This window comes from Vibrio qingdaonensis (genome assembly GCF_026191675.1).
GTDB classification, from domain to species: Bacteria; Pseudomonadota; Gammaproteobacteria; order Enterobacterales; family Vibrionaceae; genus Vibrio; species Vibrio qingdaonensis.
The window spans coordinates 57,672-115,342 of record NZ_JAKRRY010000012.1; the positions used below are offsets into that span (position 1 = coordinate 57,672).

The window sequence follows — 57,671 nt, forward strand, 5'->3', positions numbered from 1 at the left end:
AATGACTCGGCTAAAGAGGCTTTAACGGCTTGCAGCGCAAATCTTGATACCTTGCGTGAAGAGCTTGACGCATTCATTGACCAAACAACGCCACTCATCCCTGACAACGACGATACTCGTGAAACTCAACCAACATTGAGTTTCCAGAGGGTATTACAGCGCGCAGTCTTTCACGTTCAGTCTTCTGGTCGCAGCGAAGTAACAGGGGCAAACGTATTAGTCGCTATTTTTAGTGAGCAAGAATCTCACGCCGCCTATTTATTGAAGAAAAATGATATCAGTCGCCTAGATATCGTTAACTTCATTTCTCACGGCATTACTAAAAATTCTGGCGCTTCAGACAATGAACCATCAAGCGGTTCATTAGGTGGTGGAAGTGAGCCTGTTGAAGATGCAAATGGCGAAGATCGCCTAGAAAATTTTGCAACTAATTTGAATCAAGTTGCCAAAGACGGCAACATCGATCCTCTTATTGGTCGTGATAAAGAGCTAGAACGTACCGTTCAAGTACTTTGTCGTCGTCGTAAGAACAACCCATTACTTGTAGGTGAGGCCGGAGTAGGTAAAACCGCTATTGCAGAAGGCCTTGCATGGCGCATTGTTGAAGGTCTGGTGCCGGATGTTATTGAAAACTGTGTTATTTACTCGCTCGATATCGGTTCATTATTGGCGGGCACGAAATATCGTGGTGATTTTGAAAAGCGTTTTAAAGCCATTTTGAAACAGCTTGAAAAAGAAGACGACGCCATTCTCTTTATCGATGAAATTCATACTATCATTGGTGCTGGCGCTGCGTCGGGCGGTCAAGTTGACGCGGCTAACCTGATTAAGCCGTTGCTGAGCAGCGGAAAATTGCGTTGTATTGGGTCAACGACGTACCAAGAGTACAGCAATATTTTTGATAAAGAGCGTGCCTTGTCCCGTCGCTTCCAAAAAATTGATGTGGTTGAGCCTTCTCTAGACGACACCACTAAAATTCTTATTGGTTTGAAACCTAAGTATGAAGCCCACCACGAAGTTCGTTATACCAATAAGGCGCTTCGCGCGGCGGTAGAACTTTCGGCGAAATACATTAATGAACGTCATTTACCAGATAAAGCCATTGATGTTATCGATGAGGCTGGTGCCCGTAGCCGACTTGTCCCTGCGAGCCGCCGTAAGAAAACGGTTGGCGTTGCTGATATTGAGTCTATGGTCGCTAAAATGGCGCGTATTCCGGAAAAATCCGTGTCATCGTCAGACAAAGATATTCTGCAAAACCTTGATGAAAAAATGAAGATGCTGGTATTTGGTCAAGATAAAGCCATCGATGTATTGTCAGAAGCCATTAAGATGACGCGTGCTGGATTGGGGAACGATGAACGGCCTGTCGGTTCTTTCTTGTTTGCTGGTCCGACAGGGGTCGGTAAAACAGAAGTCACGGTGCAGTTGTCTAAACTTCTAGGCATTGAATTACTTAGATTTGATATGTCAGAATACGGCGAGCGCCATTCTGTGAGTCGCTTAATCGGAGCCCCTCCAGGTTACGTGGGCTATGATCAAGGCGGGCTATTGACGGATGCGGTGATTAAGCACCCACATTCGGTTGTCTTGCTTGATGAGATTGAAAAAGCCCATCCAGATATTTTTAACTTGCTATTACAGGTAATGGATAATGGTACGCTGACCGATAACAATGGTCGTAAAGCCGACTTCCGTAATGTCATTTTGGTTATGACCAGTAATGCCGGTGTCTCTGAGACTGAAAAGAAATCCATTGGTTTGATTCAGCAAGATCACAAACCAGATGCGATGGGCGCGATCAAACGCGTCTTTACGCCGGAGTTCCGAAACCGTCTTGATGGCATTATCTGGTTCAATAGCTTGGATGATACCGTGATTCACCAAGTCGTCGACAAGTTCATTGTTGAGCTTCAAGCGCAGCTTGATTCTCGTGGCGTATCGTTAGAAGTCTCCGCTGAGGCTCGTGATTGGCTTGCGCTGAAAGGTTACGACAAGACAATGGGCGCACGTCCAATGGGCCGTGTTGTCCAAGACAAGCTGAAGAAACCGTTAGCAAATGAATTGCTCTTTGGTTCACTGGTTGATGGTGGTACGGTTAAGGTTGGCTTGAAAGATGACGACCTAACGTTCGAGTATATTGGCTCTAAGGAAGAAGTGCTTCATTAGCCATAAGGTACTGATTCTTCCTGATATAGGATGAAACTGTAGTGATAAAGCGTGCGATTTCTCGCACGCTTTTTTATTGCCTACGGATAGCGATTAGTGATTATTTAAAGTGGTGGCCTATGGTGAGCAATAATACCGAAGACAGTGGTAGTTGTGACAGCGGTAAGGAGGCATAAGCTGACTTCTCTGCGGGTGTTAAGGCTTATGCAGTAGCTCGCGAGTGAGTGATAAATGTGCGTGAGGTATAACGTGGCCGAAATGTTGGTTTTGGCGTCATTATTGGCAAGCAAATAGCCACAAAAAACGGAGCCTAAGCTCCGTTTTTTTTGTGTTCTGTTAAACGTAGAGATTAACGAGCACGGAAGACGATGCGACCTTTAGATAGGTCGTATGGAGTCATCTCTACAGTTACTTTGTCACCAGTAAGGATACGGATGTAGTTTTTACGCATCTTACCAGAGATGTGGGCTGTAACTACGTGACCGTTTTCTAGTTCAACACGGAACATTGTGTTTGGTAGAGTATCAAGAACAGTGCCTTGTAGCTCAATTACGTCTTCTTTAGCCATTGAATCCTCTTTCGAAATGTGGCGCTTTTAACGGTCTGCATTGTGCCGTTAAAATCTTTATAAGTAAAGTTGTCGCGTATTCTACCCTTGCCACCGCTGATTTACTAGCCTTTGATGACGTTGGAAGCGTGTTTTATAGTTCATGGCGGAGCATTGGTCGATTTGATAGCCTAAATATAGCCACTGTTTGTTGTAAAGTTGGCAGTATTGCACTTGAAAAAGCACGGCGAGCGTTCCCAGAGATAGTGGTACGTCTGGGTCAAAAAAAGTGTAAAACGCACTGGCGCTATTTTCCAAAATGTCTGTAATTGCGATACCAACGAGCGTCTCTCCTTCATAAATATGGAGAAAGTGCATAGTCATCCAGCCACATTTAGCAAAATCAAAGAACTGCTCTTTTTTAGGAGGATACATACTGCCACTGGTATGACGTGCGCTGATATACTTAGCGTAGAGTTCAAACCACCCTTCATCGAGTTCGGTTTTTATGGTCCAGGAAAGGTGCGTAGATTTGGATAGAAGGCGCTTTTGGCTGCGACTGGCTTCAAATTCGGGAATCGCGACTCTTAATGCTTGGCATGACTGGCAATGGTCGCATTGTGGTTTATAAATAACGTCGCCGCTGCGGCGAAACCCGTTAGCAAGTAGCATCTCAAAGTGCTCTTCATCATGGCAGTACTTTTCTAAGACGATGGCCACACGCTCTTCTTGTTCTTTGATGTAGCTGCATGGTTGGTTTGTGGTTAAACCAATCCGAATTTGTTGTGAGGCCATGTTCATTCGTTGTTCACCTTGGGTAGAGTTACCGTAATATCCTGTTGTGTGTAACAATCCTTAAGCATGGACGCTTCTCTACGTTGATGCAAACTATCGATAAATACCTCGCGGGTTAATTCTATCGCGCCTAGTGATTCCAAGTGTGGGTTCATGACCTGACAATCGATAAGTGTCCCACCGTGTTTGACAAAGTGCTGGCAAAAATACCATAACGCGACTTTTGAAGCGTTGGGTTGCAGCGAAAACATGGACTCACCACAAAATACCGTTCCAACAGACAGCCCATACAGTCCCCCAACTAAGGTATCGTCTTGCCATACTTCGACAGATTGGCAGTGTCCTTGTTCGGCCAAAGCAATGTAGGCATCGCACATATCTTGATTTAGCCAGGTTTCTTGAGCGGGTCGGGTACTAGAGCAATATTTGATGACTTGCTCTGTCGCCATGTTGATCGTCACACGATATTGCATTTTGTTTTGGTATTTTCTCAAACTACGCGAAGGCTTGAATCGATCAGGAATAAAGACCGCTCTAGGGGCGGGGCTCCACCACAGTAGCGGCTCATTAGGACCAAACCAAGGAAAGACCCCGTGATGGTAGCCGTTCAAGATCCTTTCAGGGTTAAGATCGCCACCAAAAGCGAGCAAACCGTTAGGATCATCGAGGGCCTCAAAAGGAGAGGGGAAATCAAAGTTAGTGCTACTGAGTTCTGGTAAATAAATAGTCATGATAATTAGCTTAGCCGTTCTTGCGTTAATTATACGCTATTTAAGGATGAATATGCCGATTGAATCAGTACTAGCTTGCTAGTACTGATTGCATAAAAGGTAAGCAAAACTCACGGATAAAAGCTGGTGTTTGAGGCATAATTTGGTTAGGCTGCTTTTACGAAGAATAGCAATGGCATTCGTTGTAGGACAGTGGATGCCAGTAAAGGATTAGATTCAATTAATGGAAAGCTTAACACTCCAACCCATCAAAAAAGTCTCCGGAACGGTTAACCTTCCAGGTTCTAAAAGTGTTTCAAACCGCGCGCTACTTTTAGCGGCTTTAGCACAAGGGACAACGACACTCACCAACCTTCTTGATAGTGATGACATTAAGCATATGCTCAATGCCTTAACAGCGTTAGGGGTGAGCTATGACTTGTCAGAAGATAAAAAACAATGCGTAGTGCAAGGCTTAGGTCGTCCTTTTTCGGTTGATCAAATGACGGAGCTATTCTTGGGAAATGCAGGGACAGCAATGCGTCCTTTGGCAGCAGCGCTGTGCCTTGGTCAAGGTGAATACCTACTGACTGGCGAACCAAGAATGAAAGAGCGTCCAATCGGTCATCTTGTTGATGCGCTCGCACAAGCCGGTGCAAAGGTCGAATACCTTGAAAACGTCAATTACCCTCCTCTGAAAATCTATGGCACAGGCTTAGAAGGCGGAAAAGTCACCATTGATGGGTCTATTTCTAGCCAGTTCTTGACGGCATTTTTAATGTCAGCGCCATTTGCAAAATCTGATGTGACGATTGAAATTGTGGGGGAGTTGGTCTCGAAACCTTACATAGACATTACGCTTCACATCATGAAACAGTTTGGCGTCGTGGTTGAAAACGACAACTACCAAACCTTTATCATTCGTTGTGGACAGCAGTACCAATCGCCAGGCCAATTTTTAGTTGAAGGTGACGCTTCATCGGCTTCCTATTTCCTTGCCGCTGCAGCGATAAAGGGCGGAGAAATCAAGGTTACGGGGATTGGAAAAAACAGTATACAAGGTGATATCCACTTTGCTGACGCGTTAGAAAAAATGGGCGCAGAGATAGAGTGGGGCGAGGACTATATTACGTGTCGCAAAGGTGAACTAGTTGGCATCGATATGGATTACAATCATATTCCTGATGCTGCGATGACCATTGCAACAACCGCATTATTTGCAACGGGCAAAACGGTGATCCGCAATGTGTATAACTGGCGTGTCAAAGAAACGGACCGTCTGGCAGCTATGGCGACAGAGCTTAAAAAAGTGGGCGCAAAAGTCGAAGAAGGGGAAGACTATATCATTGTCGAGCCGGTTTCGAAATTAACTCATGCTGAGATTGATACTTATGACGATCATCGAATGGCTATGTGTTTCTCACTTGTCGCGTTAAGCGACACCCCAGTGACAATTAATGATCCTAAATGTACCTCAAAAACGTTCCCGGATTATTTTGATAAGCTGGCAGAATTAAGCCAATAGTAGATTGAAACGTCATTAAGCGCCCTGAAGGGCGCTTATTCGTTTAGTGTTAACGATGATTTGAGCTAATGATTATTTTAGCGTGAATTCTTTAGAAAGGTGATGGGCAAGATACTTGAACATGTTAAATACTGCTGTCGTATTGGCAGTCGGTAAGCCTTGTTCGTCGAGAAAATAATTTCCTTTAAAAACGAGCACTTCATCTTTTTCATCTACACTGTCTGCACGCATACCGTCTAAATAGTCGTCATGCTCTTGAATTATTTGGTTTGCAATTAGCAATAAATCAAATTCGGAAATACGTTGTTTTTCTGACATATCAATGCTCTCAATCATTAGGCAATTTCCGATAGTGTATGGACGCGCAGCGGGTTTGCAAGTACTAAGTTGTTGCCTACAATGGCGGATGTTTTGTGATAAGAAACAAATTTTGATTATCAAAGCTAGGCACAATAAGGGTTTGACGTTTACTATGGCGCCTTCGTTTCAATGGGTAGACGAAGTGAGATCGGACATTTGTCGAGCGATTAGAATGTAATTGCAAAAAACAGGTTGATCTTCTTTTGTTCTCGCTCAATAGTAAAAAGAAGCATAAATTTCGAACATCGTGCGATTAACACTCGCAATGTGATATAGGACGTTAGTGTCATTATGGGAAAGTCACTGGTTATAGTGGAGTCACCCGCTAAGGCTAAAACCATCAACAAATACCTGGGTAAAGACTTCGTCGTGAAGTCGAGTGTGGGTCACGTACGTGATTTACCAACTGCAGGTCAAAGTACTGGTAAAAAAGCAGCGGCAGTCTCGACCAAAGGTTTAAGTGTTGAAGAAAAAGCACGAATTAAAAAAGCAAAAGACCAAAAAGCACTGATTAAAAAGATGGGCATCGACCCATACAGCGACTGGGATGCTAATTATCAGATCCTACCTGGAAAAGAAAAGGTCGTTGCAGAACTACAGAAATTAGCGAAAGACGCCGATTACGTCTACCTCGCAACCGATTTGGACCGCGAGGGAGAGGCTATCGCATGGCACCTTCGTGAGATCATCGGTGGCGATGAAGAGCGATATAAACGAGTCGTCTTTAACGAGATTACTAAAAATGCTATCCAGCAGGCCTTTGAGGCACCTGGAGAGCTGAACATGGATGGTGTTAATGCACAACAGGCGCGTCGTTTCCTCGACCGTGTTGTTGGCTTTATGGTATCGCCATTACTGTGGAAGAAAGTCGCACGTGGCTTGTCTGCAGGCCGTGTACAGTCGGTTGCGGTTAAGTTATTGGTAGAAAGGGAGCGTGAAATTAACGCGTTTATTCCAGAAGAGTTTTGGGATATTCATGCCGATACTAAAACCGCCAATAAGACAGACTTCAGATTGCTTGTCGCTCAAAAGGGCGGTAAGGCATTCAAACCAACCAACGAAACAGAAGCAAGCTCAGCGACAGCAGTTCTAGCCAACGCCACGTATGAAGTGTGCAAGCGTGAAGACAGACCGACGCAGAGCAAGCCATCAGCGCCGTATATCACGTCAACACTGCAACAAGCTGCGAGTACTCGTCTTGGTTACGGTGTTAAAAAGACAATGATGTTGGCCCAGCGTCTTTATGAAGGCGGCTACATTACCTATATGCGTACCGATTCGACGAACTTAAGCTCGGAAGCGGTAGAGACAGTGCGAAGCTATATTGATAGTGAGTTTGGCGGTGAGTATCTGCCTGAAAATCCACTGCGTTACGGCAGCAAAGAGGGTGCACAAGAAGCGCACGAAGCGATTCGACCTTCTGACGTCACCGTTAAAGTTGATGACTTACAGGGTATGGAAGCGGACGCCCATAAACTGTACTCATTGATTTGGAATCAGTTCGTTGCGTGTCAAATGACACCAGCTAAATATGATTCAACGACGGTGAGTGTTAAAGCGGATGACTTTACGCTAAAAGCAAAAGGTCGCATTCTTAAGTTTGATGGTTGGACTCGCGTTCAACGCCCTATGGGCAAAAACGAAGATGCAATTTTGCCTGCGGTACAAGTTGGTGACACATTGGATTTAGTCGCTTTAGATCCAAAGCAACACTTTACGAAACCGCCAGCACGTTTTACAGAAGCGGCACTGGTTAAGGAACTTGAGAAGAAGGGTATTGGCCGACCGTCGACGTATGCCTCTATCATTTCGACAATCCAAGACCGTGGCTACGTGAAAGTAGAACAGCGTCGTTTCTACGCTGAAAAAATGGGTGAGATCGTTACTGACCGTCTCAACTATAGCTTTGACGACCTGATGAACTATGACTTCACCGCTCGTATGGAGCAAAAGCTCGATCAAATAGCGGAAGGTGAAACGAATTGGAAAGGCGTTCTTAACGACTTTTTCAACGAATTTACCACGGACCTAGAAAAAGCCGAACTCGACGAAGAGACAGGAGGCATGAAGCCGAACCATATCGTTGAGACCAATATTGAGTGCCCGACATGTTCTCGTACAATGGGTATCCGTACGGCATCAACAGGCGTATTCTTAGGTTGTTCAGGTTACGCTTTACCACCGAAAGAACGTTGTAAAACGACCATCAACCTTGGTGATGAAGAAGGCATAATCAATGTCTTAGAAGAGGATGTTGAAACGGCAGCGTTACGTGCCAAAAAACGTTGTCCTATCTGTGAAACAGCAATGGACGCGTATCTTATCGACGATAAGCGCAAGCTTCACGTTTGTGGTAATAACCCGAACTGTGAAGGCTACGTTGTTGAGCATGGCGAGTTTAAAGTTAAAGGTTATGACGGCCCAACGGTTGAATGTGATAAATGTAACGCTGAAATGGTGCTAAAAAATGGCCGTTTTGGAAAGTACATGGGTTGTACTAACGAGGAATGTAAGAATACTCGTAAGATCCTTAAGAACGGCGAAATAGCGCCGCCTAAAGAAGATCCAGTTCACTTCCCTGAATTACCGTGCGAAAACTCAGATGCCTACTTTGTGCTTCGGGACGGTGCGTCTGGTCTGTTTATGGCAGCGAGTAACTTCCCTAAATCACGTGAAACACGTGCTCCATTGGTGAGTGAACTCGCGAAATATAAAGAGCGAATTTCACCTAAGTTTCATTACTTGGCTGATGCACCAGTAGAAGACCCAGATGGTCGTCCAACAGTGGTTCGTTTTAGCCGTAAGACCAAAGAGAATTATGTTCGTTCAGAAGTAGAAGGTAAGCCTTCAGGTTGGACGGGTATGTTTGTTGATGGTAAATGGGAAATTACCGATAAGCGTAAAAAGCCAAAGAAATAGCTTCTCATCTTACGGATTGAAAACAGCACCTATTAGGTGCTGTTTTTTTTGCCTGAAAAGAGCGGTATCACAAAACGTTTTATAACTTTTATGTATTTGTAAAGCATCTATGTAGAAAGTGTTAATACGATTTAGATCACAATCGGTTGGTGTCTGGGTGACTGAAGTGTTAGTTAAGTGTGATTTTAATGTTGCGCTGCTATGGATAGTTGTGATGTACGCCACGAGTTGCAATGCAATACCGTACAATGACCGATATTGAGATCTTACTAGTTGTAATCTTTTTTCAACACGATAATTTAGATGAAAACCATACGAAGATTATGGTCGAAGCGTGCCCCGTTCTAAGGAATATTGGTGGTGCGAATTACTTATTTATAAATGGTATTTCACTTTATATACGATATTCAACGTTTGATTGTCTGATGCCAACATCGACATCGTCATCCGTTAATAATGACGTCAGGCTGAATAACAAAGAAAAGCCTGACAATAATGACAAAGCTGTAAAAACGGAGAATATAATGGCTGGTGTATTAGGAATGATTCTTGCTGGTGGCGAAGGGTCTCGCCTTCGTCCTTTAACTGAGTCTCGCAGTAAGCCTGCAGTGCCTTTTGGAGGGAGTTATCGTCTTATCGATTTCGCCCTTAACAACTTTATCAATGCAGACTTAATGCGTGTTTATGTACTGACACAGTTTAAATCTCAATCCCTGTACCAACATATGAGAAAGGGATGGAACCTAACCGGCATCACCGACCGATTTATTGACCCTATCCCAGCGCAAATGCGTGATGGTAAGCGGTGGTATGAAGGGACGGCGGATGCCATTTATCAGAATGTTCGTTTTATCGAGTTGGCAAATCCTGAGCATGTTTGTATTTTTGGTTCTGACCATATTTACAAAATGGACATTCGTCAGATGTTAGACTTCCACAAGCGCACTGAAGCTAAGTTAACGGTCTCGGCTTTGCGCATGCCTTTAGCTGAAGCTTCTGAGTTTGGTGTGATTGAAGTGGATGAAAACGGCAAAATGATTGGCTTTGAAGAAAAGCCAGAAAATCCAAAATCGATTCCTGGTCATCCAGACATGGCCTTGGTATCAATGGGTAACTACATCTTTGAAGCTCAGAGTCTATACCATGAGTTACGTATTGATGCGGAGAATGAAGCATCAAGCCACGACTTTGGTAAAGATATTATCCCTAAAATGTTCCCTGAAGGGGACGTGTATGTCTACGATTTCTCCACGAACAAGATTACCGGCGAAAAAGACACCACGTATTGGCGTGATGTGGGTACGATTGACTCTTATTGGGCGGCACATATGGACTTGCTACAAGAGGACGCTCAGTTTTCATTGTACAACCGTACATGGCCGTTACACACCTATTACCCGCCACTGCCGCCAGCAACGTTTGTTGATGCGGAGCATCAAAAAATTAAAATTACCGATAGCCTAGTGGCAGGTGGTAGTTATGTCCGAGGTTCATCTATTTACCGGTCAGTACTCGGTTTCAGGAGTAACATTGCCGCTGGTTCTATTGTCAGCGAATCTGTTATCCTAGGCGATGTTAAAATTGGTGCGGGTTGTACTATCAAGCGTACGATTATTGACAAAAATGTAGAAATTGCCCCTGGAACAGTGATCGGTGAAGATTTAGAGTTGGACGCGAAGCGTTTTCATGTTTCTCCAGGTGGCGTAGTAGTCATCAAAAAAGGGACAAAAGTTGGATTCTAAAATGAGAAACATAGATGTATGGTTTCCAGTTTCAGAAGCTCAAGGACTTGTAAAAAGTGGAGGCTTGGCAGATGTTGCCAAGGCTCTGCCTAAAGCATTGCAAGAGCTCGGAAAATCGGTAGCAATTACATTACCTGGCTACCAAACCTTACCGAATAAACACGATTACGAGTGTATCCTCTCTACAGAGCTAGAACACTGGCCACATACGGCTTACCAAGTTAAAAAAACCGAACTTGATGGTGTGGATGTTTACGTTATCGAGTGTGATAAATACTTTGACCGACCTGAACTTTATGCTGAGCACAACCGAGCGTATGCCGATAACGGCGAGCGGTTTGGTTTTTTTGCGGCTGCTAGCTTAGATGTTTTACCAAAGCTTGGCATTAAACCCGCCGTAGTACATGCGAATGATTGGCACACGAGCTTAGTCCCGTTTTTGCTGAAAACTCGCTACGGGGATGATGAGCGCTTTCGTGATGTAAAATCTGTCCTAACGGTACACAACGCGATCTTTAAGGGTATTTTCTCTTATAGTCAGCTTGAAATTATCCCTGAGCTAAACCTGTCTGGAATGGAATTCTTGCAGTATGGTGAAGGCTGGGTGAGCATGTTGCGAGCGGGTATCGCTTTTGCTGACAAGATCAATGCGGTAAGTCCGAATTATGCCGCGGAGCTGGTGACGCCGTTGGGATCGCATGGGTTAGTTGATGACTTTGTGCATCGTGCGAAAGATCTACACGGTATCGTTAACGGTTGTGATTACTCTGAGTGGGATCCACGAAACGACGAATTTTTGCCTGAGCGTTATGAAGCGAAGCTTTCTAGTATGTTAAAAGGAAAGTTAGCGTCTAAAACGTTGTTGCAACAAGAGTTGAACCTACCACAAGTTGATACGCCAATGGTGGGGATGGTATGTCGTCTGACACACCAAAAAGGCTTTCATTACATTTTGCCAATTTTAGAGAAGTTTCTTAAGAATGATGTGCAAATAGTCATTATTGGAACAGGCGAATCTCAAATAGCCGCCCACCTACGTGATGTAGCATTAGCGCATCCGGATAAATTGGCATTTGTAGAGGCTTATAGCAACCGTTTTGCCCACTTAGTCGAAGCGGGCTCGGAGTTCTTCTTAATGCCATCAGAGTTTGAAGCTTGTGGCCTTAACCAGCTTTATAGTATGGCTTACGGAACGTTGCCGATTATTCGTAAAGTGGGTGGACTAAAAGACACGGTGATTGATTTTGACGATAATCCGTCAGAAGCCACAGGCTTTGGTTTCGATGAACCGTGCCATGATGCATTGTTGATTACGTTGCAAAGAGCATTATTGTTCTATTTGCAGCAACCAGAAGAGATGCATAAGATGCAACTACGTGCAATGGGGCGTGATTTTAGTTGGCTTGAGTCTGCAAAGGATTACAGCAAAATGTATGATATTGCGTTGAATCAAGGTTAATTATTACAATTACTTAAATGTAAAAAGGCGACGTTATGTCGCCTTTTTTAATGATAGAAATCGATGATGAGTTAACACTTGGAAATGATTTTAAATGAAAAAGTGCGGACTTTTTACCTGCATTTACAAGAATTGTGGTAACGTAACGCACACTAATATCACCCTCTAAGAGCCTATGTCTGAGAATCTACTTTTTCATAAAACGTATCCGCATCCCACCAGTAAAGAGTGGGTAGTGTTTGTGCATGGTGCAGGGGGAAGCTCGTCAATTTGGTTTAAACAAATTCGAGCCTACAAAGAACATTTCAACCTACTTTTTGTCGACCTACGTGGTCACGGTAAATCAAATCAGCTAATCAAAGGAATCATGGCGAGCGGTTACACTTTTAAAAGCGTCACCGTCGATATACTCAAAGTGCTGGATCATCTTAAAATCCAATCCGCGCACTTTGTTGGCATGTCTCTAGGAACTATCATTGTTCGAAATATCGCGGAGTTATCTGCACATCGAGTTCGCTCTATGGTACTAGGAGGCGCTGTAACGCGTTTTAACACGCGTTCGCAGCTGTTGGTCAACATAGGTAACTGGAGCAAGCACATTATCCCGTACATGTGGTTATATCGCTTGTTTGCCTATATTGTGATGCCACAGCGTGGACAAAAAGAGTCTCGTCATCTGTTTGTTCGTGAAGCCAAAAAATTATGCCAAAAAGAATTTAAGCGCTGGTATACCCTAACGACGGAAGTGAATCCTTTACATCGTTATTTTAAAGACAAAGAACTGCCAATTCCCACGCTCTACTTAATGGGGGACAAAGATTATATGTTTATCCACCCGGTCAAAGAGATGGTGGCAGAGCATAAATCGAGTCGTTTATTAGAGATTGCAGACTGTGGACATGTTTGTAACGTAGAAAAACCCGACGAGTTTAATAAGCATTCCATTGCCTTTATTCAATCAGTCAGTTAATAATTTCTCCTGCTAGGTGCTAGGTGCTAGGTGCTAGGTGCTAGGTGCTAGGTGCTAGGTGCTAGGTGCTAGGTGCTGGCAATTCCAACAAGAGCCGAATTGAGCCTCATTAAGTTCATGGCAGGTTGGACAGAGCCAGCTTGCCCCCACGTGTTTGCTGGCTTGTTGCAAGGCGTCTATGAGGAGCTTAGCTTGAGACTCTTGCGTTAGATCCATCAACCAAATAAAGGGCAATGAGCTTTCATCAAATGGGATCTCACCTCTTAATCCAAAGACGCCTTCACCTCTCACTTCGCATTGAACACCTTCCGCAGAAAGTTGCTGTTGAATAATGTGTGTTTCGGTTGGGGTGTTGCCGACATAAATCTTCATTTAGTCTCTACCTGGGGCGTTTTGTTTAATTTTGCCATGAACCACTTTGCGATAAGTGGAAACAGCCCTAACAAAGCAAATGAAGCAAGGACGGTAGGGGACACAATTCCAGACAAGCTATCAATATTCGCAAGTTGCGTACCGGCATTTAAATATACGGCGGTGCCTGGTAGCATCCCTAGCTGACTGACCAAGTAGTACTTGGAGACACGAATAGGGGTTAAACCCATGAGTAGGTTGATTAAAAAGAATGGAAATACAGGGATAAGCCGCAAAGAGAAAAGGTAGAATGCCCCATCTTTCTCGACGCCATCATTAATCGTCGTAAGCTTTGCACCGAACTGGCGTTGAACCCAATCTCGTAATAGAAACCGACTGCTAAGGAAGGCTAGCGTTGCCCCGATAGTACTTGCAAAGGACACGAGCAAAAGGCTGCTCCAAAATCCAAATAACGCAGCGCCTAAAAGTGTGACAACCGCAGCGCCGGGCACTGAAAATGCTGTAATCGCAATGTATAGGAAGAAATAGGTGAGCGCAGCTGCGACGAAATTCGCGTCAATGTAACTCGCGAGCTCAGCTTGCTGTGCCTTCGCGTTTTCTAATGTTAAGTACTGACCGAATTGCGACCCTAAGAATAGAATGATGGCAACGAAGGCGAATCCCAATAATAATTTTTTACTCATGACTTACTCCATGTAAACAATGCATCTTTAGTATAAGACAGGAGTAGGGCGAATTTACTTTCAAAGACTTATAAAAAAATCAGCGTTAAGCTGATTTTATTTATAAGTCTAATAACGCTAGTTGATGTGGTTAGCGAGTTCGTCTCGTTTTGCTTGTGGAATAACAGACCAATGCGTACCGTTGATCGCCCCTTCTAACGCCCAAAGTAACTCTAGGCCAACACTCGTTGAATGCGTTTTCTGGATAGCTTTGAAGGCTTCCACAGAGCCATGCTCTTGTAGCGAATTAACCGATTCGATACCCGCTTTCTTGAGCATACGCTCTGTAGCAAGGCGGAGGTTCGGTAGGTCCTTTAAGCGATTTGGTTTAGTATCAGACTGCTTTACTTTCTCATCTTTGGCAAAATCCAAGGCTGCACGGGCGTATGACAGAATAACATCTGTATCGTCCCAGCAATCTTCTGGAAGTGCAAAGTACTTAGTAACGACAGGGAATCCACGTTTTTTATATACATAGGGTGTATAGCCCAACTGTTTAAAAGACGCGACTGTTTTTGGGTTGGTTCGGATGTGTAATTTGTTGTTCACTGCTAATGCAAACATTGTTTCGTCAACAAAGATCCCAAATCCACCGAACATGGAGCGAGATTTTACTTTTCCTAGTTGAGCGAACAATTGCATTGAATTTTTTAATACTGGATTGTCCATGCTTATCTTTTCTCGGTGTTATTGATTGTGTCACCAAAATCAGGTCCGAGAGTATAGCAAACAGGTGTCAAATCCTTGTTAGGTCAATAACAAGATTTAATACCTTTGCCATCGGTAACCCCGCTACCTACCAAGTTTGGTTTAGGCCGGAGGCTTTGCGTCCCACCTTTTCAGATGGTTTGCCCTGTGCGTGACTCAAATAGCATAAAGAAAAAAACCATTAACCTGCATGGGTTATTGGTTGAAGTGTGATGTTGCTTCAAAAATTAGAGGGGTATTTGTGCTTGTGAAGTAGCACGAAGTAACAATGCAGATTGGAATTTATGGGAAGAAGATCAAAAAAAAGCGCTCAATAGAGCGCTTTTGTCATCATTCTGTCATGTCTTTGACAGAGCTGCGTTCGATTATCTCTGGGTGCATCTCGAATATACGCTTGTCGTGACCTTTATCTTTGATTCGTTCAAGTAGAATCTCAAATGCATTCTTACCAACACGACGTTTTGGTTGGTGAACGGTAGTCAATGGCGGTGAAAAGTACTCGGCCAGTTCGATATTGTCGTAACCAATTACAGATATATCGCCAGGGACGTTTAATCCAAGCTGCTGTAATCGACTCATTAAGCCTAATGCCATGGTATCGTTAAAACAGAAAACAGCGCTTGGGCGATCCTCCATCGCTGCGATTCGGTTTGCAGCGATGACAGCGGTATCACATTCGAAGTTACCTTCAAAAATACGGTCTTCTTTCATCGTTAAGCCTGCTTCTGTTAAAGCGCGTTGATAACCGACAATGCGCTCTTGGCAAACCGCTTTTTCTAAGTGACCGCTTAAGCAGGCAATATCAGTATGCCCTTTCTCGATAAGGTATTTTGTCGCTAGGTAACCACCTTCTTCCGAGTTGTCGATAATCTTATCTGCTTGCGAGCTTTCCGGACCCCAGTCCATAATCACTTTCGGGATATCTGCGTGGCGGTCAAGCATAGTAAGAAGTTCTTCAGTTAGGTCTGAACACATCACTAAGATGCCATCTACACGTTTTTCTGCCAGCATACGGATGTAGTCGCGTTGTTTTTCATACACGCCACCGGTGTTACACAGTATCAAGGTATAACCTTGTCGATAGCAATAACTCTCAACCCCATCAATCACCTCAGAGAAAAAGAGGTTGGTTGATTGAGTGACCAACATACCAATTGTCTTTGTCGAGTTACACTTTAAGCTTCTTGCCACCGCACTTGGCGCGTAATTGAGCTCTTCAACTGCAGCATTAACTTTTTCTTGTGTGGCCTCGGCAACAAAACGCGTTTTGTTGATGACGTGAGATACGGTGGTAGTCGAAACGCCAGCTAGGCGGGCGACGTCTTTAATTGTTGCCATAGCTTTTTCCTGTTAGTAACGGCTTTCGTGGTTTTAATTGCATAAAAGTCGTTGCGGTCATGAAGCATTATTTACGAAAAATAAGCGCTTTGTTGTAACGAATGCGTACCGGACACCAATACACTTTGTGAAATGGAGGTTTCAATCAGTACATTTAAGTGGAAACCACATCGTACTAAAGCCTAGCTTTCGCATTTAAACGGCGAATTGTAGTCTTAGTGGCAGACCCTAGCAACGTCTGAACCGACAATTTTGTCTATAAAAGCCAAATTTATATTTGGCTTGTTGATTATTACTACTTTAGCGCGCAGTAACGGTGATTACTCAATACGCAAATATGTGAGGTCTAGCTGACAAAATGCGACGAGTAAATGGGCAACCGACGCATAAAAGCCAAATTCATCGAATTCTTTACATCGTAATTCAAATTTAGGTAGCCACGTCATTAGATGCTGGTCAATAAAGTCAGCTTGCTCAAGCAGAGCGCTATTGATGTGTGCATCAGACTCAAGCTCATTGGAGCGAATAATGAGATTGCCGAGAAAATCCAATTCTATCGCTAAGTGATCGGCAGGTTCATTCAGGTTTTCGGACACGCCGATATTATGTTGTTTGAGAAGAGTTGCCATATCATGTGCAGGCGTGTCATTTAGTAAACCGGATTCACCGATATACATCGACGCGTAGGGGAGCGCACCATGTTTATCTGTTTTTAAAAACAGATCACAGAAGTCAGCAGAGAGCTCAAGTTGAGCATCTTCGCGGGTTTGTAAACGATTGAGCGTGTCGACCAGATTGGCAATAGCCGTGGTTAAAGACGCATTCTCACCCAATCCAGCAAGGAAAGCGCGTATCTCTACACTGTGATATTTTTCTAGCTCTTCTTGTGTTAGCTCTTTAGCAAATAGGCTTGATAGCCACCAATAAATTTCAGCACGTTGTTCGTTAAATGCTTTGATTTCTTGCATTTTATAGTCTCCAAAAGTCTTATCCTCATTTTAGCCAATAAAAATGAACAGCAGTAAGCTAATTGGTGAAAAAATATAGGAACTTGTGAAGATAAATGAATGTGTCGATTGTAGCACGAGAAAATTGGATTTTAGCCCAAAGGCGACTCGATTAGTGGTGTTGCATATCTTAATCGAGAATAGTTCTTGTCTTTAATCAATAAAAACACGACTTTCGACAATTTACGATGATGTCGACTAGAATTGTGACTAATTATGAATAGAATGGTCTTGGTCATAACACATTAACAAAAGAAACGGTGCCTATGAGTTATCACGTATTAGTCGTTGAAGACGATATCGTTACACGTAGCAAGTTGTCTGGTTACTTTGAAAGTGAAGGCTACTTAGTAAGCGAAGCGGAAAGCGGGGAAGAGATGCGCCAAGTGCTGCAATCATCCAGTGTCGATCTTGTGATGCTTGATATCAACTTACCGGGTGAAGATGGACTCATGCTGACTCGTGAATTACGCAGTCAATCTGACATTGGTATTATACTGGTGACCGGACGCACTGACAGCATTGATAAAATAGTTGGCTTAGAGATGGGAGCCGATGACTACGTCACCAAACCGTTTGAGTTAAGAGAGCTGCTAGTTAGAGTTAAGAACTTACTGTGGCGAATTTCCCAAGCAAGAAAGCCACCACAAGAGCCTCAAAGTGTTGAAAATGAACATATCGTGCATTTCGGCGATTGGTTGTTTGATAAACAGCGACGCTCGTTAACGTGCAGTGGCGAGCCAGTAAAGCTGACAAAAGCGGAATATGAACTATTGGTCGCCTTATCGACGTACCCTAATCAGGTGCTAAGTCGAGAACGTATCCTTAACATGATCAGTCACCGCGTTGACGCACCAAATGATCGTACCATTGATGTGTTAATTCGCCGCATGCGAACGAAAATGGAAATGGATCCTAAGAATCCACAGATTTTCATTACCGTTCACGGTGAAGGTTACATGTTTGCTGGTGATTAGACACTGCAGCTGATTAAGCGCTACAGATGCGCTGACTTATCAAGTATTCCTTATGTAGGCCCGGACGTTGTATTTCGTCCGGGCTTTTTAATGCGAGTAATCTAGATAAATGATGAAATTGATATGCAACACAAGTATTACTTTTGTTAAGTGACTCGTAATCAGGTTCTGGAATGCCTACAGATTCATTTACTCGCTCGTGAGTGCGCTAGCTTGAATAGGCTGTTATGAAAAATTTAGTCGCCCAGGTTGGGTATTAAAAGAGAAAAACTAACGATTAACAGCGATTTATCATAGTTAAGTTCATTTAATACAAGGACAAGTAAATGGATAGGACGAACCCGATAGCCCAAAATAAATTACTGTCTCCAAAGGCAGCGTTGAATCACTACACTGCAACTTCATTATCGCTACTTGTTTTATTTTCGCCCACCGCATTCGCTTATCAGTGTGACAACTTACCGGTATGGAATGCAGAGACAGCGTATAACGGCGGTGCTGAGGTAAAATTCCAATCGAATGCTTATCAAGCGAACTGGTGGAGCCAAAATGCAAATCCAAGCGAAAAATCGGGTAGTTTCCAAGAGTGGACACTGCTCGGGGCGTGTGACGCGAGTGGAGGAAACCAATTACCGACGCTATCAATTCTTTCCCCTGTAGAAGGTGCCAATATAGCGTCTGGTAATACGATTACTTTTCAGGCCGATGCAAGCGATGTTGATGATGCGATTGCCACTGTCGCTTTTGTTGTCAATGGCCAAGTTGTAGCAACAGTAACGTCACCGCCTTATAGCGTAGATTGGCTTGCCACGGTTGGGAGCTACACCCTTGACGTTATTGCCACCGATGAGCGCGGCGCGAAAACCACGCAGTCGAGATTGTTTTCAGTTTCGATGACAGAAAATCAACCGCCATCCATCACCTTATCGGCAGACTCGCTATCAGTGTCGGTTGATCAGCCAGTGACACTCTCAGCGGCCGCAGATGATGTTGATGGTAGCGTAACCAGTGTTCGTTATGTCGTGGATGGCGTTACGCTCAGCACATTAACCACACCACCATGGACAACGACTTGGACGCCAGCGGCTGTGGGTCAGTTTGCGATACAAGCTATTGCTACTGATGATGGTGGGCTAAGTACTCAGTCACAACTTATTGATATTAACGTTTCGAGTGCAACATCTGGCGGGCAATGTACGACACTGCCGAGTTATGTGGCGGGCAGTCAATACTCGAGTAATGAGCAAGTTAAAAATAATGATGAAGTATACCAGTGTAAAGTGGCAGGCTGGTGTTCATCAAGTTCTGCATGGGCCTATGAACCGGGTGTCGGTCAATATTGGCAAGACGCGTGGGATAGTTTAGGCAGTTGCGGATCGTCTCCCGTCGTCAGTATTTTGTCACCGTCGGCAGGACAAGCGGTCTTACTGGGTAGTGATGTTACCATTCAAGCCGACGCAACGGATAGCGATGGCAGCGTCGTCTCTGTAGAGGCCAGTGTGGATGGCACGTCGTTAGGTGCGCTGACACAAGCACCTTATACCTGGTTGTGGAACGTGAACACGTTAACGTCAGCGACAATCAGCATTGTTGCGACGGATGATCAGCAGCGTGAAACTCTGGCTTCAACAACCGTTAATGTTACCGACCAAGTGCTAACCAGCGAAATCATACAACCTACGTCTGGTAGTATTGTCCCGTTAGATAAACCGGTATATGTGACGGTGTCGGCGCAATCCCTGCAAAGTGACATTGCTAAAGCAGAGCTCTATGTCAACGGACAGTTAGTGGCAACAGATAGCGCAGCACCTTATGAGTTTTCATGGCAGCCAGCAGCTATCGGAGGCTATCAGTTAACGGCCTTAGTATCCGATACTCAAGGTAATCAGGTGGTGTCGAACAGTGTCTCGATCGAAGCGAAATCCATCACGTTGCCTAAGCATAAATTGATCGGCTATTGGCACAACTTTGTTAATGGCTCCGGTTGTCCAATGCCATTGAGTGAGATGTCAAAAGATTGGGACATTATTGATATTGCCTTCGCTGATAACGATCGTAACAGTAATGGCACCGTACATTTTAACCTTTATAACGGTGACATCCGCTCTGACTGTCTACCGATTGACCCGGTGAAATTTAAGCAAGATCTTGCCTCGCTGCAATCAGAGGGTAAAGTTTTTGTATTATCGTTGGGTGGTGCAGAAGGCACTATCACCTTGAATACAGCAGCGGATGAAGCGGCCTTTGTTAGTAGCTTAACGGCTATTATTCAAGAATGGGGCTTTGATGGTTTAGATATCGATCTAGAAAGTGGTTCGAATCTTGTTCACGGTAGTCAAATTCAAGCTCGATTGCCAACGGCGTTGCGAAAAATTCAACAAAATATGGGTCGAGACATGTACCTAACCATGGCACCGGAGCATCCATATGTGCAAGGGGGAATGGTCGCTTACTCGGGTATTTGGGGCGCGTATATTCCTGTTATCGATCAGGTAAGGGACATGCTGAATTTGCTCCATGTCCAGTTGTATAACAATGGCGGCCTCGCCAACCCTTACACGACAGGAGCGGCGGCAGAAGGATCGGTTGACATGATGGTTGCCGCATCCAAAATGCTTACCGAAGGGTTTGAACTCGCGGATGGGTCGATGTTCCAGCCATTGAGAGGTGACCAAGTGGCTATAGGGCTTCCATCGGGTCCTAGTTCAGCGAACTCTGGGCAAGCGCCCATCGCCAATATTGAAGCAGCGCTTGATTGTATGGTTTTACTGCAGCGATGTGGTAGCGTGCAACCAACGAAGTTATCGCCTAATTTTGGTGGAGTAATGACATGGTCTATCAACTGGGATCAACATGATGGCTTCAACTTCTCCGCTCCGGTGAAAGCCAAGCTTAACCAGTTAAATAATAGATAAACGCTCTCGAAAACAAAAAGACCTCATCGTTATGATGAGGTCTTTTTTATCTTACTAAGGATTACGCCGTCGCTTATTTACCGTTGGCTTGTTCGGTTTTAGGCGCATTATCTATTTCAGAGTGAGTCTCGTCTTCGACAGCAAGAGCATCGTCTACAGCATCAGATTCTAAGACGGTGGGATCGGCAGATGGTGTACCCTCGTTTGCAGCCCAATCACGAAGACGCTGCCACGTTAGCCCCATCGTCTCATGCCAATAGCGTTCTGTTTGCTCAAGATATTGCGCTTTTGGCGTGTATTTTTGCCACGCTTGCTCAATATTTTTTTGCGCCAAAAAGTTAGTCGGGGCAGGATAGGGAACTAATCCCGCAGACTCAAACTCGTACATAGCACGTTGCATGTGACTGGCTGACGTAACAAGCACCATTTTTTTATTTTTAACGAATGACGTTGCCTGTCTTGCCTCTTCCCATGTGTCCTTGGCGCTTTCAAGTAAAATAATGTCGGGTTTAGAGACGCCTAGCGCTAACGCGACTTTTGCCATCATACGAGCTTGACTCACGTCAGTGCCGCCATTGTAGCCAGACAATATCAGCTTCGCCCCTGGGTACATGCGCATCACGCGAATGCCTTCACTAAGGCGTACTAGGGCCGTTCGGCTAAGCTCTGACGTTGGCGGGAGATCGCTGTCGACCACGTGACCACTGCCCAGCACCATGACATAGTCAATGGTCTCGTTTACGGGTAAAAAAGGTTTGTACTGACGCTCTAATGGCATCAGTAAGCGGCTAGACAGAGGCTGGAAGGCGATGAGAAAAATCCCACACAGTGATACAAGAATAACCATGCATCCGATTCTGCGCCTAGCAGTAAACATAATAAGTGCTAGCCCGAGAAAACCTAAGATCAGCATGGCTGGTAAAGGCATTAGTAGGGATGACACGATTTTTTTCAGCTCAAACATAAACTAATAGTCCGAAAAAACACCACTTAACGCTAAAAAAGAGGCTTGCCCCTTTATTCCTGTCACTTATATGACAGAATAGCAGTCCGATTGGCTATCTTAACTCAATAAACTGTGATGCAAGACCGTAATTTCGACGATATCGCCCACAAATTTGCAAAAAATATTTACGGCTCAGAGAAGGGTGAAATCCGCCAAACTATTGTTTGGGAAGACTTAACTCAAGTACTTGCCGTACTGGATGATACTAGAAAAACACTAGAAATATTAGATGCAGGTGGCGGATTGGGACAAGTTTCCCAAAGGATTGCAGCAAGAGGGCATAACGTCACACTTTGTGACCTCTCTTCAGAGATGCTTAAGCTAGCGAAATCTGATGTTGAAAAAAAGGGACTACTTTCGCAATATCGCTGGATCCATAGCGCGATTCAACAAATCGATGACCATTTACCACAGCCTGTTGATTTGGCGTTGTTCCACGCGGTAATGGAATGGTTGGCTGACCCTAAATCCGCATTAGAAACCGTGTTAAGGCAAATCAAGCCGGGTGGTATCGCATCGATTATGTTTTATAACCATCATGGATTGGTGTTTAAGAACGTCATTTGTGGCAATATTCCGCATGTACTTAATGGAATGCCGCATCGTAAAAGATTCAAGCTTCAGCCCCAACAGGGACTTAAGCCAGAAGAGGTGTATCAGTGGATTGAAGAAGCAGGGTTTGAGATACAAGGCAAATCCGGGATTCGCTCATTCAGTGATTACATCGGCAATATGCAATATATGGGAGACTACACAGCTGAAGAGGTTCTGAAACTGGAACAACAGCTGTGCCGCCAAGAGCCCTATCTCTCAATGGGTCGATACATTCACGTATGGGCACAAAAAAAAGAAGAACAGGAAAGATAATGAGTGAGAACACTCTGCCTGCTGGAGAGCAACCTATCGACGAACTTGTCGGATGGGTGAAACAGCATGACTTTTCATTAAACCTGTCAACAGAACGGTTGGCATTTCTCATTTCTATTGCAGTTCTGAGTAATGAAAGATTTGATGAAGAACTGGGCGAAGGCGAACTGCACGACGCGTTCAAGATCGTAACCCAGCAATTTGATGAAACAGGAGACGCATCCGCGTTTCGAGCAAACAACGCCATCAACGAACTGGTAAAACAGAAGCTCATGAGCCGATTTACCAGTGAAGTGACCGATGGTGCGAGTATTTATCGCTTAAGTCCATTAGCAATAGGCATTACAGATTACTACGTTAGGCACCGCGAGTTTTCAAAACTGCGTTTATCGATTCAACTGTCTATGGTTGCTGACGAAATGGCGAAAGCGATCGTTGCGGCTAGAGACGGCGGAACGGTGGGGCATTGGCGTAAAAACGTCTTTGGTGTACTTAAATATTCGGTGGGAGAGATATTTGATCAAATCGATCTTAACCAACGAGTCATGGACGAGCAGCAACAGTTAGTGAAGCAACAAATTGCCGAGCTACTGAATAAAGATTGGCGTGAAGCCATCAATAACTGTGAATCCTTGTTATCAGAGACGTCGGCTAATTTGCGTGAGTTGCAAGATACCTTGCAAGCCGCCGGTGATGAATTGCAAACTCAGATCCTAGATATACAAGAAATCGTTTATGGTGATGATGAGCTTGAATTTGTTGGTGAAGCACTATTTGGACTGCAGATGAAGCTGGATCGCATCATCAGTTGGGGCCAGCAAGCTATCGATCTCTGGATTGGCTACGATCGCCATGTCCACAAATTCATACGTACCGCCATTGATATGGACCAAAACCGTGCCTTCAGCCAAAGGCTGCGTCAGTCGGTCACAGACTACTTTGGTGCACCTTGGTATTTAACCTACGCCGATGCAGAGAAGTTGTCCGACTTACGTGATGACGCTTTGGTCCTTCGTAATGAAGAAGTGACGGGCGCCGTGCCACTGGACGTAGAGTATGAAGAATTCGAGCAAGTGAATGATGAACTTGCCGAGCGCATTGCAGACATGCTGAAAGCGCATAAAGAGCGCGGAGCGGCGATCGACTTAGGGCAAGTCCTACGCGATTACCTAAGCTCACACCCTCAGACTCATCATTTTGATTTAGCAAGAATTGTTGTCGACCAAGCGGTGAGGTTGGGCTACTCCCAGTCTGACTACTCTGCCATCCAACCCGATTGGCAAGCGATTAACGATTTTGGCGCAAAGGTACAAGCAAATGTCATCGACAAATATTGACGAATACATGTCAGAAAAACTGGCAAAAGCAATTACAAACCCATTATTTCCGGCGCTAGACAGCGCGCTTCGTGCAGGTCGCCATATCTCGTCTGAAGATTTGGATAATCATGCGTTATTGTGCGACTTTGAGGTGGAGCTTGCTTCATTCTATCAACGTTACAATACCGAACTTGTCAAAGCTGCTGAAGGCTTCTTTTACCTGCGACCACGTTCAACCACGTTAATTGGACGTAGCGTATTATCTGAACTTGATATGCTCGTCGGTAAAGTGTTGTGTTTTCTTTACCTGAGTCCTGAGCGTTTAGCCCATGAAGGCATTTTTACCAATCAAGAGCTTTATGAAGAGCTGCTGTCCTTAGCGGATGAGTCTAAGCTGATGCGCTTAGTGACCAACCGAGCAACAGGTTCTGATCTTGATAAAGAAAAGTTGTTTGATAAGGTGAAAACTTCACTCAGAAGACTACGTCGTTTAGGTATGACCATTTCGATTGGCGATACTGGTAAATTTCGCATCAGCGAAGCGGTATTTCGCTTCGGTGCGGACGTTAGACTTGGCGATGATATGCGCGACGCTCAACTTCGTTTGATACGAGATGGGGAAGCGGTAGTGGTTCATGCTAAAGAACCAGAACAACAAAGCCTAATTCCAGCAGAAGAAACGCCAACAGCAGAACGACCAACAAGCACTGAAACAGAGCAAGGAAAAGACGAGGCAGACTTATGATTGAAAGAGGTAAGTATCAATCAATGACCATGATCAACTGGAACGGCTTCTTTGCGCGTACCTTTGATATTGATGGTCTGGTAACCACCTTGTCTGGCGGTAATGGTGCGGGCAAATCGACAGCAATGGCGTCATTTATCACGGCTCTAATTCCAGATCAGAGTCTACTGCACTTTAGAAACACCACCGAAGCGGGTAGTTCGCAAGCATCGCGTGATAAAGGCTTGTACGGTAAGTTACAACCGGGTACCTGTTACTCTGCGCTTGATGTGGTCAACTCTCGTAACCAACGCATTTTGTTTGTGGTTAAATTGCAGCAGGTGGCGGGTCGCGACAAAAAAGTCGACATTAAACCTTTCATTATTCAAGGTTTACCAAGTCATGTTAAACCGACAGATGTCTTAATTGAAAATGTGTCAGACAACCATGCCCGTGTTCGTCAGATCAACGAAGTCAAAGATGTCATCGGCGATATGGAAGGAGTGCAATTTAAAGCCTTCAGCTCGATTGTTGAATACCATTCACAGATGTTTGAATTTGGTGTATTACCGAAGAAGCTGCGTAATAACAGCGATCGTTCTAAATTCTACCGTTTGATCGAAGCATCATTATACGGCGGTATTTCTAGTGCGATTACCCGTTCATTGCGTGACTACTTGTTACCGCAGAACGGCGGAGTGAAAAAAGCCTTCCAAGATATGGAATCGGCGCTGCGCGAAAACCGCATGACATTGGAAGCCATCAAAACAACGCAAGCAGATCGTGATCTATTCAAGCATTTGATCACCGAATCAACCCACTACGTTGCCGCGGATTACATGCGTCATGCCAACGAAAGGCGCAATAAGCTAGAGCAGACATTAGCCTTGCGTGGTGAGTTGTTTGGCTCTCGTCAGAGCTTAATATCACAAAATGATCTGCTGAATAATGTCCAGCAGTCACTGTCCATGCTGGTGGAAAGTGAAGCGGGTTTAGAGCAAGATCATCAAGCGGCACAAGATCATTTGCAGTTGGTGCAAAATGCCCTGCGCCAACAAGAAAAAATCGCCCGCTACCAAGAAGATCTAGAAGAGCTGAATGAGCGTCTAGAAGAACAAGTGATGGTGGTTGAAGAAGCACAAGAGCGTAAATTCATTGCTGAAGAGCAGGCATCGCAATCTGAAGAAGAAGTGGATAGCCTTAAAACACAACTGGCTGATTATCAACAGGCGTTGGATGTACAACAAACGCGAACGCTTCAGTATCAACAAGCGGTACAAGCATTAGAAAAGGCTCGCCAGTTATTAGGCAGCAACGAGCTGGATGAAAGTAACGCAGCGGCGCAACTTAACCGTCTTAAAACGCAAGAAGCGACAAGCACCACGAAATTGCTAGAGCTTAAACACCGCGTTGACATGTCTTCGGCAGCGGCAAAACAGTTTGAACTTGCACTATCACTGGTGAAAAAAGTGGTCGGTGACGTCCGTCGTGACCAAGCATCCGATGTGGCGAAAGATCTGCTGAATAATGCTCAGGCGTACCAACAAGTACTGAACGATGAGACTCAGCTGCGCGCTCAATATCGAGATGTAGAAAAAGCACTTGAGCGACAAGCGCAGGCGCAACAACTTCGCACTGACATCGAGCAGCAAGGTATCCAAATCAAGACTGAAATGGATATTGAGCTAGAAGCAGAAAGTCAGCGTGAACGTGTACTCGAAACCGAGCTTAAGTTAGAAACGTTAAAAGAGCAGCAGCGTGATGTTAAACAGCAAGCGCAAGGACACAATGCTGACATCGCTCGTTTGGAAGCTCACGCGCCACAATGGATACGTTCATTCAACGCTTTAGAAGCATTGCGTGAGCAATCAGCACTTGAGTTAGTAGATCGTGCGGATGTGATTGCCTCAATGCAACATATCAATGAGTCTGAGCGCCAAACCGCGACAACAAGAGATACGCTAGCCATTAAGCGTGATGAACTAGAGCGTGAAATTGAGCGCCTTGCATCGCCTGGCGGCTCTAATGATCCTCGTTTAAAAGGGTTAGCGGATACCTTAGGCGGCGTATTGTTGTCTGAAATCTACGATGACATCACGTTGGATGATGCGCCGTATTTCAGTGCAATGTATGGTCCGGCTCGTCATGCGATCGTCGTTTCTAACCTCGATGGTATTAAAGAGAAACTGGTTGAGCTTGATGACTGCCCAGAAGATTTGTACATCATTGAAGGCGACATAGACGCGTTTGATGACAGCACCTTTGATGCCGATGAGCTAGGCGGCGCAGTATGCGTTCAGTTAAATGATCGTCAGTTGCGTTATTCTCGCTTCCCAACCATTCCATTGTTTGGGCGTGCCGCTCGTGAGCAACGTTTAGAGCTGCTTCGAGACCAAAAAGAAGAGACCGTTGAACAGCACGCGAAAGCGGCATTTGATGCACAAAAGCTGCAACGTTTGTATCAAGCATTTAATGCCTTTGTTGCCGAGCACATGCAGTTGGCATTTGACGCGGATCCTGAGCAAGCTATTGCTCAATCTCGAGAGCAGTTAAGTGTATGTAATCGCCAGCTGAATGATTTTAAACAACAAGAGCAGCAGGTTGCCTCACAGTTTAAGCAAGCAAAGCAGACGGTGGTTTTATTAGATCGCCTGATGATGTCGGCGAGCATTTTGTTTGATGAGACTCTGACAGAACGATTCGATGCATTACGCACGCGCATCGAAGAGTTAAATACCGCGAAGCAGTTTATTTCAGCGCACGGTCAAACTGTGACGCAATTAAGCAATGTTGCTAACGCGCTAGAGAGCGATCCAGAGCAATTTGAAGCGCTGGAAAGTGAATATCAATCGTTGGATAGCGCTTTACAGTCGCTAAAAGGACAAATCTTTGCTGTGGCTGATTTAGCCGAGCGTCGTCCGCACTTTGCTTATGCCGACTCTGTTGAGATGCTGAGTAAAAGCAGTGAGCTGAGTGAGCAATTAAAGACGAAGTTGGTGCAAGCTGAAGACGCTCGTCGTCGTTTACGTGATGGCTTGAAACAAGCTCAAGAGCAATCAAACCAGTACAACCAAGTTATGGCATCGCTTAAGAGTTCATATCAAGCGAAATTAGAGACGGTTCAAGAGTTTAAAATTGAATTGCAAGACTACGGTGTTGTTGCCGATGACACCGCCTTTGAACGTGCTGAAAAGCGCCGTGATGAGCTGCATTTAGCATTGCAAACGTCTCGTACTCGTAAGAGCGAATACGAGAAAACCATTACCGCCACAGAGCTGGAGATGAAGGGGCTCGCTAAGCGTCTGAAAAAAGCTCAAAAAGAGTACGTAGAATTGCGTACTTATGTGGTGGCTGCGAAAGCAGGCTGGTGTAGTGTCCTGCGTTTGGCAAAAGAAAATGACGTAGAGCGTCGATTGCATCGTCGTGAGCTGGCGTATTTAAGCGCCAATGAGCTGCGTTCAATGTCGGATAAATCATTAGGGGCGCTGCGTTTAGCTGTCGCGGATAATGAGAATCTTCGTGATGCATTACGTTTATCGGAAGACAATGCCAAACCTGAGCGCAAGGTATTGTTCTATATTGCCGTATACCAACACCTTCGAGAGCGTATTCGCCAAGATATTATTCGTACCGATGATCCGGTTGAAGCTATCGAAGAAATGGAAGTGGAGCTGGCTCGTTTAACCGAAGAGCTGACGCAGCGTGAAAACCGCCTTGCATTAAGTTCTGAGTCTGTTTCAAGCATCATTAAAAAGACCATTCAACGTGAGCAGAACCGCATCCGCATGCTCAACCAAGGGTTGTCTAATATCCACTTTGGACAGGTGAAAGGCGTACGCCTTAACGTTAAAGTTCGTGAAAGTCATGAGCAGCTTCTTGAAGCGCTGACGAGAGAGCACTCGGACTTGTTTGAAACCATGCGCTACACCTTCTCTGAAGCGATGGCGAAGTTGTTCCAACGCGTTAACCCACATATTGATATGGGGCAACGCTCACCACAAGTATTAGGCGAAGAGCTACTTGATTATCGTAATTACCTAGAGCTTAGCGTAGAAGTGAACCGTGGCTCTGATGGTTGGTTACAAGCCGAGTCTGGTGCGCTCTCCACAGGTGAAGCGATCGGTACGGGTCAATCTATCTTATTGATGGTGGTTCAGAGCTGGGAAGAGGAATCAAGACGATTACGCAGTAAAGATATTGTGCCATGTCGTCTCCTGTTCTTAGATGAAGCGGCCCGTTTGGATGCGAAATCTATTGCGACGCTGTTCGAGCTTTGTGATCGCCAAGGAATGCAGCTATTAATTGCCGCGCCAGAAAACATCAGCCCAGAAAAAGGCACCACGTATAAGCTTGTACGTAAAGTGTTTAAAGACCACGAGCATGTACACGTCGTTGGTCTACGCGGTTTTGGTGAGACGAAACAAGCAGAACAGATAAAAGAGCTTGAAGAGCAGATATTAGGCTAAGATCTAATCGGATAAAATAGAGCTAGAAAGAGGCGTGACACGGTAAGGGTCACGCCTCTTTTTTTTGATAGCCACCTTGTATCTTGAATGGTTTCGTATTTGAATAAAATATCATTATCTACAGTATGTTATCGGCGTTAGCATGTAGGAGTCTGTATGGTCGTATTTAGTATAGTGTCACTCATCGTCTTGGTGGTGTTATTCAATTTTTGGGGCGTCAGAATTCGTCATCAAGGTATGCAACCCATTCCAAGAGATAAGTTCGAAGCCGCTCAACAACGCATTGTGATAACACAGGACGGTCGTCAGGTCGCTTATTGTGTTTACGGCAGTGATGACCCAAACGCGCCAGTTGTTATTAATATGCACGGTTCCGGGTTAGAAGCGGGTTTTGAGCGAGCAACGTATGAGGCGGTTTGTGAGGCGCTAGAGTGTCGAGGGATCGCGATAAGCTTACCCGGTTGCGGGTTTAGTGACGAAAAACCCGGTCGCAGAGTGGTAGATTGGCCTGCTGAAGATTTAGACGCGGTGTTAACCGCGGAACGTATTGGTGAGTTTCATATTACGGGTCATTCGCAAGGGACGCCTCATGCGATGGCGGCGGCTTTACATTTTCAGGAGCGTTGTATTGGTTTAGGCCTTAATGCACCACTATTACCCACGGTACTTTGTGAAGAACTTGGCACAGGGGCGACCATAGGAACGGGAGGGACGCCAACATCGTCAAAGTTAAAACAGGTGACGATGGGCTGGTATTTTTCAGTGTTCCGCATTGTGTTTGGTGTGCTACCAGCCAGCCTCGCCAGTATGCCAATTCGTAAGGGGTTCCCTAAAGTTAACGCCGATAAAGCGCTTATTGAACGCTTTGAAAGTTCGATGCGTCGTTCTGTTGTAAGGGGAACAACCGGGGCGACATGGGAATCAGCGCAAGACACCTGCTTTGACTGGGGTTTTGATGTTAAGAATCTCCAATGTACTAATGCGTGCGTATGGCATTCTGATGATGATTCTGCGATTCCATTTGAACAAGGTAAATGGTTAGCCACACATTTGTCAGCAGACTATAAGCATGAGGCGGAAGGGTATGGTCATATGACGTATTGTGCTGGGCAATACCAAATACCAGAGAAATCGATTGTTGCAGCGCTTCTCAATGGCGCGGCTAAACCCAAGCAAACCTAATGGAAAAAGGGTTGACTTGATAGTCAACCCTTTTGGACGCTTTGACGTGATTTGCTATGCAAGCGCTTCAGTACTAGCGAACTTCGGAATTAACAGTAAGAGGTGCGGCTTTACCATGGCGCTCCCTTAGGCGTTGTAGCATCACCCAGATAACCGGCACGATTAAACACCCCAGCACGGTTGCGGCGAGCATGCCGCCGAACGTACTATAACCAACCGCGCGTCGGGCACCGTCACCAGCACCTGTGGCAATGACGAGCGGAATGACACCTAGGATAAAGGAGAACGCAGTCATTAATACGGCTCTAAAGCGCAATTTTGTTGCCGCAATAGCAGCATCGACAATTGACAGCCCTTTAGTTTCACGTAACTCTTTGGCAAATTCGACAATGAGTATGGCATTACGACTTGCCATTCCGACCATCAATACCAAGCCCACTTGCGTGTAGATATTAATATCGCCATCCATTAGCCAAGTGTGGAGCAGGGCACCGAAAATGGCCGTTGGCACACACATAATAATCGCCAGTGGTGTCACCCAAGATTCGTACTGCGCCACAAGGAACAAAAAGGTAAACAACATAGCCATGGCGAACATAATCGGTGCCGCATTGCCTGCTTTTTGCTCTTGGTAGGTTAGCCCTGACCAATCGTATTTGTAGCCTGCAGGTAAGCTTTCATCGGCGATTTTTGCCATGGCTGCTACCGCTTCTCCTGAGCTGTATCCCGGAGCTGCGACACCATTAATCATCAGTGAACTATACAGATTAAAGCGTTCAACCGCTTCTGGGCCCAGCGTATTATTTACTGTAATCAGTGAGTTAAGAGGCACCATCTTTCCATCAAGAGAACGAACGTAAAAACTTGAAATGTCGCTGCTTTTGGCGCGACTGCCGGCTTCGGACTGCAAGAATACTTTGTAGTTTCGACCAAACTCTGTGAAGTCATTGACATAAAGACCGCCGAGGTAGGTTTGCAATGTCATATAGACAGACTCAAGGCTTACATTAGTGGCTTTGATTTTGTCTCTATTGAGCTTTACTTCTACTTGAGGTGTATTGGCGCGAAACATGGTGTAAGCCAAGTCAATGGCTGGATGCGCCATCGCTTGTTGCATCAAATTGTCGCCGACTTCAGCTAATGATTGAGATGAGCGTCCCATGGTATCTTCAAGGCGCATTTCAAACCCTGAGTTCATTCCAAGCGCAGGAATAGCGGGAGAAAAGAAGCTAATGATCTCAGCATGCTTGATGGAATCAAGTTTGGTTTGAACGCGCTCCATGATGGCTTTCATGTGCATGGTTGTGTCTTTACGCTGTTGCCAATGGTCAAGGTTAACAATCATCATTGCAGAGTTAGAAGCAGCGGCATTACCAAGTAAGCTAAAACCGGGAGCCGACACGACACTGGACACCCCTTCTTCCGATTGCACAATGTCAATTGCATCACGGGTAATCTGCTCGGTACGTGCAAGCGACGCCGCTTGTGGCAGTTCTACGTTAATGAAAAAGCTGCCAGAATCTTCATCGGGTAGGAAGCCACTTGGCATGTGATAGCCCATCATTACGATGGCCGCAATCATGACGCCAAAGCACGCTATGCTTAGCGCCAAGCGTCTGATCATCAGCGATACCGTCACGCCAAGCCCTGTTGTGGCTTTTTCTAATCCGTGATTGAATGCTTGCAACCATTTGCCGGGCTTAGGGCCGCCGGGGCGCATTAAAATGGCGGCAAGGGCAGGGGTAAGGGTTAAGGCATTTATCGTTGAAATGGCGATAGAAACCGATAGCGTAATACCAAATTGCTGATACAGCTGACCTGTCAGTCCGGGCATCATGGTAACGGGACCAAATACTGCAAACAGCACTAAAGCAGAAGCAAGAATAGGCGCGGTCACTTCTCGCATGGCTTTTAGTGTGGCATCCATTGGTGAAAGATGCTCTTCTGCCATTAAACGTTCAACGTTCTCAACCACAATAATAGCGGCGTCGACAACAGCGCCAATCGACAATACGAGACCAAGCAGTGTCAGCATGTTCATCGACATCCCCATCACTTTCATGGCAGCAAAAGTGGCAATGACAGAGACAGGAATCGCAATCACCGGAATGATGGTGGTGCGCCAATCTTGAAGGAAAACGTACGTTACCGCCGTGACGAGAAGAACCGCAATGATGAGGGTTTCGAACACCTCTGCGATAGAGACTTTAACGAACTCGGTCTGGTTGTATGGAATTGAGTAGTCAATACCTTGCGGAAAGCGTGACTTGAGCTCTTCCATTTTGTCATCAATGCCAGAGGATATATCCAACGCGTTGGCTCCTGGCGCTTGGTAAATCGCAAGTAACGCGGCATCTGATTGGTTATACATCGCTTTGACGATGTACTGTTGAGAACCTAGCTCCACCTTGCCCACGTCCGAAATGCGAACTAATTTACCTTGCTTGTCAGATTTGACCACGATGTCGTCAAACTGTTCGGCGTTACTTAATCGTCCTTCAGTGCGTACCACCATTTGAAACGGTGAAGATTGCTCAGCATAGGGCGCAGCACCCACCATACCAGCAGGGCGGATGACATTCTGCTCGCCAATGGCGGCAGCCACATCTTCAGGTACAATACCAAGGCTTGCCATTTTTAGCGGATCAAGCCAAATACGCATCGCGTATTCCATGTCGCCGATATTACGTACCTTTGAAACCCCAGCCACCCGCGCGAGCTCGTCTTTAATATTCATGTTGGCGTAGTTGTTGAGAAATAGCCCGTCTTGGCTTTGATCTGGCGAGTGCACCAAAACGGCCATCATAATGTTGGACGCGGTCTTTTCAACTTTGACACCTGAACGTTTCACTTCTTCAGGTAACTTCGCCATTGCACGGTTGACTCGGTTTTGTACTAATATTTGTGCCTTGTCAGCATCAAAACCGACTTCAAAGGCTACGGTCAGCAAGTAGTTGCCGTCGCCAGCGGATTTAGATTTCATGTAAATCATGCCTTCGACACCGTTAACCTCTTTCTCTATTTCGGTTGCAACGGTATCTCGCAGCACTTCGGCGTTTGCGCCGGTAAATTCCGTGGTCACTTCAATTTCAGGTGGCGCGACATTTGGGTACTGTTCGACGGGGGCATTAAGTAGTGCAACCAGACCGATGATGGTCATCAAGATACTCAGTACGATGGAGAACTTGGGACGACGGATAAAAAATTCAACCATTTGAGTTATCCTTCTTCCGTCATGGCAGCATCCACGATGGTTCCCGGTTTCACCTTTTGCAGCCCATCGACAACAATATGTTCGCCCAGCGTCAGGCCTGACTCAACTAAAAAGATATCGCTCAATTGCTGATACCACTTAAAGTACTTTTTTTGCACGGTGGCTTGCGAATCCACGGCATAGACAAAGTGTCCACCTTGATCATATTGAACGGCTTTGCTCGGTACTGACAAAGAAGCAATGGAATCATCAACCACTTCAACGGTGACATATTGTCCCGGTAATAAAAGGAGCTGTGGGTTAGGGAAGTTAAGACGAACGGTGATCGTACCCGTTTCAACATCCACGCGGTTATCGACAAAACCGACTTGGCCTGCGTGAGGGTAGCGAATTCCGTTCGCTAATTTTAGATTGACATCAAAGTCGCTGGCATGGCTTTGATTCAAGATCATTGCTTTTTGAAATTCGGCTAATCCAGAGGTTTCATTGACCGAAATATTGACCCAAGTGGTGTCGAGTTTGACCACGGTTGTTAGCGGCTGTCCTTCAGGTGTGACGATGTCACCTAAGCTGTATTCAGAGTTACTCACGCGGCCCTTAATTGGGCTAGTGATTTGTGTCCAGTCGAGCTCGAGCTGGGCTTTATCAAATTCAGAATTCGCGATTTCATAACTGGCCAACGCGGTGGTGTGCTCAAGTTGAATTTCTTCGAACTCTAGTGGGCTTAATGAGCCTTCACTGTGAAGTTTGCTTGCTCTTGTCAGGGTACGCTTGGCTTGGGCGAGTTGTGCCTTGGTTTTGGCTCGCTCGGCTTTAGCGGCGTTCAATCTAACCTGAAATGGCTTTGGATCCAGCTCATACAATAGCTCGCCTTTTTCCACATCCGCGCCTTCAGACACCGCTTTGTGAATAAGGCGCCCGGATACCAGTGGTCTAATTTGCACATCTTCGGGAGCACGAGTTCGACCGACATATTCGGTGATGGGGAAAGTGTCACTTTGTGATACGGCGATAGTATTCACGCTGACAGGAGACACAGAAGCAACAGTTGCGTTGTCAGTATCACAGCCAAAGAGAAAGGTTAACGAAAATGTTAAGGCTGCATATAGAACGGATTTGGTCATTTAAATCTCCAAGCCACAAAATCCAAAGAGTCATTAAAGCAATTACCATTACTTTATATGTGTAGACCTAATATTTCAGGGTCGTGATTGACGACGAGCTGTGAGACTGTTCATGCTAAGAAACGCAGTGTTGGTCGCACATTATTAGGCGCGGCAAATATAAAGGGTGAGAAGTCGAAGGCGCAGTGAATTAATGCAAATATAAATTTACCTATAGATCAGGCTTTTAGTGTGGTGTTAAGGGTTTGAGCTCGTGGAGTGAGGGTTGTTAACACGCTAACGGATTGTTTTGATAGATTAATGCTTGATTGCCAGGAAGGTTATGGATGGCGTGCTATTGTCTGGGTGAATGCTAAATGGTTTGGTATTTTTGATGTTTTGCAGATAAGTGACTGATACTTAATAATTTACTTGATGTGTGATTTTTTAATGATTCTAGAGGAAAGAAATCGAAAAGTGAGATCTAGCGCAAACATGATGTGGTGTAATCGGTTTGCCAGTACTTTTATCAAAAAAACGGTGGGCAATAACCCACCGTTTTGTTCTGTTTTACTGGCTACTCGTTATGGTGGCCAAACATTTTTGCCGCATACTCAACACGTTCTTCCGGTGTTGGGTAGTCAAATGGGTTTGGTGTCCCAAGTGATTCAATATGCTGTAGGCGAGGGAGTAAGCCACACCCGTTAGCAATCTGAATGGCTAAGCCAGGACGTGCGTTAAGCTCTAATACCATCGGACCTTCTTCACGGTCAAGCACCATATCGGTACCCATGTAACCAAGCGTTGTCATTTCATACGCGCTAGAGGCAAGTGTCAGCAGACGCTTCCAGTGAGGCACCACCAACGTTGCCAGTTCTTTACCGGTATCAGGATGCAATGTCACGGGTTGGTCATATTGCACCGCACGAACCGCTTTACCGGTTGCGATGTCAATACCTACCCCTACCGCGCCTTGGTGCAAGTTGGCTTTACCGTCAGACATTGAGGTAGAGAGTCGCATCATGGCCATAACGGGGTAGCCTTGGAATACAATGATTCGTACATCAGGCACACCCTCATAACTGAAGCCGTCAAAACAGTCATCAAATTTGATAAGGTTTTCAACGACGGCTACGTCGTTCTTGCCACCAAGAGAGAACAAACCAGCAAGAGCGTTACTGATGTGGCGCTCTACATCGACTTCGTTAATCGTTGCACCAGAGGGTTTAGTGTAAACACCATCTTTGTGCTCAGTGACGACCAATATGCCTTTACCACCACTACCTTGAGCGGGCTTAATCACAAAGCCAGGCCAGTCTTTCACCATCTTGTGAACTTTTTTAACTTCAGCTTGGCTACGAATGACGCCGATAAGGGCAGGCGTTGTTGCGCCTGCTTTTTCAGCGATGATCTTCGTTTGCAGCTTGTCATCAACCAGCGGATACTTAGAGCGATCATTGTACTTACTAATGTAGCTATGATTGCGCTTGTTCATTCCCATAATGCCACGTTCGCGTAGCTTGAACGGACTGGTAATCTTATTCAACATAGATTAGTCCTCCGTCAGAGGTTTGAATCGACGTAGCTCTGTTAGACGGTAACCAGTGTAAGTACCGACCAAAAGAATGGTGCCAAGGATAACCAGTTGCAGCCCGATAAAGTTGAACGTGAGATGCTGAATGTATGGATTGGTCATCGCAACATAAACCATCACTGCCGTTAGCAGAGAACCGCCACCTTGTAGCACAACCTCTTTTACGCCTTCTTCTTCCCACAAAATAGACATACGTTCGATTGTCCAAGAAAGGATAATCATAGGGAAGAAGGTAATGGATAGCCCTTCGGTAAGGCCGATCTTAAAGGCCACTACAGTAAAGACGGAGATAATCAATATAACGGTGATGATTACCGCCGATATTCGGGCAACGAGCAGCAAGTTAAGTTTGGACAGGTAACTTCGAATCACCAAGCCAGTACCAACAATAAGCAAGAAACCGACAATACCCGTGACCAGTTGTGTTTGTACAAATGCCACCGCAATCAATACCGGCATAAAGGTGCCTGATGTTTTCAAGCCAACCAACACTCGCAACAAAACAACGATAAGCGCACCAATTGGGATAAGCATGATGGTCTTAAACATTGCTTGCTCTTCCAGCGGTAGGCTGTGAATCGAGAAGTTAAGTAGGTTGTCAGAATCGACCTTACTGTCGGTGGCTTCTTGAGCACTGACTTCTTGAGCAATCATCGTAAAGTGTACTTTACTGTCTTTACCACCGACCACATCAAGTAATGAAACGTTAGACTCATCCCAGACGAGAAGGTTTTTCTTCTTCTCGCCTTCATTGGCTTCTGGTGCGAAAATCTGCCACTTAGCGCCATCCCAGACTTGGATCATTTGTTGGATGGATTGACGACGGCGACCATCTTCCAGCTCGATGACACCAACCACTTTGCTAGGAATCTCAGCGTACGCTAACAATTTTGCCGCTGCTTGAGTCTTGTTCATCGTATTAAGAATGAGGGCAGAGTTTTGACTATCTACGTCATTGAGGGTTTTGATGAGCTCACGGGTAAACGTGATGTTGTCCGATGAACGACTGTTTGCTCGCTCGATAAGCGCGGTTGCAGCGGCTTCTTCAGGCCCATCGAATGTTGGAATAACGATGTCACCCGTTGGTGGTTCTGAGTTGGCGACGGCTTGGTCATCGACAAGGAATTGAGTTTTGTAGTAGATAGTTTGCGGTCCATGAGCTTCACGAATAGACCATTCTGCTCGTCGACCTGCGTCTGTTTCAACGTAAGAAATGCCGTAACCTGGCGAAGACGCCGACTCACTAATGAGTGTAAAGCCTTCTTGCGTGTATGGCGCGGCTAAAGAGACTTTAGCGGGTTGGCCAGTCGCGTTAAACTCGACTCGGGATTCAATGTCCCAAACTTGACGAGCTTCGCCTGGGGTCCAAGGTACGCCGTAGGTTTCATGTCGAAGGACACTAAGCGCGATACCTATTGCAATCAGCACACCAACTGATAGAAAAAATGGAATACGTGAAGTCATAAACAACCTTATTATTGTAATTTACTGTCCCTGAGAGTGTTATTCAAAAGAGATTCATTCGTTAGAAGAAAGTATATATTGCTGACTAACGTCAACTAAAGCAATATCTTTGATGAATTCTCTTCCTAGTAATATAGGGTGGGTCATTTGAGAGCGATCTGCCAGTGTAAATTGCGCTTTTTCATGGATATTTCCAACACGGATCCACAATTCGATAACGGCGCGACGTTCGGCCTTTTCATTCGTAGATTGACGAATTTTAACATAACGAATAACGGGCGCCTCAATCCAACGCTTGTCTTGTGTTTTCGCTTTGTCATCGAGGAGGTGGAATTTTACCCACTGTTTGCCATCGCGCTCAAAAACTTGAATGTCGATAGCATTAAGAGATGAGGTGACAGCACCCGTATCAACGCGAGCATCGAATCGGCGATTGAGAATATCAAGGTCGACCTTTTCAACCGAACCTAAAACGACAGGCTTAGATGGACTTATATTGCGAGCAGGGGTGGTTTGTTTTTTCGGCTCAGCCAACTTTTCTACGGCTGAGTCTTGGTTGTTTTGCAGTGTTTCGATGCGCTTAGTCAGCGCAATCACTTCAGATTCAAGGCTATCAATATAGTCGCTTTGATTGCTTAGTTGTAGATCCAAATTCGTAAGGCGATTATCAAGGTGTTGTTCGGAGTTCTTGATCGCATTTAAGGTACTTTGGTGAAGTTCTTGGTGGTTTACAGAAGCGCAGCCAGCGAGAAGAGTGATGGCGACAAGCGGTACCAAGCGTTTGTACATCTTAAATCCTAAACAGTTGTGGTAAATTGGAATGAATTGAGGCGGATTTTAACGCATCGAATAGGGAGTGCGATACTCCCTATTGTCAGAGCTGCGTCAGACTTATAAGCCTTTGGTAAATATCATAAGAAATGAGAAGCCAAGTGAATTTAGTTGCTTGGATTGTCAGCGACGAGGATCGCTCTTCGTGGGGCTGGGTAGCCTTCAATCGTCTTTGTTGGATCATTGGGATCCAGATAATCAGGTAAAGAGTTATGCGTCATCCACTCAGTCGTGCGTTGCTCGCCGACTGACGTCACGTTTTCGTCCACAATGCGTACATTCTCAAAGCCTACTTTTTCTAACCACACTTTTAGCGCAGGCGCAGATGGGAAGAAGTAAACGTTGCGCATTTGTGCATAACGGTCAAACGGGACAAGTACGGCGTTTTCATCGCCATCAATCACGAGAGTCTCAAGAATTAACTCGCCACCGGGAACTAACTGGTTTTTGAGCTGGATCAGGTGGTCAAGTGGAGAGCGACGGTGATAGAGCACACCCATGCTAAAAACCGTATCAAAGGCTTCAAGCTCTGGTAGCTGCTCAATTCCTAACGGCAATAAGTGCGCTCGCTGGTCATCGCCCATCAGCTTGCGAATGGCTTCAAACTGGACCAGAAACAGGTGCGATGGGTCGATACCCACACAAAGGCGTGCACCTTCGCCTAGCATGCGCCACATATGGTAGCCATTACCACAGCCAACATCTAAAACTGAGCGATCTTTGAGTGGCGTGATGTGGGGTAATACACGATCCCATTTCCAATCTGAGCGCCACTCAGTGTCAATGTGAATATCATGGACAGTATAAGGCCCTTTGCGCCAAGGGTGGAATGTACGAAGTAGGCTTTCTAGCTTCTTCATTTCACCGACGGGCAGTGCGTCTGAATTGGAAAGCGTGACGCTGGTTTTTAGGTCAATGTTATCCGGAGTACCCGTTTGGATTTTCGCCAAAGCTCGTAGCCAGCGGTCGAAATCGCCATGTTGGGCATTTTGCCAGTCTGTCAATTGTTGAGGAAGAACCGTTAGCCATGGTTGTAAACGCGTGTCTTGGGCAATGAGTTGATAAAAATTTGCAAAGTTAAACATGGGACTCTCGATATATTGACTTATTTGATGGCGAACATAGAACCAAAATTGAAACACTGGAACCAGACTTCAGAGCTACTAAAACCAATGTCATTAAAGCGTTGCTTATGCGTGGCGATAGAATCAGGGCGCATCACGTTTTCAATAGCGCTGCGCTTTTGACTGATTTCGAGCTCGCTATAACCGTTGGCTCGTTTGAAGTCATGGTGAAGGTCGATTAATAACTCATGCGCGGTGTCATCTTCAAAGATGTACTTTTCTGACAAAATTAGAATGCCACCCGGGCGCAGACCTTCATAAATCTTTTCTAGTAGGGTCTGCCTGTCTTCAGGCGATAAGAATTGCAAAGTAAAATTGAGTACAACCACCGATGCATTCTTAATCTCGATGTTGCGGATATCCGCCTCAATCACATCGACAGGCGTATCGGAACGATAGGCGTTAATGTGCAACTTGCAGCGCTCGACCATTGCTGAAGAGTTGTCGACGGCAATAATTTTGCAGCCTTCTTGCTGGATATGGCGACGCATAGAAAGCGTTGCGGCACCAAGAGAGCAGCCAAGATCGTAGACAACAGAATGAGGTTTGGCAAAACGCTCCGCCAACATACCGATAGCAGAAATGATATTGCTATAGCCCGGTACGGAACGTTGAATCATGTCTGGGAAGACTTCAGCCACCCTTTCATCAAACGTAAAATCGCCAATTTTCGCGATAGGGGCAGAGAATATCGTATCTTTGTTTTCCATGTCGTCTCTCTCATTCTGTAGACGTAATAAAAAGGCGCGCATTTTACGCTATTCAAGTGTACTTGTCATTATATGAAGCCATTCTTTACTCACCGTGGCTACAGGTGGTGTGAGTAGGTTGCTCTTATCGATAAAGGTAACCGTTAGTACTTATGACATCGCAATGAGTACTTAAAACATCGCAATCTGATGTTCATCAGCGTTAGGAGGAAAAGACGCTAAAGAGGGCAAAGATATCGGGTGATTGGCACCAGGTACTTGATTGATACCAGGTACTTGTCCTATATGCTGTTGTAACTGCGTATATAATTGCAGCGCCAATTCTGGAGCGTACTGATTATCCGGAGTGTGAATCATGAGATAGGGCTGTTTGCCTTGGGCAATCCATTCTGGCAGTTTGCTCAGCCAGGGTTTGAAAAATGGATTGTTTGCTTCGAGATCGGGATGACCAATAAACCGAATCATGGGGTGTTGCCCAGTAGAAATGGCATGAACCGGTACTTTGGGCTTGTTATTGTGAGCGTCTATCACTGCTGGTGAGTTGGGTTCAGCGGCAAATACTGGGCGGCTATCCATGATGATTCGATCAATGCCATGCTCAAGTAGCCATTGATTGAGCGCTTTCTCGTGCGGGCCCTTTTGAAAAAAGGCCGGGTGGCGAACTTCCACACCTAATGGCATATCGTTAGGGAAATACTGGCAAAATGATTGCAGAGCAGGGAGATCGTTAGGGCCAAAGCGGCGTGGGAGCTGAATGGTCAGCATGCCCAGCTTTTCTCTTAGCGGTGACATCGTGGCTAAAAAATCGTGGAGTGGCGCTTGGCAATGTCTTAGTTGTTGCTCATGGGTAATGGATTTTGGCAGTTTAAACGTAAAGCGAAAGTGTTCGGGTGTCGCTTTATTCCAATTATTCACCGTGTTGTCGCTTGGGGTCGCATAGAATGTCGTGTTGCCTTCTACAGTATGGAATACCGACGCGTAACGCTCGAGCCTTTGGCTCGATTTCGTGCCAGAGCCATAAAACGAATGAAGCCAATCATTATGTGACCACATCGTCAGGCCCAACCGTAAACTTAGCTCACTCATATTACCTTCTACTGCGCTTTTGTTGATATTTTGTCCGTTTAACTAATCAGACTAAGTCTGACGGCAATTAAACACAATAAAACTGTCAAATTAGGTCGATTTTAGACGATTTTCCGAGTATAAATGAACCTTTAATTTTGTATGTGGGTATTGTGGTTGTTTCCATCGCCGCTTCTCGTACAATTTGATTTTAATTAATAATTGGAAATTGGGAAATTCATTATGCGTAGCCATTACTGTGGTCACCTGAACAAGTCCCTTGCAGGACAAACTGTAGATTTGTGCGGCTGGGTTAATCGTCGCCGTGATTTAGGCGGTCTTATCTTTATTGATATGCGAGATCGTGAAGGTATCGTTCAGGTAGTTGTCGATCCAGATATGGCGGATGTGTTCGAATTGGCAAGCCAACTTCGTAACGAATTCTGCATCAAGCTAACGGGCGAAGTTCGCGTTCGTCCAGACAGCCAAGTGAATAAAGACATGGCAACGGGTGAAGTTGAAATTTTGGCGTCTGGCCTAGAAATCATCAACCGTTCTGACGTGCTACCTCTTGATTTCAACCAAACGAATACAGAAGAACAGCGTCTTAAGTACCGTTATATCGATCTTCGTCGCCCAGAGATGAGTGACCGTATTAAGTTACGTGCTAAGGCATCAAGCTTTGTTCGTCGTTTCCTAGATGAAAATGGCTTCCTTGATATCGAAACACCAGTACTGACCAAAGCGACGCCAGAAGGCGCACGTGATTACCTAGTACCAAGTCGTGTTCATAAAGGGTCATTCTACGCATTACCGCAATCACCACAGTTGTTCAAACAGCTGCTAATGATGTCTGGTTTTGACCGTTACTACCAAATCGTTAAGTGTTTCCGTGATGAAGACTTGCGTGCTGACCGTCAACCTGAATTTACTCAAATCGATATCGAAACCTCATTCATGTCGGCTGAGCAAGTTCGTGAGACAACAGAAAAAATGGTTCGCGACATGTGGCAAGAGCTGCTTAACGTTGACCTAGGTGATTTCCCTATCATGCCGTTCTCTGAAGCGATTCGTCGTTTTGGTTCAGATAAGCCTGATTTGCGTAACCCGCTTGAACTTGTTGATATTGCAGATCTAGTAAAAGATGTTGAATTTAAAGTCTTCTCTGGTCCAGCAAATGACGAGAAAGGCCGTGTTGCGGTTATCCGTGTACCAGGTGGCGCATCACTGACTCGTAAGCTCATTGATGGCTACGGTGAGTTTGTTGGCATCTACGGCGCGAAAGGCCTAGCGTGGATGAAAGTGAACGATCGTGCTGCGGGCGCAGAAGGGGTTCAATCGCCAGTGGCTAAATTCCTAAGCGAAGATGTAATCAACGGTATTCTAGAGCGCACTGGTGCAGAATCTGGTGACATCATCTTGTTTGGCGCAGACAAAGCAAACATCGTGGCAGAAGCCATGGGTGCACTACGTCTTAAGCTTGGTAAAGATCTAGAGCTAACCGACAACGCAGCGTGGAAACCACTTTGGGTTATCGACTTCCCAATGTTTGAAGAAGATGATGAAGGGAATCTGCACGCGATGCACCACCCATTCACATCGCCTCTAGGCATGACAGCGGAAGAGCTAAAAGCAAATCCAGCGGCGGCAAATTCAAATGCTTACGATATGGTTATCAATGGCTACGAAGTGGGTGGCGGTTCTGTCCGTATTCACAATGCAGAGATGCAGTCAGCGGTATTTGGTATCTTAGGTATTGACGATGTTGAGCAACGTGAGAAATTTGGTTTCTTACTTGATGCGCTTAAGTACGGTACACCACCTCATGCCGGTCTTGCATTCGGTCTAGACCGTCTAGTGATGCTGTTATGTGGCACAGAAAACATCCGTGATGTGATTGCTTTCCCTAAAACAACCGCGGCGGCGTGTCTATTAACGGACGCACCTAGCCTGGCTAACCCAGCATCGTTAGATGAACTGGCGATTGCAGTGAAAGCAGCAAAGAAAGACGCAGAATAGAAAGTCTTAGCAACGTTGGTAAACGAACATGACCAAGGTTGCTCGCTTTTGATGACTGACTTTCGTCTGTTGCTCTTTTGGCAACATCGATGATAGTGAGTAAAAAGATCCCGCTAAGGCGGGATTTTTTTTATCTGATTTACGGATAGTAAAATGAAGTTTAGGTATAGTGAAACAAAGCTTAGGAGCGACAGCGTTGTAATTTATGTCAATTATTCTTGGTATTGATCCCGGATCGCGTATTACGGGCTATGGTGTTATTCGGCAACAGGGCCGACACTTGTATTATCTTGGCAGTGGCTGCATTCGTATGTCCGAAAAAGAGCTGCCCGGACGCTTGAAACAAATTTACGCAGGGGTGAGTGAAATTATCACTCAGTTCCAGCCGGACGTATTTGCGATTGAACAAGTGTTCATGTCGAAAAACGCCGACTCAGCACTCAAACTTGGGCAGGCGAGAGGCAGCGCAATTGTTGCTGCCGTTAATCACGATTTGCCAGTTCACGAATACGCCGCTCGACTGATTAAACAAGCGGTGACGGGCTCGGGTGGTGCCGACAAGGTACAAGTTCAGCATATGGTGATGAGCATGTTAAAGTTGGCAGCAAAACCCCAAGCGGATGCGGCAGATGCGCTGGGAGTGGCGATTTGTCATGCGAACACTAACAAAACACTGATTGCATTAGCGGGCAAAGCCACCGGAGCCAAACGAGGGCGTTATCGTTAGTCAGCGTACGATGGTTAGCGTTAGCTATCACTCTGGCGGTAGCCATTATTCTAACCTTAGCATTTGCATCGCTGATATTAACAAGCTTAACGATAGCTAGCCCACAGTTTCGAGCCAAATCAGAAAAAGCCATTGTTAAATTATTGTTAACTTCTATAATTGGTCCGATGAGTTAAGTCAAAGGACCAAATAACAATGAAAAACAACGTCATATGGCACTACTTTATTTTAGATTCTGATCGCCTAGCGCATATTCAACTCAGAAAAGCAGAGATCACCGCGGTATTTGCCATTGTTGCACTGGTCGTTGGCCTATATAGCGCGATTAAATGGCATGGCAATGGTCATGCTGCGTTGTTTGCCACATCCTTGCTATTAATTTTCCTCGAGTGTGTGTCACTAGCGTTGCTTCGTTGGACTCACGGAATCACCATAGCGCTGAATGTGGGTTTTCTCGGTATGACAAGCCATGCACTCAACATCATTTATCAGAGCGGTGGCATTGTTGATTCTACCCAAGCATTTTGGGCACCGTTGCTTATTGTTGCTTTTTACCTGTCCGCATCACGCATTATGGCGTTAACTTGGAGCGTAGGGATTGTATTGATCACCGGCACGTTGACGTATCTGCACACTAGCGGTTATAGCTTCCCGCAAATACAACTTTCTGCCAGCAAGCACAACATTGAAATCTGGTCAGGGATGATTCTACCGTTATTGGTGATTTGTTTTGCACAAAGCTTTACCTCAAAACAGAAAGAAAGCGCCATTACTCGTGCAGAAAAAGCGCTACAAAATAGTCAGTTACAAGGAGAGAAAGCCACGCAAGGACAAGCGAAATTAGATGCTACCTTCGTGGTTGTTAATGAAAGCGTAGAAGAGCTTGATGGCGTGATACACCACGTAAACACGCAATCGTCTCAGCTGAAAGACAACGTGCAGTCACTCGGGCTAAACAGTGCCTCGCAAGCAAGTGCGGCAGAAGAGATGAGTCAACAGCTAGAACAACTCTCAGCCTTTACGCAAGACTCGGTGGTGTTCATGTCGCAAGTCATGCAACAAACCGAAGCGATAAAAACGCAAGCGGAAAGCAGCAGCGAAATGCTCAACGCATCAACGCAAGCGATCACTAATATCGATAAAAGTAACCAAAAAGTCGTCTCGGTGATGGAGCTTATTACGACCGTGGCGGATCAAACCAATCTACTCGCGTTAAATGCCGCAATTGAAGCTGCGCGAGCGGGGGAGCACGGCCGGGGCTTTGCCGTGGTTGCCGAACAAGTGAGGGAACTGTCTTCTAAAACCAGTAATTCAGTAGAAGAAATTCGTGCGTTAATTGGGGATAGCCAGCGTGAGATTAATTCTGGTCAGCAGACGATCCAAACGACAGTGACGGAATTGAGTCAAATGATCCAACAGGTGCAAGTGATCTCAACGGAAATAAGCGACCTGAGTCAACTGGTCAGCCAGCAGAATCAGGCCATTGGCGAACTGGATCAAGCAAGCAGTGAAGTGGCTCATTCGGTGGCGGACAGCAAGTCGGTTGCCGATGATATTCAAATTATTACCGAGCAGCTCAATCAGCAGATTAATGAAGGAACAGAATTGTCAGAGCGGTTACGTACGGTACTCGCTTAAACACCAATAAAAACACGGTTAACCAACAAAAATACAGTTATTGGCTCATCAGCTCCCTTCTAAAATAACTGGATACCCATCCAGTTATTCTATATCCTAAGTCCTATTACAAATAGCATGAGAAATTAAACTGTGATAGGACGATTACGCGGAATTCTAGTAGAAAAGCAGCCACCTGAGCTCTTAATTGAAGTCGGGGGCGTAGGCTATGAAATTCAAATGCCAATGAGCTGTTTTTATGAATTACCAGAAGTCGGCGAAGAAGCCATCATTTACACACATTTTGTTGTTCGTGAAGATGCTCAGTTGCTATACGGTTTTAATTCTGTCAGCGAAAGAGCCCTATTTAGAGAAGTGATTAAAGCCAATGGCGTGGGCCCTAAACTTGGTTTAGGTATTCTGTCTGGCATGTCAGCGAGCCAGTTTGTTTCTTGTGTTGAACGTGAAGACATTTCTACGCTAGTGAAGCTTCCTGGTGTCGGTAAAAAGACCGCAGAACGTTTAGTGGTTGAAATGAAGGACCGTTTGAAAGGGTGGGGCGCAGGGGATCTGTTTACGCCTGCAACCGATGCCGCACCAATGGATGGGATGGAGTCGTTGCGCTCAGCAAACAGCGCAGAAGATGAAGCGGTCGGCGCTTTGCTTGCTCTTGGCTACAAGTCAGCACAAGCAACAAAAGTTGTCTCGCAAGTGGCGAAACCAGGAATGAGCAGTGAAGCGCTTATTCGTGATGCATTGCGCTCAATGGTGTAAGCTTAGTAGCGATTCAATAGAGATAAAAATATGATTGAAGCCGATCGCCTTATAGCCCCAGAAAATCCCGTTTTTAAAGACGAGGATGTCATTGATAGGGCAATTAGACCAAAAAAGTTAGCCGACTACGAAGGTCAGCAGCATGTTAGTGACCAAATGGAGATCTTCATTAAAGCAGCGCAGCTGCGAAATGAACCGTTGGATCACTTATTGATCTTTGGTCCGCCGGGTTTGGGTAAAACAACTCTTGCTAATATCGTTGCCAATGAGATGGACGTTAATATTCGCACCACGTCTGGTCCGGTGTTAGAAAAAGCCGGTGACTTGGCCGCGTTGTTGACCAACCTTGAAGAAAATGATGTGTTATTTATTGATGAAATACATCGATTAAGCCCAATGGTTGAAGAGATCTTGTACCCAGCGATGGAAGACTATCAGCTAGACATCATGATAGGCGAAGGTCCTGCGGCGCGTTCGATTAAAATTGATCTCCCACCTTTTACTCTCATCGGCGCGACGACCCGAGCAGGGTCCCTAACGTCACCGTTACGTGACCGTTTTGGTATTGTGCAGCGTCTTGAGTACTACAAAATTGCCGATTTGCAGCGCATCGTGCAAAGAAGCGCCGCTTGTCTTAACTTATCAATGGAGCCGGAAGGCGCGTTAGAAATAGCACGTCGTGCTCGTGGTACGCCTCGTATCGCTAACCGGTTGCTTCGCCGAGTTAGAGACTACGCCGAAGTAAAAGGTGATGGGCACATTTGTTCGGATATTGCTGATAAAGCCCTTAACATGCTGGATGTCGATCACCAAGGCTTTGACTATATGGACCGTAAGCTATTGCTCGCCATTATGGAGAAGTTTTCTGGGGGACCGGTTGGTTTAGACAACCTTGCCGCGGCGATTGGTGAAGAAAAAGACACCATTGAAGATGTCATTGAGCCTTATCTCATTCAACAAGGCTACTTGCAGCGTACTCCACGTGGAAGAATTGCGTCAGATCGCGCGTATCTGCATTTTGGTATCGATAAGTCATAACGCTCATTCATTGCAACAATCGATAATTACAAAATCATTTTTTGTTTTTGTTACTACTCATTAGCATGCAGTTAATATAACACTGCATGCTAATGGCGCATTATAGGTGCGCTACCTACCATCATCTTGCTCTATTGATTTTACTATAACCCCTTACTACTAAAGGGTTGCTTCTCGTAATCTGCGCTTTCTCGCTGCTCCCCAATCTCGTTACAAATGCCGACCAAAATTGATCTGTGTCATTGTGATTAAAGATTGTACAATCAACTCCTTGTCTTTATTGATGTAAATCAAAGCACGTTACTAAATAAACCTTTTGAAACTGATTTAATTTAGCAGTAATATTAGCGGCAGCTATATTAGCGCAAGCTTAACAAATAACTAACCATTAGGGTACATATTCGCAACAAGGATGATGCCAAGTCTCAACAAGTTTAATGTGAATTAAACAGTCATCCTTGCCGCTTAATATAAAACGTGTCTTTCAGCCGACACAAAAGGAGTTACCATGATAGATGTAGTGGAGCTGTCGCGATTGCAATTTGCACTCACGGCGATGTATCACTTCTTATTCGTTCCATTGACACTCGGTATGGCGTTTCTTCTCGCTATAATGGAGTCTCTTTATGTAATGACCGACAAGCAAATCTACAAGGACATGACAAAGTTCTGGGGTAAGCTATTCGGTATTAACTTTGCACTTGGTGTTGCCACCGGTTTAACCATGGAGTTCCAATTTGGAACAAACTGGTCGTACTATTCTCACTATGTGGGGGATATCTTCGGTGCGCCACTTGCCATAGAAGCACTGGTTGCCTTCTTCCTAGAGTCCACTTTTGTCGGTCTTTTCTTCTTTGGCTGGGATAGGCTATCTAAACGTCAACACTTAGCAGTAACTTGGCTAGTGGCGTTGGGTTCAAACTTTTCTGCATTGTGGATTCTGGTCGCTAATGGCTGGATGCAACACCCTGTTGGCGCAGAGTTTAACTTTGAAACCATGCGTATGGAAATGGTTAGCTTCGCAGAAGTGGTTCTTAACCCAGTTGCGCAAGTGAAGTTTGTTCATACCGTTGCATCGGGTTATACCGCAGGCGCAATGTTCGTCCTTGGTATCAGTTCATACTACATGCTAAAAGGTCGCGACATGGCATTCGCTCGTCGTTCTTTTGCCATTGCTGCCTCTTTTGGTATGGCTTCAATTTTGTCTGTAATCGTACTGGGTGATGAGTCTGGCTACGAGCTTGGTGATGTTCAAAAAGTGAAATTGGCTGCAATTGAAGCGGAATGGCACACTGAACCAGCACCGGCGGCATTCACCTTGTTTGGACTACCAAACCAAGAAAAAATGCACACCGACTTTGCCGTTAAGATCCCCTACGTGATGGGTATTATTGCGACGCGTTCTATTGATACGGAAGTAACAGGCCTACGTGATCTCCGTGAAGAGCACGTCGACCGCATTCGTACCGGTATGTACGCCTACGACCTACTTGAAAAACTTCGTGCCGGTGATCGTTCTGACGAAAACCTTGCAGCATTTGATGAAGTGAAACAAGACCTCGGTTACGGCTTATTGCTTAAGCGCTATACCGACAATGTTGTTGATGCCACTGAAGATCAAATTCAAGCGGCGGCTGATGACTCAATCCCGACAGTTTGGCCATTATTCTGGTCGTTCCGTATCATGGTAGCGTGTGGTTTCATCATGCTATTCATCTTCGGTGCTGCGTTTGTTCAAACTTGCCGTCAGAAAATCAACCAAAAACCATGGCTTCTTAAAGCCGCGTTATTTGGTATGCCACTACCTTGGATTGCTATTGAAGCTGGTTGGTTTGTCGCCGAATACGGTCGTCAGCCATGGGCGGTGGGTGAAATACTGCCTACTCATGTTGCCGCTTCCGCGTTAACCATGAGCCAACTATGGACATCATTGTTTGCCATTATCGCGCTCTACACCGTGTTCTTAATTGCCGAAGTTTATCTAATGGTGAAATTCGCTCGTAAAGGACCAAGTAGCTTAAAGACGGGTCGTTACCACTTCGAACAGAATGCAAATTCGGTTGAAGATAAAGTTAGCCGTCAAGTAGAAGCGTAAGCAGGGAGAAAAAGAATGTTTGATTACGAAATCTTACGATTTATCTGGTGGGTATTAATTGGCGTGTTATTTGCTGGTTTTGCTATCACCGATGGTTTCGATATGGGTGTGGGTGCCCTAGTACCTGTGATCGGTAAAACGGATACACAGCGTCGTGTCATGATTAACTCTATTGCACCACACTGGGACGGCAACCAAGTTTGGCTAATTACCGCTGGTGGCGCTCTATTTGCGGCTTGGCCTCTTGTTTACGCAACGTCATTTTCAGGTTTCTACTTGGCAATGATCTTAACGCTAGCGGCGTTATGGCTGCGCCCACTGGGTCTTGATTACCGGTCAAAAATTGAAGATCCACGCTGGCGTAACACTTGGGACATCGCGATCTCAATTAGCGGCTTCGTTCCTCCGCTTATCTTTGGTGTGGCGTTTGGTAACTTGCTACAAGGGGTGCCGTTCCAACTTAACGACTTCATGATGTCTACCTATCATGGTTCGTTCTTTGGATTGCTCAACCCGTTTGCGTTGCTTTGTGGCTTGGTCAGTGTGTTTATGATCATTTTGCAAGGCTCAACATGGTTGCAAATGAAAACCACCGGTGATGTTCACATGCGAGCGCGTAATGTGGCTCAAATGATGGGTCTATTGGTTGTTGCAGCGTTTGTTGCCGCAGGCTTCTGGATTCAAACCCTTGAAGGTTACGTTATTGTCAGTGCTATCGACACTGCAGCGGCGTCGAACCCTCTTAATAAAGAAGTGATCCGTGAAGCGGGCGCTTGGATGAACAACTTCGAAACTTACCCGCTGCTTTGGATCGCTCCAGCTCTGGGTATTGTAATGCCACTGCTTGCGGTGCTTGCGTCACGTTTTGAAAAATGTGCATTAGCGTTTGTTTCATCGAGCCTAGCGAACGGCGGTATTATTTTTACTGCAGGTTTTGCTATGTTCCCATTTGTTATGCCAAGCAGCCTAAACCCAAATCAAAGCCTGACTATGTGGGATTCAACATCAAGTGAATTGACGTTGAACCTGATGACGGGTGTTGCGTTTGTTATGGTGCCAGTGATCCTTAGCTACACAGCTTGGACTTACTACAAAATGTTTGGTCGTCTTGATGACAAGTTCATCGAAGAAAACAAAAACTCACTTTATTAAGGAGCACATAGAATGTGGTATTTTGCTTGGATTTTAGGTGTGCTTCTCGCGTGTGCTTTTGGCATCATCAACGCTTTGTGGTTAGAACATCGCGAAATGATGGATGAAGATGAAGCTGTCGACCAAAATGGTAAACAGATAAAGAAAGATACGGACAAAGACAGTGAGTAATCTCAACGAGACGTTTACGAATGCACATAAGTGGCTAGATAAAACGTGGTTAAAGGCCATAGCATTGCTAATGGGATTTGCACATGTTGGACTATTTATGTGGCGGCCGGACGCCTATGCAGAACAAATTGGTGGCTTCACGCCACTCCTTGGGCTGGCTTTTGTCCTGTCCTTATGTTCGAGCATGGTGTACGGCGTAGGGTTTAAGCCAAGGCTTTGGGTCTGGCAAATTCTATTTAGCCCTTACATCTCGTTAACTGTGCTGAGTTACTTAACAGTAATGTACGTCTTATAAAGATAAAGCCCGAGCTAATGCTCGGGCTTTTGCGTGAATGGAAGCTCACTTAAGTAAGTAATGGATGTTTTCCCCTTGCGGTACTTTCGAATAGGGCAGTTTTATTTTATAAACGCAAGTGAAACGACAAATCTACTCACAACTTCTTCAGTTAAGTGTAAATTTTCGCACTTTATTCAAAAATTATTGTCAGCAGTAATAACAATTCGATCTTCTTACGTTATATTAAGGCACTTACGTTATATTTAGGCACTTGCGCTATATTAAGGCACTTACGCTATAGTAGGGCGTTGTTGTTTCTAGGAAATTATTAGTTTGATTGACTTACCTTCTTATTTTGAGTTCCCTGTCACCGTGTATTACGAAGATACCGATGCGGGGGGCGTGGTTTACCATTCCAACTACCTTAAGTTTTTTGAGCGTGCTCGGACAGAGTTACTTCGCAGCGTTGGAGTTAGCCAGAATTTGCTGTTAGCTGAGCATACCGGATTTGTTGTGCGCCATATGGATATCGACTTTGTTCAAGGTGCTCGGCTGGATGCTCATCTCACGGTAAAAACCGCCGTTTCGGAATTTAAGCGTGCTTCATTAACCTTTCAACAAGAAATAGTCGACGCGGAAGGTGTGACATTCGCGAAAGCACTGGTTAAAGTGGCATGTATTGATAATGTAAAAATGAAGCCGAAGGGCATACCTTCGTCAATCTTATTGGAGTTAAAACGTGAACGCTGAAATTTCGTTTCTGGACCTTTTTCTACAAGCGAGTTTGCTTGTTAAGCTCGTCATGCTGATTTTGCTTGGTATGTCAGTCGTATCATGGGCAATGATCATTAAGCGTAGCAAGGTGTTGACTCAGGCAACGAAAGACTCGGATAGCTTTGAAGACCGATTTTGGTCAGGTGCCGATCTTTCTGTTATTTACCAAGATGTAAAGAAGCGCAAAGATGACCTCTCTGGTACGGAAGAGATTTTCTACAGCGGCTTTACGGAGTTTTTACGTCTACGTAAATCGAATGCTGACTCTCCTGCGTTTATCATGGAAGGAACAGGGCGTTCTATGCGCGTTGCCGTTGCGCGTGAAGTCGATGATTTGGAAGTGAACCTGCCATTCTTAGCGACCGTGGGCTCTATCAGTCCATATATCGGCTTGTTCGGTACGGTATGGGGTATTATGCATGCCTTTATCGCACTCGGTGAAGTGAAGCAAGCGACACTAGCCATGGTCGCCCCTGGTATTGCCGAAGCGTTGATTGCAACGGCGATGGGTCTATTTGCTGCGATTCCAGCGGTAATGGCGTATAACCGACTCAGCACGAAAGTGGGCAAACTAGAGCATAACTACGCCACATTCTCTGAAGAGTTCCACTCTATCCTGCACCGCCAAGCAATGGCCGGTAAGGAACAGTAATGGCAGGCTATCAACCTAAAAAGAGAAAGCTGACCGCAGAGATAAACGTAGTGCCATACATCGATGTGATGTTGGTGCTGCTGATCATCTTTATGGTGACGTCACCTTTTGTGACACAAGGGGTTGATGTTGAATTACCGAAAACGTCAACCGCGAAGCCTGCTTCTGATTTAGCTGGAGATACAGAATCCAGCTTTATCATCGTTGAAGTCGATCGCGATGGGAATTTTGGACTGAGTGTGAACAACGAAGATGTTCAACGTGGGTTAAGCCTACAAGACATTATTGTCAGAGTGCGCGCCGAGCTTTCCATTAACCCTAATTCACCTGTAGCTGTGGGCGGCGATGCCGCAACACCCTATGCAGAAGTGGTTTTATTATTAGATGAATTGAGTCAGGCAGGGATACCAAAAGTTGGCCTACTGACCGATATCAGGGAATAGTCATCGCAGCAGTATGAAGAAAAATAATAAAAAGCAAGCCGCGCGCTACGGAAAGCCAATAACCATTTCTTTATTGGCACACGTGGTGTTGATCGTGGCTTTGCTCTGGGGCACGGATTTCACCATGAAAGAGGCTGAACCAACAGGTATGGTTCAGGCTGTTGTCATTGATCCTGCTCGCGTTCGCCAACAAGCGCAAGAAATTAGAAAACAGCGCGAAACTGCGGCGAAAAAAGAGCAAGACCGATTGGACAAACTGCGCCGTGAGAGTGAGCAATTAGAGCGAAACCGTAAAGCGGAAGAGGAACGAATTCGTAAGCTTAAAGTGCAGCAAGCCAAAGAGGCTCAAGCAACACGAGAAGCGGAAAAACGAGCGAAACGTGAAAAAGAACGCGCGGCAAAAGCGGAAGCGGAACGAAAAACTCAAGAAGCCGCAGTACGTAAAGCCGAACAAGAGCGCGTTGAACGAGAGAAAGCCGCGAAGGCAGCGCAAGAAAAAGCGCGTCTTGAAAAAGAAGCGGCTGAAAAGGCCGAGCGCCAGCGCATAGAGAAAGAACAAGCCGCGAAAGCAGCAGCAGAGAAAGCACGCAAAGAGCAAGAGCGCTTAAAGCAGCTTGAGCGTGAAAGACAAGAGCAAGAAGCGGCGATGAATGACATTTTTGCCGGGTTGGAAAGTGAGTCGGAGCAAAATACATCGGCGCGTTCTAACCATGTGACGTCTGAGCTGCAGCGAATGGGGGCAATTTACACCCAGTTGATTCAACAAAAACTGTTGCTAGAGGACAGTTTTCGGGGAAAGCAATGTCGAGTTAATTTACGCTTAATTCCAGCTGGCAATGGTGCGATTGCTGGTGAGGTAAAAGTGCTCGATGGTGATAGCCGGTTGTGCGCTGCAACGAGACGAGCGATTACACAAGTGGGTACTTTCCCGCTGACAAAAGAAGCCGACGTAAACGCGAAATTAAAGAACATCAATTTGACTGTAGTTCCAGAGTAAAAGGAAGAGCTTGTGATTAAGCGAATATTAATAGGAATGGCATTTTTGTTTAGCGTTACGACGCAAACCGCGAATGCCGCTTTAGAACTGGTCATTACTGACGGTATTGATTCAGCACGCCCAATCGCCATTGTGCCGTTTAAATGGACGGGTGAGGGGAAGTTGCCACAAGATGTCTCTGCGGTTATATCTTCTGACCTCCAGCGCAGTGGTAAATTTAGCCCCGTCGCCACCAGCAAAATGCCACAAACGCCGTATGATGCCGCAGAGATCGATTTTGAATCGTGGACACCAATTGGTGTGGATTCATTGCTGACGGGCACCATCACTAAGAAAGCCGATGGTAACTACGAAATTAGCTATCAATTAGTGGATGTGGTACGTGGTCAGTTAACCGGTGGTCAATCAAAAGCACTTAGCGATGATGGCCAGTTAGTATTGTCTAATGACCATGTGCTCTTTAAGAAGAAAGCGACCGTTCCAGCGAACCGTCTTCGTGAATATGCGCACCGAATTTCTGATTTGGTGTATGAAGAGCTAACGGGTGAGCGTGGTGCATTCTTAACACGCATTGCCTATGTGGTCGTGAACGATAAAGATCAGTATCCGTACCAAATGCGTATCGCCGACTATGACGGCTATAATGAAAAGCTTGTGCTTCGCTCAAAGCAACCACTCATGTCTCCAGCGTGGTCACCGGATGGAAAGCGTCTTGCTTATGTGAGCTTCCAAAACGGTCAAGCTGAAATCTTCATCATGAATATCTACACGGGTAAACGTGAAAAGATTACGTCATTCCCTCGTCACAATGGTGCGCCAAGATTCTCCTCTGACGGAAAATCTCTTGCAATCACTCTGTCGAAGACTGGGCAACTGCATGTATATACACTGAATCTTGAAACAAGAAAATTACGCCAAATAACTAGTGGTCGGTCAAATAATACAGAACCGTACTGGAAACCAGGTGGAAATTCCCTTATTTTTACGTCGGATAGGGGTGGTAACCCTCAGATTTATGAAGTAAATTTGTCTGACGGCAAAACAAAACGAATCACATGGCAGGGTAGTCAGAACCTTGGTGGGCAGATCACCCCCGATGGTCGTTACCTAGTGATGGTTAATCGTTCTAATTCTGGATTTAATCTTGCAAAACAAGACTTAGAGACAGGATCGGTACAGATCCTCACGAAAACACTGCTGGATGAGTCACCAAGCATCGCACCAAATGGTGGCATGGTGATATATAGCTCTATCTATAACAAGACTAACGTTCTTTCAATGGTTTCTATTGATGGACGATTTAAAGCTAGACTACCGGCAACAAACGGGCGTGTTCGAGCGCCTGCATGGTCCCCGTTTTTGTAGCAACTAAAATTTTAGGTTAAGGAAAAAACAATGCAACTAAACAAAGTTTTTAAGGGTTTGCTAATCGCACTACCAGTTCTTGCTATGACAGCTTGTAGTTCAAGTGACGACGCAGCATCTTCAACTGGCGCAGAAACAACGAATCAACAACAAGAAACAACCGTTGTGACTCCAATTGATCAAAACGCACAACTTTCTGAGCAAGAAATGAAAGAGAAAGCGTTGCGTGAAAACCAAACTATCTACTTTGCGTTTGATAACTCAACAATCGCAGGTGATTACGAAGATATGCTTGCAGCACACGCCGCATACCTAAGCAAAGACGCAGCACTTAAAGTGACTATCGAAGGTCACGCTGATGAGCGCGGTACTCCAGAGTACAACATCGCACTTGGCGAGCGTCGTGCACAAGCGGTTGCTAAATACATCCAAGCACTGGGTGTTCAAGCAGATCAAATCTCTATCGTGAGCTACGGCGAAGAGAAACCATTAGTTCTAGGTCAGTCTGACGACGCTTACGCGAAAAACCGTCGCGCTGTTCTAGTTTACTAATTTAAACGGCCACAGAGGTATTCACCTTTATGACAAGTAACATTAAGCGAGCAGTTACGCTTACGTTACTAGCCGGCGCAGCGAGCTCAGTGCTCGCTGCGAAAGCACCGGTTACCGACTTGAGCACTGCAACATCATCTTCAGCGACGGTTGCGTCTGTTGCATCAGCACACGCGGCGACCAACGAAACCGATATTCAACGTTTGGAGCGTTTGCTTCAAAACCGAAATCGAGTGCAGGCGCAAATGCAGCAGCAACTCGATGAAATGACACAAGAGATCTCCACACTTCGCGGTGAATTGGAACGAAACAGCTACAATATGGACCAAATGGTTCAGCGTCAGCGAGAGCTGTTTATCGAAATTGATAAACTTCGTTCCCAAGCGAGCGTAGCTGCGGTCGCACCTGCGGCTAAGGCGGCAGAATCAACGGGTAAATTTAGTACCAATGTTGATGAGCAAACGGCTTACCAAAACGCGGTTGATCTGATTTTGAAAAAACGCGACTACGCGGGCGCGATTGCCGCTTTCAAACAGTTTCAAAAAGACTATCCTGAGTCTACCTTCGCACCTAATACCCATTACTGGCTAGGCCAGCTGTATTTTGCCAAGCGCCAAGACAGCGAAGCTGAAGCGAGTTTTAAAGCCGTACTGGCGTTTAAGGACTCCAACAAGCGTGCAGATGCGTTAGTGAAGTTAGGTGATTTAGCCAAGCGCGGCAACAATGCCACACAAGCGAAACAATACTACCAACAGGTAGTGGATGAATATCCAGCCAGCTCTTCAGCTAAAGTCGCCAAGTCTAATTTGAAATAGACGCTGCCTGCCTTAGTGCCTCTAAGTTAATGGGGAGTACTAAGTTAATGGGTATTACTGAGTTAATAGGTATTACTAAGTTAATAGGTATCACTGAGTTAATCGGTATCACTGAGTCTATGGGCACGATTAAGTCAATTGGTGCCGTTAGGAACGAAAAAGAGAGCTCAACTGGGCTCTCTTTTTGCATCTATCTTAGAAATGCGTTGAACGCTTTGTGAACTATCGAAGCCACCATTGATATTCCTAGCATAATTTTGTCCTCTGGCGCATATCCGTGTACAATACTCGGATTATTT

46 protein-coding genes, 1 pseudogene and 1 riboswitch (1 of these 48 only partly in view) are annotated in these 57,671 nt (G+C 45.4%); of the genes and pseudogenes, 29 read left to right on the forward strand and 18 right to left on the reverse strand.

Annotated elements, in window-relative coordinates:
• Positions 1 to 2,169: the 3' portion of an ATP-dependent Clp protease ATP-binding subunit ClpA gene (clpA, locus tag MD535_RS10855; RefSeq protein ID WP_265675055.1), read on the forward strand. Its footprint begins 108 nt before the window's first position; only the last 2,169 of its 2,277 coding nucleotides appear in the window; its start codon lies off the left edge, out of view; the stop codon is at positions 2,167 to 2,169.
• Positions 2,170 to 2,518: 349 nt separating this feature from the next.
• Here the strand turns inward: clpA and infA are convergent, their stop codons facing one another.
• The 3 genes from infA to aat form a co-directional block, all read right to left on the reverse strand.
• Positions 2,519 to 2,737, reverse strand: coding sequence for a translation initiation factor IF-1 (gene infA, locus MD535_RS10860; RefSeq protein WP_005600159.1), 219 nt, complete (start codon positions 2,735 to 2,737; stop codon positions 2,519 to 2,521).
• 81 nt (positions 2,738 to 2,818) lie between these two features.
• A complete protein-coding gene (locus tag MD535_RS10865; protein WP_265675056.1) occupies positions 2,819 to 3,517 on the reverse strand; it encodes an arginyltransferase in 699 nt (232 codons plus the stop codon).
• On the reverse strand, positions 3,514 to 4,242 hold the full coding sequence (aat, locus tag MD535_RS10870; protein ID WP_265675057.1) for a leucyl/phenylalanyl-tRNA--protein transferase: 729 nt from the start codon (positions 4,240 to 4,242) through the stop codon (positions 3,514 to 3,516). The genes MD535_RS10865 and aat overlap by 4 nt, the downstream gene beginning before the upstream one ends.
• 223 nt (positions 4,243 to 4,465) lie before the next feature.
• On the opposite strand from aat, the gene aroA reads away from it, so the two are divergent.
• Positions 4,466 to 5,746: a 3-phosphoshikimate 1-carboxyvinyltransferase gene (gene aroA / locus MD535_RS10875; protein ID WP_265675058.1), complete on the forward strand. Its 1,281-nt coding sequence runs from the start codon at positions 4,466 to 4,468 to the stop codon at positions 5,744 to 5,746.
• Between the two features lie 72 nt (positions 5,747 to 5,818).
• Here aroA and MD535_RS10880 read toward each other — a convergent pair whose 3' ends face one another.
• Complete coding sequence (locus MD535_RS10880; protein WP_265675113.1) at positions 5,819 to 6,064, reverse strand: YciN family protein; 246 nt, start codon at positions 6,062 to 6,064, stop codon at positions 5,819 to 5,821.
• Between the two features lie 333 nt (positions 6,065 to 6,397).
• On the opposite strand from MD535_RS10880, the gene topA reads away from it, so the two are divergent.
• The 4 genes from topA to MD535_RS10900 all read left to right on the forward strand — a co-directional run bounded on the left by topA (position 6,398) and on the right by MD535_RS10900 (position 13,196).
• Complete coding sequence (gene topA, locus MD535_RS10885) at positions 6,398 to 9,025, forward strand: type I DNA topoisomerase (protein WP_265675059.1); 2,628 nt, start codon at positions 6,398 to 6,400, stop codon at positions 9,023 to 9,025.
• Between the two features lie 233 nt (positions 9,026 to 9,258).
• Positions 9,259 to 10,767, forward strand: a complete 1,509-nt coding sequence (glgC, locus tag MD535_RS10890; protein WP_313897275.1) for a glucose-1-phosphate adenylyltransferase — start codon at positions 9,259 to 9,261, stop codon at positions 10,765 to 10,767.
• Position 10,768: 1 nt separating this feature from the next.
• Complete coding sequence (gene glgA / locus MD535_RS10895) at positions 10,769 to 12,226, forward strand: glycogen synthase GlgA (RefSeq protein ID WP_265675060.1); 1,458 nt, start codon at positions 10,769 to 10,771, stop codon at positions 12,224 to 12,226.
• A 175-nt stretch (positions 12,227 to 12,401) separates the two neighbouring features.
• On the forward strand, positions 12,402 to 13,196 hold the full coding sequence (locus tag MD535_RS10900; protein ID WP_265675061.1) for an alpha/beta fold hydrolase: 795 nt from the start codon (positions 12,402 to 12,404) through the stop codon (positions 13,194 to 13,196).
• Between the two features lie 54 nt (positions 13,197 to 13,250).
• Here MD535_RS10900 and MD535_RS10905 read toward each other — a convergent pair whose 3' ends face one another.
• The 5 genes from MD535_RS10905 to torD form a co-directional block, all read right to left on the reverse strand.
• Positions 13,251 to 13,568 (reverse strand): DUF2007 domain-containing protein, encoded by a 318-nt coding sequence (locus MD535_RS10905; RefSeq protein WP_265675062.1) that lies wholly within the window; start codon positions 13,566 to 13,568, stop codon positions 13,251 to 13,253.
• Positions 13,565 to 14,251, reverse strand: coding sequence for a TVP38/TMEM64 family protein (locus tag MD535_RS10910; protein ID WP_265675063.1), 687 nt, complete (start codon positions 14,249 to 14,251; stop codon positions 13,565 to 13,567). Before MD535_RS10910 ends, MD535_RS10905 begins: the two co-directional genes overlap by 4 nt.
• Positions 14,252 to 14,368: 117 nt before the next feature.
• Positions 14,369 to 14,959 carry a TfoX/Sxy family DNA transformation protein gene (locus tag MD535_RS10915; protein ID WP_265675064.1) on the reverse strand — a complete coding sequence of 197 codons (591 nt, stop codon included), beginning with the start codon at positions 14,957 to 14,959 and terminating at the stop codon, positions 14,369 to 14,371.
• Between the two features lie 110 nt (positions 14,960 to 15,069).
• A riboswitch (cyclic di-GMP riboswitch) is annotated at positions 15,070 to 15,153 on the reverse strand.
• A 175-nt stretch (positions 15,154 to 15,328) separates the two neighbouring features.
• A complete protein-coding gene (purR, locus tag MD535_RS10920) occupies positions 15,329 to 16,336 on the reverse strand; it encodes an HTH-type transcriptional repressor PurR (RefSeq protein ID WP_265675065.1) in 1,008 nt (335 codons plus the stop codon).
• A gap of 320 nt (positions 16,337 to 16,656) precedes the next feature.
• A complete protein-coding gene (torD, locus tag MD535_RS10925; RefSeq protein ID WP_265675066.1) occupies positions 16,657 to 17,304 on the reverse strand; it encodes a molecular chaperone TorD in 648 nt (215 codons plus the stop codon).
• 305 nt (positions 17,305 to 17,609) lie between these two features.
• On the opposite strand from torD, the gene torR reads away from it, so the two are divergent.
• Positions 17,610 to 18,320, forward strand: coding sequence for a two-component system response regulator TorR (gene torR, locus MD535_RS10930; protein ID WP_265675067.1), 711 nt, complete (start codon positions 17,610 to 17,612; stop codon positions 18,318 to 18,320).
• A 326-nt stretch (positions 18,321 to 18,646) separates the two neighbouring features.
• A complete protein-coding gene (locus MD535_RS10935; protein ID WP_265675068.1) occupies positions 18,647 to 21,235 on the forward strand; it encodes an Ig-like domain-containing protein in 2,589 nt (862 codons plus the stop codon).
• Positions 21,236 to 21,308: 73 nt separating this feature from the next.
• Here MD535_RS10935 and elyC read toward each other — a convergent pair whose 3' ends face one another.
• Positions 21,309 to 22,199: an envelope biogenesis factor ElyC gene (gene elyC / locus MD535_RS10940; RefSeq protein ID WP_265675069.1), complete on the reverse strand. Its 891-nt coding sequence runs from the start codon at positions 22,197 to 22,199 to the stop codon at positions 21,309 to 21,311.
• Positions 22,200 to 22,313: 114 nt separating this feature from the next.
• Between elyC and cmoM the strand changes: the two genes are divergently transcribed.
• The 5 genes from cmoM to MD535_RS10965 all read left to right on the forward strand — a co-directional run bounded on the left by cmoM (position 22,314) and on the right by MD535_RS10965 (position 30,799).
• Complete coding sequence (gene cmoM / locus MD535_RS10945) at positions 22,314 to 23,108, forward strand: tRNA uridine 5-oxyacetic acid(34) methyltransferase CmoM (RefSeq protein ID WP_265675070.1); 795 nt, start codon at positions 22,314 to 22,316, stop codon at positions 23,106 to 23,108.
• The gene (mukF, locus tag MD535_RS10950; RefSeq protein WP_265675071.1) at positions 23,108 to 24,445 is read left to right on the forward strand and encodes a chromosome partition protein MukF; all 1,338 of its coding nucleotides are present in this window, start codon (positions 23,108 to 23,110) and stop codon (positions 24,443 to 24,445) included. The genes cmoM and mukF overlap by 1 nt, the downstream gene beginning before the upstream one ends.
• Positions 24,426 to 25,172 (forward strand): chromosome partition protein MukE, encoded by a 747-nt coding sequence (gene mukE / locus MD535_RS10955; protein ID WP_265675072.1) that lies wholly within the window; start codon positions 24,426 to 24,428, stop codon positions 25,170 to 25,172. The genes mukF and mukE overlap by 20 nt, the downstream gene beginning before the upstream one ends.
• The gene (mukB, locus tag MD535_RS10960; RefSeq protein WP_265675073.1) at positions 25,169 to 29,617 is read left to right on the forward strand and encodes a chromosome partition protein MukB; all 4,449 of its coding nucleotides are present in this window, start codon (positions 25,169 to 25,171) and stop codon (positions 29,615 to 29,617) included. Before mukE ends, mukB begins: the two co-directional genes overlap by 4 nt.
• A gap of 156 nt (positions 29,618 to 29,773) precedes the next feature.
• Positions 29,774 to 30,799, forward strand: coding sequence for an alpha/beta hydrolase (locus tag MD535_RS10965; RefSeq protein ID WP_265675074.1), 1,026 nt, complete (start codon positions 29,774 to 29,776; stop codon positions 30,797 to 30,799).
• Positions 30,800 to 30,872: 73 nt separating this feature from the next.
• Here MD535_RS10965 and MD535_RS10970 read toward each other — a convergent pair whose 3' ends face one another.
• From MD535_RS10970 to MD535_RS11005, 8 genes are all read right to left on the reverse strand, one after another.
• Positions 30,873 to 34,013, reverse strand: coding sequence for an efflux RND transporter permease subunit (locus MD535_RS10970; RefSeq protein ID WP_265675075.1), 3,141 nt, complete (start codon positions 34,011 to 34,013; stop codon positions 30,873 to 30,875).
• Positions 34,014 to 34,018: 5 nt separating this feature from the next.
• Entirely contained in the window at positions 34,019 to 35,137 is a 1,119-nt protein-coding gene (locus MD535_RS10975) for an efflux RND transporter periplasmic adaptor subunit (RefSeq protein WP_265675076.1), read from the reverse strand.
• Between the two features lie 556 nt (positions 35,138 to 35,693).
• On the reverse strand, positions 35,694 to 36,665 hold the full coding sequence (locus tag MD535_RS10980) for an alpha-L-glutamate ligase-like protein (RefSeq protein ID WP_265675077.1): 972 nt from the start codon (positions 36,663 to 36,665) through the stop codon (positions 35,694 to 35,696).
• A 3-nt stretch (positions 36,666 to 36,668) separates the two neighbouring features.
• Entirely contained in the window at positions 36,669 to 38,174 is a 1,506-nt protein-coding gene (locus tag MD535_RS10985; RefSeq protein WP_265675078.1) for an inactive transglutaminase family protein, read from the reverse strand.
• A 54-nt stretch (positions 38,175 to 38,228) separates the two neighbouring features.
• A complete protein-coding gene (locus tag MD535_RS10990) occupies positions 38,229 to 38,963 on the reverse strand; it encodes an ATP-dependent zinc protease family protein (protein ID WP_265675079.1) in 735 nt (244 codons plus the stop codon).
• A gap of 149 nt (positions 38,964 to 39,112) precedes the next feature.
• A complete protein-coding gene (gene cmoB / locus MD535_RS10995) occupies positions 39,113 to 40,090 on the reverse strand; it encodes a tRNA 5-methoxyuridine(34)/uridine 5-oxyacetic acid(34) synthase CmoB (RefSeq protein ID WP_265675080.1) in 978 nt (325 codons plus the stop codon).
• Positions 40,091 to 40,110: 20 nt separating this feature from the next.
• The gene (gene cmoA, locus MD535_RS11000) at positions 40,111 to 40,839 is read right to left on the reverse strand and encodes a carboxy-S-adenosyl-L-methionine synthase CmoA (protein ID WP_265675081.1); all 729 of its coding nucleotides are present in this window, start codon (positions 40,837 to 40,839) and stop codon (positions 40,111 to 40,113) included.
• A gap of 171 nt (positions 40,840 to 41,010) precedes the next feature.
• Positions 41,011 to 41,925: a DUF72 domain-containing protein gene (locus MD535_RS11005; protein ID WP_265675082.1), complete on the reverse strand. Its 915-nt coding sequence runs from the start codon at positions 41,923 to 41,925 to the stop codon at positions 41,011 to 41,013.
• 222 nt (positions 41,926 to 42,147) lie between these two features.
• Between MD535_RS11005 and aspS the strand changes: the two genes are divergently transcribed.
• The 16 genes and pseudogenes from aspS to ybgF all read left to right on the forward strand — a co-directional run bounded on the left by aspS (position 42,148) and on the right by ybgF (position 57,372).
• Entirely contained in the window at positions 42,148 to 43,923 is a 1,776-nt protein-coding gene (gene aspS / locus MD535_RS11010) for an aspartate--tRNA ligase (RefSeq protein ID WP_265675083.1), read from the forward strand.
• A 205-nt stretch (positions 43,924 to 44,128) separates the two neighbouring features.
• Positions 44,129 to 44,650: a crossover junction endodeoxyribonuclease RuvC gene (gene ruvC, locus MD535_RS11015; protein ID WP_250617064.1), complete on the forward strand. Its 522-nt coding sequence runs from the start codon at positions 44,129 to 44,131 to the stop codon at positions 44,648 to 44,650.
• Positions 44,651 to 44,845: 195 nt separating this feature from the next.
• Positions 44,846 to 46,288: a methyl-accepting chemotaxis protein gene (locus MD535_RS11020; RefSeq protein ID WP_265675084.1), complete on the forward strand. Its 1,443-nt coding sequence runs from the start codon at positions 44,846 to 44,848 to the stop codon at positions 46,286 to 46,288.
• 132 nt (positions 46,289 to 46,420) lie between these two features.
• A complete protein-coding gene (gene ruvA, locus MD535_RS11025; RefSeq protein WP_265675085.1) occupies positions 46,421 to 47,041 on the forward strand; it encodes a Holliday junction branch migration protein RuvA in 621 nt (206 codons plus the stop codon).
• A 30-nt stretch (positions 47,042 to 47,071) separates the two neighbouring features.
• Complete coding sequence (gene ruvB / locus MD535_RS11030; RefSeq protein ID WP_265675086.1) at positions 47,072 to 48,079, forward strand: Holliday junction branch migration DNA helicase RuvB; 1,008 nt, start codon at positions 47,072 to 47,074, stop codon at positions 48,077 to 48,079.
• Between the two features lie 508 nt (positions 48,080 to 48,587).
• The gene (gene cydA / locus MD535_RS11035) at positions 48,588 to 50,174 is read left to right on the forward strand and encodes a cytochrome ubiquinol oxidase subunit I (protein ID WP_265675087.1); all 1,587 of its coding nucleotides are present in this window, start codon (positions 48,588 to 48,590) and stop codon (positions 50,172 to 50,174) included.
• A 15-nt stretch (positions 50,175 to 50,189) separates the two neighbouring features.
• A complete protein-coding gene (cydB, locus tag MD535_RS11040) occupies positions 50,190 to 51,326 on the forward strand; it encodes a cytochrome d ubiquinol oxidase subunit II (RefSeq protein WP_265675088.1) in 1,137 nt (378 codons plus the stop codon).
• 12 nt (positions 51,327 to 51,338) lie between these two features.
• Positions 51,339 to 51,437 (forward strand): annotated as a pseudogene (cydX, locus tag MD535_RS11045) (cytochrome bd-I oxidase subunit CydX); the annotation flags it as partial.
• Between the two features lie 52 nt (positions 51,438 to 51,489).
• Complete coding sequence (ybgE, locus tag MD535_RS11050; RefSeq protein WP_265675089.1) at positions 51,490 to 51,792, forward strand: cyd operon protein YbgE; 303 nt, start codon at positions 51,490 to 51,492, stop codon at positions 51,790 to 51,792.
• A 315-nt stretch (positions 51,793 to 52,107) separates the two neighbouring features.
• Positions 52,108 to 52,524 (forward strand): tol-pal system-associated acyl-CoA thioesterase, encoded by a 417-nt coding sequence (gene ybgC / locus MD535_RS11055; RefSeq protein WP_279348259.1) that lies wholly within the window; start codon positions 52,108 to 52,110, stop codon positions 52,522 to 52,524.
• Positions 52,514 to 53,200 (forward strand): protein TolQ, encoded by a 687-nt coding sequence (tolQ, locus tag MD535_RS11060; RefSeq protein ID WP_265675090.1) that lies wholly within the window; start codon positions 52,514 to 52,516, stop codon positions 53,198 to 53,200. Before ybgC ends, tolQ begins: the two co-directional genes overlap by 11 nt.
• Complete coding sequence (tolR, locus tag MD535_RS11065) at positions 53,200 to 53,643, forward strand: protein TolR (protein ID WP_250617072.1); 444 nt, start codon at positions 53,200 to 53,202, stop codon at positions 53,641 to 53,643. The genes tolQ and tolR overlap by 1 nt, the downstream gene beginning before the upstream one ends.
• Positions 53,644 to 53,656: 13 nt before the next feature.
• Entirely contained in the window at positions 53,657 to 54,640 is a 984-nt protein-coding gene (gene tolA, locus MD535_RS11070) for a cell envelope integrity protein TolA (RefSeq protein ID WP_265675091.1), read from the forward strand.
• 36 nt (positions 54,641 to 54,676) lie between these two features.
• Positions 54,677 to 56,005 (forward strand): Tol-Pal system beta propeller repeat protein TolB, encoded by a 1,329-nt coding sequence (gene tolB / locus MD535_RS11075; protein WP_279348262.1) that lies wholly within the window; start codon positions 54,677 to 54,679, stop codon positions 56,003 to 56,005.
• A 30-nt stretch (positions 56,006 to 56,035) separates the two neighbouring features.
• Positions 56,036 to 56,557 carry a peptidoglycan-associated lipoprotein Pal gene (gene pal, locus MD535_RS11080; RefSeq protein WP_265675093.1) on the forward strand — a complete coding sequence of 174 codons (522 nt, stop codon included), beginning with the start codon at positions 56,036 to 56,038 and terminating at the stop codon, positions 56,555 to 56,557.
• Between the two features lie 29 nt (positions 56,558 to 56,586).
• Complete coding sequence (gene ybgF / locus MD535_RS11085) at positions 56,587 to 57,372, forward strand: tol-pal system protein YbgF (RefSeq protein ID WP_265675094.1); 786 nt, start codon at positions 56,587 to 56,589, stop codon at positions 57,370 to 57,372.
• Positions 57,373 to 57,671 lie beyond the last annotated feature (299 nt).

Bases quoted from the DNA above. Each gene is read 5' to 3' on its own strand.
- infA (WP_005600159.1), bottom strand. From the start codon at position 2,737: ATGGCTAAAGAAGACGTAATTGAGCTACAAGGCACTGTTCTTGATACT.
- MD535_RS10865 (WP_265675056.1), bottom strand. From the start codon at position 3,517: ATGAACATGGCCTCACAACAAATTCGGATTGGTTTAACCACAAACCAA.
- aat (WP_265675057.1), bottom strand. From the start codon at position 4,242: ATGACTATTTATTTACCAGAACTCAGTAGCACTAACTTTGATTTCCCC.
- aroA (WP_265675058.1), top strand. From the start codon at position 4,466: ATGGAAAGCTTAACACTCCAACCCATCAAAAAAGTCTCCGGAACGGTT.
- MD535_RS10880 (WP_265675113.1), bottom strand. From the start codon at position 6,064: ATGTCAGAAAAACAACGTATTTCCGAATTTGATTTATTGCTAATTGCA.
- topA (WP_265675059.1), top strand. From the start codon at position 6,398: ATGGGAAAGTCACTGGTTATAGTGGAGTCACCCGCTAAGGCTAAAACC.
- glgC (WP_313897275.1), top strand. From the start codon at position 9,259: ATGCAATACCGTACAATGACCGATATTGAGATCTTACTAGTTGTAATC.
- glgA (WP_265675060.1), top strand. From the start codon at position 10,769: ATGAGAAACATAGATGTATGGTTTCCAGTTTCAGAAGCTCAAGGACTT.
- MD535_RS10900 (WP_265675061.1), top strand. From the start codon at position 12,402: ATGTCTGAGAATCTACTTTTTCATAAAACGTATCCGCATCCCACCAGT.
- MD535_RS10905 (WP_265675062.1), bottom strand. From the start codon at position 13,568: ATGAAGATTTATGTCGGCAACACCCCAACCGAAACACACATTATTCAA.
- MD535_RS10910 (WP_265675063.1), bottom strand. From the start codon at position 14,251: ATGAGTAAAAAATTATTATTGGGATTCGCCTTCGTTGCCATCATTCTA.
- MD535_RS10915 (WP_265675064.1), bottom strand. From the start codon at position 14,959: ATGGACAATCCAGTATTAAAAAATTCAATGCAATTGTTCGCTCAACTA.
- purR (WP_265675065.1), bottom strand. From the start codon at position 16,336: ATGGCAACAATTAAAGACGTCGCCCGCCTAGCTGGCGTTTCGACTACC.
- torD (WP_265675066.1), bottom strand. From the start codon at position 17,304: ATGCAAGAAATCAAAGCATTTAACGAACAACGTGCTGAAATTTATTGG.
- torR (WP_265675067.1), top strand. From the start codon at position 17,610: ATGAGTTATCACGTATTAGTCGTTGAAGACGATATCGTTACACGTAGC.
- MD535_RS10935 (WP_265675068.1), top strand. From the start codon at position 18,647: ATGGATAGGACGAACCCGATAGCCCAAAATAAATTACTGTCTCCAAAG.
- elyC (WP_265675069.1), bottom strand. From the start codon at position 22,199: ATGTTTGAGCTGAAAAAAATCGTGTCATCCCTACTAATGCCTTTACCA.
- mukF (WP_265675071.1), top strand. From the start codon at position 23,108: ATGAGTGAGAACACTCTGCCTGCTGGAGAGCAACCTATCGACGAACTT.
- mukE (WP_265675072.1), top strand. From the start codon at position 24,426: ATGTCATCGACAAATATTGACGAATACATGTCAGAAAAACTGGCAAAA.
- mukB (WP_265675073.1), top strand. From the start codon at position 25,169: ATGATTGAAAGAGGTAAGTATCAATCAATGACCATGATCAACTGGAAC.
- MD535_RS10965 (WP_265675074.1), top strand. From the start codon at position 29,774: ATGGTCGTATTTAGTATAGTGTCACTCATCGTCTTGGTGGTGTTATTC.
- MD535_RS10970 (WP_265675075.1), bottom strand. From the start codon at position 34,013: ATGGTTGAATTTTTTATCCGTCGTCCCAAGTTCTCCATCGTACTGAGT.
- MD535_RS10975 (WP_265675076.1), bottom strand. From the start codon at position 35,137: ATGACCAAATCCGTTCTATATGCAGCCTTAACATTTTCGTTAACCTTT.
- MD535_RS10980 (WP_265675077.1), bottom strand. From the start codon at position 36,665: ATGTTGAATAAGATTACCAGTCCGTTCAAGCTACGCGAACGTGGCATT.
- MD535_RS10985 (WP_265675078.1), bottom strand. From the start codon at position 38,174: ATGACTTCACGTATTCCATTTTTTCTATCAGTTGGTGTGCTGATTGCA.
- MD535_RS10990 (WP_265675079.1), bottom strand. From the start codon at position 38,963: ATGTACAAACGCTTGGTACCGCTTGTCGCCATCACTCTTCTCGCTGGC.
- cmoB (WP_265675080.1), bottom strand. From the start codon at position 40,090: ATGTTTAACTTTGCAAATTTTTATCAACTCATTGCCCAAGACACGCGT.
- cmoA (WP_265675081.1), bottom strand. From the start codon at position 40,839: ATGGAAAACAAAGATACGATATTCTCTGCCCCTATCGCGAAAATTGGC.
- MD535_RS11005 (WP_265675082.1), bottom strand. From the start codon at position 41,925: ATGAGTGAGCTAAGTTTACGGTTGGGCCTGACGATGTGGTCACATAAT.
- aspS (WP_265675083.1), top strand. From the start codon at position 42,148: ATGCGTAGCCATTACTGTGGTCACCTGAACAAGTCCCTTGCAGGACAA.
- ruvC (WP_250617064.1), top strand. From the start codon at position 44,129: ATGTCAATTATTCTTGGTATTGATCCCGGATCGCGTATTACGGGCTAT.
- MD535_RS11020 (WP_265675084.1), top strand. From the start codon at position 44,846: ATGAAAAACAACGTCATATGGCACTACTTTATTTTAGATTCTGATCGC.
- ruvB (WP_265675086.1), top strand. From the start codon at position 47,072: ATGATTGAAGCCGATCGCCTTATAGCCCCAGAAAATCCCGTTTTTAAA.
- cydA (WP_265675087.1), top strand. From the start codon at position 48,588: ATGATAGATGTAGTGGAGCTGTCGCGATTGCAATTTGCACTCACGGCG.
- cydB (WP_265675088.1), top strand. From the start codon at position 50,190: ATGTTTGATTACGAAATCTTACGATTTATCTGGTGGGTATTAATTGGC.
- tolR (WP_250617072.1), top strand. From the start codon at position 53,200: ATGGCAGGCTATCAACCTAAAAAGAGAAAGCTGACCGCAGAGATAAAC.
- tolA (WP_265675091.1), top strand. From the start codon at position 53,657: ATGAAGAAAAATAATAAAAAGCAAGCCGCGCGCTACGGAAAGCCAATA.
- tolB (WP_279348262.1), top strand. From the start codon at position 54,677: ATGGCATTTTTGTTTAGCGTTACGACGCAAACCGCGAATGCCGCTTTA.
- pal (WP_265675093.1), top strand. From the start codon at position 56,036: ATGCAACTAAACAAAGTTTTTAAGGGTTTGCTAATCGCACTACCAGTT.
- ybgF (WP_265675094.1), top strand. From the start codon at position 56,587: ATGACAAGTAACATTAAGCGAGCAGTTACGCTTACGTTACTAGCCGGC.